58 protein-coding genes, 1 other RNA gene, 1 pseudogene and 2 other annotated features (1 of these 62 only partly in view) are annotated in these 57,353 nt (G+C 41.2%); of the genes and pseudogenes, 54 read left to right on the forward strand and 6 right to left on the reverse strand.

From position 1 onward, the window contains the following. The 8 genes from GPDM_RS11300 to pheA form a co-directional block, all read left to right on the forward strand. Positions 1–261 carry the final stretch of an NERD domain-containing protein gene (locus GPDM_RS11300; RefSeq protein ID WP_008431501.1) on the forward strand. The gene continues 678 nt to the left of window position 1, outside the view, so the window shows 261 of its 939 coding nt (coding positions 679–939); the start codon falls outside the window, past its left edge; it ends in the stop codon at positions 259–261. 223 nt (positions 262–484) lie between these two features. Next, positions 485–566: a sequence feature (ribosomal protein L21 leader region), on the forward strand. Between the two features lie 13 nt (positions 567–579). After that, complete coding sequence (gene rplU, locus GPDM_RS11305; protein ID WP_008431503.1) at positions 580–888, forward strand: 50S ribosomal protein L21; 309 nt, start codon at positions 580–582, stop codon at positions 886–888. Between the two features lie 2 nt (positions 889–890). Continuing rightward, on the forward strand, positions 891–1,220 hold the full coding sequence (locus tag GPDM_RS11310) for a ribosomal-processing cysteine protease Prp (protein ID WP_008431504.1): 330 nt from the start codon (positions 891–893) through the stop codon (positions 1,218–1,220). Positions 1,221–1,233: 13 nt separating this feature from the next. Then, complete coding sequence (gene rpmA, locus GPDM_RS11315; protein ID WP_008431505.1) at positions 1,234–1,524, forward strand: 50S ribosomal protein L27; 291 nt, start codon at positions 1,234–1,236, stop codon at positions 1,522–1,524. Between the two features lie 146 nt (positions 1,525–1,670). Next, the gene (locus tag GPDM_RS11320; protein ID WP_008431508.1) at positions 1,671–2,186 is read left to right on the forward strand and encodes a Spo0B domain-containing protein; all 516 of its coding nucleotides are present in this window, start codon (positions 1,671–1,673) and stop codon (positions 2,184–2,186) included. A gap of 1 nt (position 2,187) precedes the next feature. Continuing rightward, positions 2,188–3,477, forward strand: coding sequence for a GTPase ObgE (gene obgE / locus GPDM_RS11325; RefSeq protein ID WP_008431509.1), 1,290 nt, complete (start codon positions 2,188–2,190; stop codon positions 3,475–3,477). A 16-nt stretch (positions 3,478–3,493) separates the two neighbouring features. Continuing rightward, entirely contained in the window at positions 3,494–3,946 is a 453-nt protein-coding gene (locus GPDM_RS11330) for an ACT domain-containing protein (RefSeq protein ID WP_008431510.1), read from the forward strand. Positions 3,947–3,961: 15 nt separating this feature from the next. Next, entirely contained in the window at positions 3,962–4,828 is an 867-nt protein-coding gene (gene pheA / locus GPDM_RS11335) for a prephenate dehydratase (RefSeq protein WP_008431511.1), read from the forward strand. Positions 4,829–4,877: 49 nt separating this feature from the next. Here pheA and GPDM_RS11340 read toward each other — a convergent pair whose 3' ends face one another. Further along, entirely contained in the window at positions 4,878–5,411 is a 534-nt protein-coding gene (locus GPDM_RS11340) for a transcription repressor NadR (RefSeq protein ID WP_008431512.1), read from the reverse strand. Positions 5,412–5,536: 125 nt separating this feature from the next. Between GPDM_RS11340 and ruvA the strand changes: the two genes are divergently transcribed. The 13 genes and pseudogenes from ruvA to dtd all read left to right on the forward strand — a co-directional run bounded on the left by ruvA (position 5,537) and on the right by dtd (position 20,385). Continuing rightward, the gene (gene ruvA, locus GPDM_RS11345; protein WP_008431513.1) at positions 5,537–6,133 is read left to right on the forward strand and encodes a Holliday junction branch migration protein RuvA; all 597 of its coding nucleotides are present in this window, start codon (positions 5,537–5,539) and stop codon (positions 6,131–6,133) included. An 18-nt stretch (positions 6,134–6,151) separates the two neighbouring features. Then, on the forward strand, positions 6,152–7,150 hold the full coding sequence (ruvB, locus tag GPDM_RS11350; RefSeq protein WP_008431514.1) for a Holliday junction branch migration DNA helicase RuvB: 999 nt from the start codon (positions 6,152–6,154) through the stop codon (positions 7,148–7,150). Continuing rightward, a complete protein-coding gene (gene queA, locus GPDM_RS11355) occupies positions 7,147–8,226 on the forward strand; it encodes a tRNA preQ1(34) S-adenosylmethionine ribosyltransferase-isomerase QueA (RefSeq protein ID WP_008431515.1) in 1,080 nt (359 codons plus the stop codon). The genes ruvB and queA overlap by 4 nt, the downstream gene beginning before the upstream one ends. Beyond that, a complete protein-coding gene (gene tgt, locus GPDM_RS11360) occupies positions 8,223–9,365 on the forward strand; it encodes a tRNA guanosine(34) transglycosylase Tgt (RefSeq protein ID WP_008431516.1) in 1,143 nt (380 codons plus the stop codon). Before queA ends, tgt begins: the two co-directional genes overlap by 4 nt. Before the next feature lie 42 nt (positions 9,366–9,407). Further along, positions 9,408–9,683 (forward strand): preprotein translocase subunit YajC, encoded by a 276-nt coding sequence (gene yajC / locus GPDM_RS11365; RefSeq protein ID WP_008431517.1) that lies wholly within the window; start codon positions 9,408–9,410, stop codon positions 9,681–9,683. A 118-nt stretch (positions 9,684–9,801) separates the two neighbouring features. After that, positions 9,802–10,110, forward strand: a complete 309-nt coding sequence (locus GPDM_RS11370; protein ID WP_008431518.1) for a post-transcriptional regulator — start codon at positions 9,802–9,804, stop codon at positions 10,108–10,110. A 150-nt stretch (positions 10,111–10,260) separates the two neighbouring features. Then, the gene (gene secDF / locus GPDM_RS11375) at positions 10,261–12,537 is read left to right on the forward strand and encodes a protein translocase subunit SecDF (protein WP_008431519.1); all 2,277 of its coding nucleotides are present in this window, start codon (positions 10,261–10,263) and stop codon (positions 12,535–12,537) included. Between the two features lie 75 nt (positions 12,538–12,612). After that, positions 12,613–12,990 carry a LapA family protein gene (locus tag GPDM_RS11380; RefSeq protein ID WP_008431520.1) on the forward strand — a complete coding sequence of 126 codons (378 nt, stop codon included), beginning with the start codon at positions 12,613–12,615 and terminating at the stop codon, positions 12,988–12,990. An 86-nt stretch (positions 12,991–13,076) separates the two neighbouring features. Further along, positions 13,077–15,419, forward strand: coding sequence for a single-stranded-DNA-specific exonuclease RecJ (gene recJ / locus GPDM_RS11385; protein ID WP_008431522.1), 2,343 nt, complete (start codon positions 13,077–13,079; stop codon positions 15,417–15,419). Further along, complete coding sequence (locus GPDM_RS11390; RefSeq protein WP_008431525.1) at positions 15,410–15,922, forward strand: adenine phosphoribosyltransferase; 513 nt, start codon at positions 15,410–15,412, stop codon at positions 15,920–15,922. The genes recJ and GPDM_RS11390 overlap by 10 nt, the downstream gene beginning before the upstream one ends. A 92-nt stretch (positions 15,923–16,014) precedes the next feature. After that, entirely contained in the window at positions 16,015–17,568 is a 1,554-nt protein-coding gene (locus GPDM_RS11395; RefSeq protein WP_008431527.1) for a glycosyl hydrolase family 28-related protein, read from the forward strand. A 173-nt stretch (positions 17,569–17,741) separates the two neighbouring features. Then, positions 17,742–19,935: pseudogene (locus GPDM_RS11400) on the forward strand (RelA/SpoT family protein). A gap of 9 nt (positions 19,936–19,944) precedes the next feature. Beyond that, entirely contained in the window at positions 19,945–20,385 is a 441-nt protein-coding gene (dtd, locus tag GPDM_RS11405) for a D-aminoacyl-tRNA deacylase (protein ID WP_008431533.1), read from the forward strand. 326 nt (positions 20,386–20,711) lie between these two features. Here dtd and GPDM_RS11415 read toward each other — a convergent pair whose 3' ends face one another. Further along, the gene (locus tag GPDM_RS11415) at positions 20,712–22,289 is read right to left on the reverse strand and encodes an N-acetylmuramoyl-L-alanine amidase family protein (RefSeq protein WP_008431537.1); all 1,578 of its coding nucleotides are present in this window, start codon (positions 22,287–22,289) and stop codon (positions 20,712–20,714) included. Between the two features lie 112 nt (positions 22,290–22,401). Beyond that, positions 22,402–22,641, forward strand: a binding site (T-box leader). A gap of 56 nt (positions 22,642–22,697) precedes the next feature. Here GPDM_RS11415 and hisS point away from each other — a divergent pair. The 4 genes from hisS to GPDM_RS11430 all read left to right on the forward strand — a co-directional run bounded on the left by hisS (position 22,698) and on the right by GPDM_RS11430 (position 26,859). Continuing rightward, the gene (gene hisS / locus GPDM_RS11420) at positions 22,698–23,978 is read left to right on the forward strand and encodes a histidine--tRNA ligase (protein ID WP_008431538.1); all 1,281 of its coding nucleotides are present in this window, start codon (positions 22,698–22,700) and stop codon (positions 23,976–23,978) included. Between the two features lie 2 nt (positions 23,979–23,980). Continuing rightward, positions 23,981–25,753, forward strand: coding sequence for an aspartate--tRNA ligase (gene aspS / locus GPDM_RS11425; protein WP_008431540.1), 1,773 nt, complete (start codon positions 23,981–23,983; stop codon positions 25,751–25,753). A 55-nt stretch (positions 25,754–25,808) separates the two neighbouring features. Beyond that, positions 25,809–25,991: non-coding RNA, 6S RNA (ssrS, locus tag GPDM_RS16495), on the forward strand. Positions 25,992–26,094: 103 nt separating this feature from the next. After that, the gene (locus GPDM_RS11430) at positions 26,095–26,859 is read left to right on the forward strand and encodes a tRNA threonylcarbamoyladenosine dehydratase (RefSeq protein ID WP_008431542.1); all 765 of its coding nucleotides are present in this window, start codon (positions 26,095–26,097) and stop codon (positions 26,857–26,859) included. A gap of 100 nt (positions 26,860–26,959) precedes the next feature. Here GPDM_RS11430 and GPDM_RS11435 read toward each other — a convergent pair whose 3' ends face one another. Beyond that, positions 26,960–28,249 (reverse strand): replication-associated recombination protein A, encoded by a 1,290-nt coding sequence (locus GPDM_RS11435; protein WP_008431543.1) that lies wholly within the window; start codon positions 28,247–28,249, stop codon positions 26,960–26,962. Between the two features lie 333 nt (positions 28,250–28,582). On the opposite strand from GPDM_RS11435, the gene cymR reads away from it, so the two are divergent. From cymR to mtnN, 15 genes are all read left to right on the forward strand, one after another. Then, positions 28,583–28,999: a cysteine metabolism transcriptional regulator CymR gene (gene cymR, locus GPDM_RS11440; protein WP_008431544.1), complete on the forward strand. Its 417-nt coding sequence runs from the start codon at positions 28,583–28,585 to the stop codon at positions 28,997–28,999. Positions 29,000–29,013: 14 nt separating this feature from the next. Next, positions 29,014–30,147 (forward strand): cysteine desulfurase family protein, encoded by a 1,134-nt coding sequence (locus tag GPDM_RS11445; RefSeq protein ID WP_008431546.1) that lies wholly within the window; start codon positions 29,014–29,016, stop codon positions 30,145–30,147. Positions 30,148–30,160: 13 nt separating this feature from the next. After that, positions 30,161–31,276, forward strand: a complete 1,116-nt coding sequence (gene mnmA / locus GPDM_RS11450; protein ID WP_008431547.1) for a tRNA 2-thiouridine(34) synthase MnmA — start codon at positions 30,161–30,163, stop codon at positions 31,274–31,276. Between the two features lie 14 nt (positions 31,277–31,290). Then, positions 31,291–31,950, forward strand: coding sequence for a tetratricopeptide repeat protein (locus GPDM_RS11455; RefSeq protein ID WP_192806512.1), 660 nt, complete (start codon positions 31,291–31,293; stop codon positions 31,948–31,950). 24 nt (positions 31,951–31,974) lie between these two features. Next, complete coding sequence (gene recD2 / locus GPDM_RS11460; RefSeq protein ID WP_008431549.1) at positions 31,975–34,392, forward strand: SF1B family DNA helicase RecD2; 2,418 nt, start codon at positions 31,975–31,977, stop codon at positions 34,390–34,392. 585 nt (positions 34,393–34,977) lie between these two features. Beyond that, positions 34,978–37,602 carry an alanine--tRNA ligase gene (alaS, locus tag GPDM_RS11465; RefSeq protein WP_008431551.1) on the forward strand — a complete coding sequence of 875 codons (2,625 nt, stop codon included), beginning with the start codon at positions 34,978–34,980 and terminating at the stop codon, positions 37,600–37,602. An 89-nt stretch (positions 37,603–37,691) separates the two neighbouring features. Then, positions 37,692–37,958 (forward strand): IreB family regulatory phosphoprotein, encoded by a 267-nt coding sequence (locus GPDM_RS11470; protein WP_006828732.1) that lies wholly within the window; start codon positions 37,692–37,694, stop codon positions 37,956–37,958. A gap of 2 nt (positions 37,959–37,960) precedes the next feature. After that, positions 37,961–38,377 carry a Holliday junction resolvase RuvX gene (gene ruvX, locus GPDM_RS11475; RefSeq protein WP_008431553.1) on the forward strand — a complete coding sequence of 139 codons (417 nt, stop codon included), beginning with the start codon at positions 37,961–37,963 and terminating at the stop codon, positions 38,375–38,377. Between the two features lie 13 nt (positions 38,378–38,390). Next, a complete protein-coding gene (locus GPDM_RS11480; protein WP_008431556.1) occupies positions 38,391–38,702 on the forward strand; it encodes a DUF1292 domain-containing protein in 312 nt (103 codons plus the stop codon). A 125-nt stretch (positions 38,703–38,827) separates the two neighbouring features. Further along, positions 38,828–39,952 (forward strand): endolytic transglycosylase MltG, encoded by a 1,125-nt coding sequence (gene mltG, locus GPDM_RS11485; RefSeq protein ID WP_008431558.1) that lies wholly within the window; start codon positions 38,828–38,830, stop codon positions 39,950–39,952. Positions 39,953–40,043: 91 nt separating this feature from the next. Then, positions 40,044–40,649, forward strand: coding sequence for an O-methyltransferase (locus tag GPDM_RS11490; protein ID WP_008431559.1), 606 nt, complete (start codon positions 40,044–40,046; stop codon positions 40,647–40,649). A 36-nt stretch (positions 40,650–40,685) separates the two neighbouring features. Next, entirely contained in the window at positions 40,686–41,309 is a 624-nt protein-coding gene (udk, locus tag GPDM_RS11495) for a uridine kinase (protein WP_008431562.1), read from the forward strand. A 76-nt stretch (positions 41,310–41,385) separates the two neighbouring features. Further along, positions 41,386–41,862 (forward strand): transcription elongation factor GreA, encoded by a 477-nt coding sequence (greA, locus tag GPDM_RS11500; RefSeq protein ID WP_008431563.1) that lies wholly within the window; start codon positions 41,386–41,388, stop codon positions 41,860–41,862. A gap of 131 nt (positions 41,863–41,993) precedes the next feature. Further along, positions 41,994–42,659, forward strand: a complete 666-nt coding sequence (locus GPDM_RS11505; protein WP_008431564.1) for a DUF1510 family protein — start codon at positions 41,994–41,996, stop codon at positions 42,657–42,659. A gap of 75 nt (positions 42,660–42,734) precedes the next feature. After that, positions 42,735–43,439 carry a 5'-methylthioadenosine/S-adenosylhomocysteine nucleosidase gene (gene mtnN / locus GPDM_RS11510; protein ID WP_008431565.1) on the forward strand — a complete coding sequence of 235 codons (705 nt, stop codon included), beginning with the start codon at positions 42,735–42,737 and terminating at the stop codon, positions 43,437–43,439. Between the two features lie 61 nt (positions 43,440–43,500). On the opposite strand, the gene pssA is transcribed toward mtnN, so the two are convergent. After that, a complete protein-coding gene (gene pssA, locus GPDM_RS11515) occupies positions 43,501–44,040 on the reverse strand; it encodes a CDP-diacylglycerol--serine O-phosphatidyltransferase (RefSeq protein ID WP_008431566.1) in 540 nt (179 codons plus the stop codon). A 94-nt stretch (positions 44,041–44,134) separates the two neighbouring features. On the opposite strand from pssA, the gene GPDM_RS11520 reads away from it, so the two are divergent. The 12 genes from GPDM_RS11520 to GPDM_RS11575 all read left to right on the forward strand — a co-directional run bounded on the left by GPDM_RS11520 (position 44,135) and on the right by GPDM_RS11575 (position 53,544). Continuing rightward, positions 44,135–44,908, forward strand: a complete 774-nt coding sequence (locus tag GPDM_RS11520) for a phosphatidylserine decarboxylase (RefSeq protein ID WP_008431569.1) — start codon at positions 44,135–44,137, stop codon at positions 44,906–44,908. 38 nt (positions 44,909–44,946) lie between these two features. Next, positions 44,947–45,468 carry a YqeG family HAD IIIA-type phosphatase gene (locus GPDM_RS11525; RefSeq protein ID WP_008431570.1) on the forward strand — a complete coding sequence of 174 codons (522 nt, stop codon included), beginning with the start codon at positions 44,947–44,949 and terminating at the stop codon, positions 45,466–45,468. Next, positions 45,465–46,568 (forward strand): ribosome biogenesis GTPase YqeH, encoded by a 1,104-nt coding sequence (gene yqeH / locus GPDM_RS11530; protein WP_008431571.1) that lies wholly within the window; start codon positions 45,465–45,467, stop codon positions 46,566–46,568. The genes GPDM_RS11525 and yqeH overlap by 4 nt, the downstream gene beginning before the upstream one ends. Before the next feature lie 11 nt (positions 46,569–46,579). Then, entirely contained in the window at positions 46,580–47,407 is an 828-nt protein-coding gene (aroE, locus tag GPDM_RS11535; RefSeq protein ID WP_008431573.1) for a shikimate dehydrogenase, read from the forward strand. Then, positions 47,394–47,693, forward strand: coding sequence for a ribosome assembly RNA-binding protein YhbY (gene yhbY, locus GPDM_RS11540; protein WP_008431574.1), 300 nt, complete (start codon positions 47,394–47,396; stop codon positions 47,691–47,693). Before aroE ends, yhbY begins: the two co-directional genes overlap by 14 nt. Continuing rightward, a complete protein-coding gene (locus tag GPDM_RS11545) occupies positions 47,690–48,277 on the forward strand; it encodes a nicotinate-nucleotide adenylyltransferase (protein ID WP_008431575.1) in 588 nt (195 codons plus the stop codon). The genes yhbY and GPDM_RS11545 overlap by 4 nt, the downstream gene beginning before the upstream one ends. Beyond that, complete coding sequence (gene yqeK, locus GPDM_RS11550) at positions 48,246–48,821, forward strand: bis(5'-nucleosyl)-tetraphosphatase (symmetrical) YqeK (RefSeq protein ID WP_008431576.1); 576 nt, start codon at positions 48,246–48,248, stop codon at positions 48,819–48,821. Before GPDM_RS11545 ends, yqeK begins: the two co-directional genes overlap by 32 nt. Then, complete coding sequence (gene rsfS / locus GPDM_RS11555; RefSeq protein WP_008431578.1) at positions 48,818–49,156, forward strand: ribosome silencing factor; 339 nt, start codon at positions 48,818–48,820, stop codon at positions 49,154–49,156. The genes yqeK and rsfS overlap by 4 nt, the downstream gene beginning before the upstream one ends. Next, on the forward strand, positions 49,153–49,875 hold the full coding sequence (locus GPDM_RS11560) for a class I SAM-dependent DNA methyltransferase (protein WP_008431581.1): 723 nt from the start codon (positions 49,153–49,155) through the stop codon (positions 49,873–49,875). Before rsfS ends, GPDM_RS11560 begins: the two co-directional genes overlap by 4 nt. A gap of 116 nt (positions 49,876–49,991) precedes the next feature. Then, a complete protein-coding gene (locus GPDM_RS11565; protein WP_008431583.1) occupies positions 49,992–50,618 on the forward strand; it encodes a helix-hairpin-helix domain-containing protein in 627 nt (208 codons plus the stop codon). Positions 50,619–50,698: 80 nt separating this feature from the next. Further along, positions 50,699–51,271, forward strand: a complete 573-nt coding sequence (locus GPDM_RS11570) for a ComE operon protein 2 (RefSeq protein WP_008431584.1) — start codon at positions 50,699–50,701, stop codon at positions 51,269–51,271. 38 nt (positions 51,272–51,309) lie between these two features. Further along, positions 51,310–53,544 (forward strand): DNA internalization-related competence protein ComEC/Rec2, encoded by a 2,235-nt coding sequence (locus GPDM_RS11575; RefSeq protein ID WP_008431586.1) that lies wholly within the window; start codon positions 51,310–51,312, stop codon positions 53,542–53,544. Between the two features lie 128 nt (positions 53,545–53,672). On the opposite strand, the gene GPDM_RS16500 is transcribed toward GPDM_RS11575, so the two are convergent. Next, positions 53,673–53,807: a YqzM family protein gene (locus GPDM_RS16500; protein ID WP_008431587.1), complete on the reverse strand. Its 135-nt coding sequence runs from the start codon at positions 53,805–53,807 to the stop codon at positions 53,673–53,675. A 157-nt stretch (positions 53,808–53,964) separates the two neighbouring features. Here GPDM_RS16500 and holA point away from each other — a divergent pair, with 157 nt between their 5' ends. Further along, on the forward strand, positions 53,965–54,993 hold the full coding sequence (gene holA, locus GPDM_RS11585) for a DNA polymerase III subunit delta (protein WP_008431588.1): 1,029 nt from the start codon (positions 53,965–53,967) through the stop codon (positions 54,991–54,993). A 47-nt stretch (positions 54,994–55,040) separates the two neighbouring features. Here the strand turns inward: holA and rpsT are convergent, their stop codons facing one another. Next, complete coding sequence (rpsT, locus tag GPDM_RS11590; protein ID WP_008431589.1) at positions 55,041–55,292, reverse strand: 30S ribosomal protein S20; 252 nt, start codon at positions 55,290–55,292, stop codon at positions 55,041–55,043. A gap of 215 nt (positions 55,293–55,507) precedes the next feature. Between rpsT and lepA the strand changes: the two genes are divergently transcribed. Then, entirely contained in the window at positions 55,508–57,337 is a 1,830-nt protein-coding gene (gene lepA / locus GPDM_RS11595) for a translation elongation factor 4 (RefSeq protein WP_008431590.1), read from the forward strand. Positions 57,338–57,353: the final 16 nt, after the last annotated feature.

Here is a 57,353-nt window from a genome sequence, read left to right on the forward strand (position 1 = left end):
TGGCGAGACCGCAAATGGCATTGTGAGATCTGCGATTTTCATTCGCGAGATGCTCATGAAGTGACGCTGCAAGAATTTGCGTTGATGTTTGGCGGAGAACTCGATACGCGACTTGCTTACCAGCTACTTGGAGTTGAAAACAAATATGTGCTGTACCGATTGCTTGAAAAGTCAGCGCCGAAAAGCCAAACGCGTGGAAAAAGGCGGATTATTGAAAATCGGCAACTGTTGCGTGACTATTTTAGTCGTGTATATCGGTGACCGCACCTTAAATGGGCAAGAGCGCACTTCAATCGTCCAAGACCGCACCTCGCACCCGCAAAAGCGCACCTCAAACAACAAAGACCGCACCTCGCGCCCACATAACCGCACCTCACTCAAATCAAAACCTCACATCCAACAATCAATTTCCCGAAACATAACATTCCCTATTGACTCGACGAGTTCCCACATGGTATTATTCTAATGTTATGTTTGTAGCGTATCGTTGCTACAACCGCTCGAATCAGGTTACTTTAAGAAGATGCTTCGGCAGATCACCTGAATAGGCGAGTCTTAATCTAGAGGAGGTGCAAGGATATGTACGCGATTATTGAAACTGGTGGAAAACAAATCAAAGTTGAAGCAGGCCAAGAAATCTATGTTGAGAAATTAACTGGAGAAGCTGGTGATGTTATCACTTTTGATAAAGTTCTATTTGTAGGTGGAGATGATACTAAAGTGGGTGTTCCTTTTGTTGAGGGAGCTACTGTTACGGCTAAAGTTGTAAAAAGCGGCCGCGCTAAAAAGATCACTGTTTTCACTTATAAAGCGAAAAAGAACTATCACAAAAAACAAGGTCACCGTCAGCCATACACAAAATTGACTGTCGATGCAATTAACCTGTAAGAATGATATTTGTAACTGTAAAAGAAACGTCAAACCGCATTTCTTCCTTTGAAATGTCAGGCCACGCGGATTACGCTGAACACGGGCAAGACCTCGTATGTGCTGGAGCATCTGCTGTCTCTTTCGGAGCGGTGAATGCCATCATGGAGCTGACGGGAATCGAACCAGACATTCAGCAAGCGAATAGCGGCTTTTTAAAAGTCAGTTTTCCGAACGACTTGGATGAGAAGACAGATCAACAGGTTCAACTGTTAGTGCGCTCTATGATTGTTTCATTAAAAACGATTGAACAAGACTATGAAGAATATATTAAAATAACCTTCACAGCTTAGGAGGTGGGACAGAATGTTAAGATTAGATCTTCAGTTTTTTGCATCTAAAAAAGGTGTAGGTTCAACGAGAAACGGACGTGACTCAGAATCTAAACGCCTTGGCGCAAAACGTGCAGACGGCCAAGAAGTTACTGGTGGTTCAATTTTATACCGTCAACGCGGGACTAAAATTTATCCAGGTGAGAACGTTGGACGCGGCGGAGACGATACACTTTTTGCTAAAATCGACGGAGTTGTTCGTTTCGAACGTTACGGACGCGATAAGAAAAAAGTTAGCGTATATCCAGTTGCACAAGAAGCTTAATACAAAACGAAAAGGGCTGCTTTCGCAGTCCTTTTTCTTTTGATAATTATCGGCGCAATTCACGAGACAGGTTAGACGCATTATTTTAGGAATTTACTGCGAATTATTGGTATACTGGAATAAGAAGCTGAATCGGGACGTGACTTATGGAAAAACCAATGACAGTGGCACAATCGCTTCGGCATGCGCGCCATGATTTTTTAAATGATCTTCAATTAATCAAAATGAATTTGGATCTTGGCCGTCTCCAAGAGGCGCAAGCGCTTATTCGTTCGTATGCCGAAGCGTCTATGCATGACAGCCGGCTAGCCGACATCGGGTTACCGCTGACAGAGGAGTGGCTGTTAACGGCCAATTGGCGCTTTCCTGGATTTAATTTTCATGTAGAGTGTCAAGCTATTGCAGCGCCTGCACATTTAGATGGCGAGTTCCGGCGTTTTTTAGAGGGTTTTGTGGAATTAGCAAAAGAACAACTGAGTCCTTATCAAGTGTTTGATTGCGAGATTTTATTAGAATCCGACGCGGCGTTTTTTGAAATAACGATTAAGTGTTCGGAGAGTTGGCCGGACCTGAATATGGTGAAAACAGATGGGTTCACTGTACGAAAAGAGTGCAACGAAAACAGCACAATAATTGCTGTTCGTGCACAGATGGAGGGATAATATGTTTGTCGATCACGTAAAAGTTTATGTTAAAGGTGGCGACGGCGGAGATGGCATGGTTGCTTTCCGTCGCGAAAAATATGTACCAAACGGCGGTCCTGCCGGTGGAGATGGTGGTAAAGGCGGGAATATCGTCTTTATCGTTGAAGAAGGATTGCGTACGCTAATGGATTTCCGTTACAAGCGGATTTTTAAAGCAGAACGCGGAACGCACGGCATGAGCAAAAACCAACACGGTGCTAAAGCAGAAGATACATTGATCAAAGTACCACCAGGTACAGTTGTAAAAGACGTCGGTACAGGCGAAACAATTGCTGACTTAGTTGAACATGGTCAAACTGCGATTATCGCTAAAGGTGGACGCGGTGGACGTGGAAACTCACGTTTTGCAACACCTGCTAACCCAGCTCCAGAGCTTTCTGAAAAAGGCGAACCGGGTTATGAACGCAACGTCATTTTGGAATTGAAAGTATTAGCAGATGCTGGTCTTGTTGGATTCCCTAGTGTCGGGAAATCGACGTTATTGTCAGTCGTTTCTGCAGCTAAACCAAAAATTGCGGAATACCATTTTACAACGATCGTTCCAAACTTGGGCATGGTTGAAACAGAAGACCAGCGCAGCTTTGTTATGGCTGATCTACCTGGATTAATCCAAGGCGCTCACGAAGGAATCGGCCTAGGCCATCAATTCCTACGTCATATCGAACGTACGCGTGTTATTATTCACGTGATTGATATGTCTGGTCTTGAAGGACGCGATCCTTACGAAGATTACTTAACAATCAACGAAGAGTTAAAACAATACAATATGCGTTTAACAGAACGTCCGCAATTGATTGTTGCAAATAAAATGGATATGCCAGATTCTGAAGAGAATTTAGCAAAATTCCGCGAAAAATTGCCGGAAGATGCACGCATTTTCCCGATTTCCGCACTGTCACGTAAAGGTTTGAACAACTTGTTGTTCGCAATTGCTGATGTTATTGAAGTAACTCCGGAATTCCCGTTAATGGGTGATGAAGAAGTTGATTCAGAAAGCACTGTATTGTACAAACACGAAACTGATGCAGATGGCTTTGACATTACACGCGGTCCTGATGGCGCATTTATCTTGTCTGGTTATGCGATTGAACGTATTTTCAAGATGACGGACTTTTCTCGTGAAGATTCGATTCGCCGCTTTGCTCGTCAAATGCGCGGTATGGGAATTGATGATGCCCTTCGTGAACGTGGAGCGGAAAATGGCGACACGGTTCGCTTGCTTGAATTCGAATTCGAATTTATGGATTGATGCGGAGGTAGCTTGAATGAAGGATATTTCGGAACAACGGTATTATTTAGTGCGTGAAGACGTTTTAACAGAAGCGATGCAAAAAACGCTCGAAGTGAAAAGAATGCTGCAAAATGACCGTATTTCGATTATGGATGCCGTTAACAAAACAGGTCTTTCACGCTCTGCGTTTTATAAATATCGTGACGCTGTATTTCCGTTCCATTCGATTGTCAAAGAACGGATCTTGACGGTTTTCTTACAATTAGAAGACCGTTCAGGAACGCTTGCGACACTTCTGCAAACAGTCGCTGAAAACGGCTGTAATATTTTAACCATCCATCAAACCATTCCGATTCAAGGACGGGCAAATGTGACTTTGTCTTTGGACGTTACGGCGATGGACGGGAACTTGGACGTATTTTTGCAACAGCTGAAAAAACTCGATTTTGTCGAGTCGGCTGATGTGGTATCAAGCGGATCATCTTAATGGAGGAATGTTTAAATGACTGGACAAGCTATGAGTAAACGAATTTCATATTTAGGGCCGGAAGCGTCATTTACACACCTTGCGGCAACAAAAGTTTTTCCTGACAGTACCTTAGTGCCATTTACAACCATTCCCGAATGCATAGAAGCAGTGGTAGAAGGCAGCGTAGATTACGCTGTCGTCCCACTGGAAAATGCATTAGAAGGATCAGTTCCATTAACAGTGGATTATTTATTCCACGAAGCTCAATTGTATGTGACAGCTGAAGTGTTATCACCGATTGAACAACATTTATTGGTGCACCCTGAAAATCGTCACGCGGAATCATTTGAAGCGATTTATTCGCATCCGCATGCATTGGCACAATGCCACAAATATCTTTATTATACATACAAAAATACGCCACTCGAGCAATATAGCTCAACAGCAGCGGCAGCAAAAATGGTATCTGAATTGCCCGAACGCAATATTGCAGCCATTGGCAATGAATTTTCTGCCCATAAATACGGCCTGGATATTTTGCAGCGCGATATTCACGATTTCCATTTTAACCACACACGCTTTTTCGTGTTGTCAAAAACCAATCATAAGTTAGAAAATCCGCAGCATGACGAACAAATCAAAACAACCTTGATGATGACGTTGCCAGAAGATGACCGTTCAGGTGTTTTACACCAAATTTTATCGGTTTTTGCATGGAGACGATTAAACTTGAGTAAAATTGAGTCGCGTCCGTTAAAAACAGGTCTTGGTGATTATTTCTTTATTGCGGATGTTTTAGCAGATGAAAACGATGCAATGATGCGCGGTGCCTTTGAAGAACTTACAGCTTTAGGATGCACGGTGAAAACACTCGGCTCGTATTACACTTACAAAAATTAAACACAAAAGTCCCGCAGCATTTCGCTGCGGGACTTTTTAAATTCAAAATTTATTCACTTTCTTCTAATAAAAACCCATGCGCACGCATTGCGTTCACGGCTTGATCGAGTGTTGCGGAGTCTTGAGCGGTAATCGTATGAAGATGTGTACCATCTGTAAGCTCGAGTAAATAACTAGCTTCCGTATCGCGAATGCGCTTCATAAAGGCTTCTACTTCTTGAACGCTAGATACATGAACGCCCGCTGTTAGTTCGCCGTATACGGGATGTTCGATTGATACATCTTTCACAGTAACACCCGCTTCAACTAATAAGATTAATTCGCGTTCAGTGTCTTCGGCTTGGTGGCGGCACGCGATTTGACGGCTCGCTTTTTCTGTAGTGCGATCTGCTAAATACATATAACCTTGACTCGTTGCAATGATGGGTTCGCCTTTGGCTTTTAACAAAGTCATATCGCCCACAATTACTTGGCGTGATACATTGGCAAGAGCAGCTAAATCACTGCCGGTCATTGGATCATTTGATGTTTTGATTTTTTCTAGCAGAAATTGGCGACGTTGTTCGCCTAATAATTTTTTCATATAAATCCCTCACTTATCGACTCGTTATAGTTATCTTATCATGTGCCGAACAACAGTGGGATTATTTCGTCTAAAGCACAGGAATATGCTATAATTGTTAAGTTGAATTAAAGGAGAGACTGTCCATGTACGATTACATAAAAGGCACGGTGACACGCGTAACGCCTGAATATTTAGTAATAGAACAGCAAGGAATTGGCTGGCAAATTTTTGCACCAAACCCGTATTCGTTCGGCACAGAAGATTTGCAAGTATTTCTTCATCATCACGTGCGGGAAGATGCACAATTGCTATTTGGCTTTCCGACATTCGAGCAGCGAGAATTGTTTCGTAAACTCATTTCGGTATCGGGTATCGGTCCAAAAGGGGCGTTAGCGATTTTAGCAAGTGGACAACCGCAACATGTCATCGAAGCGATCGAACAGGAAAATGAATCGTATTTAGTGAAATTTCCAGGAGTCGGTAAGAAAACAGCTCGTCAAATGATTTTGGATTTAAAAGGCAAGCTTACCGAGTTTTTCGGAGATTCGTTAGGCGTGGAAGACACGAGTAACTTGTTATCTAACGACCAACTAGAACTCGAAGAAGCGATGTTGGCACTTGGAGCCCTCGGTTATTCAGAACGCGAAATCAATAAAGTAAAACCGCAATTACGCGATTTGGATTTAGATACAGAAGGCTTTATGAAAAAAGCGTTGCAGTTATTGCTCAAACAAAACTGATGAAAGGAGGCGAACGGCATGGAAGATCGCATTATAGATAGTGAAATTTCGGAATTTGACGATCGTTTTGAACAATCATTGCGGCCTCAAATGTTGTCTCAATATATTGGGCAACATAAAGTCAAACACAATTTGCAAATTTTTATCGAAGCGGCAAAAATGCGTCAAGAAAGTTTAGACCATGTCTTGTTGTACGGGCCTCCTGGACTCGGGAAGACGACATTGGCTGCTGTTATCGCCAATGAAATGGAAGTAAACGTCAAAATGACCAGTGGACCTGCTATTGAACGCCCAGGTGACTTAGCGGCAATCGTCTCATCGCTAGAACCAGGTGACGTTTTGTTTATCGATGAAATACACCGCTTAAATCGTGCCATTGAAGAAGTTCTGTATCCTGCCATGGAGGATTTTTGTTTGGATATTGTCGTTGGGAAAGGACCGACTGCAAGGTCAGTAAGACTTGATTTGCCACCGTTTACGTTAATCGGTGCAACAACGCGTGCGGGTGCTTTGTCAGCACCGCTACGCGACCGTTTTGGTGTGTTGTCTCGACTGGACTATTACGACACAGAAGCGTTGACGGAAATCGTCATTCGTTCGTCAAAATTATTCGAAGCAGATATCAATCCAAATGCGGCAGTTGAAATTGCACGTCGCTCTCGTGGCACGCCGCGTATTGCCAATCGTTTACTTAAACGTGTGCGCGATTATGCACAAGTGCGCGGCACCGGCACCATCACGATGGACATGGCAGAGCAAGCGCTCGAAATGCTTCAAGTCGATCCACTCGGACTGGATCACATTGACCACAAGCTATTAACGGGCATGATTGAACGTTTCCGCGGCGGTCCTGTTGGACTAGATACGATTGCAGCAAGTATCGGAGAAGAGTCGACAACGATTGAAGATGTATACGAACCATACTTATTGCAAATTGGTTTTATCCAACGGACACCAAGAGGCCGTACTGTCACACAATTAGCCTATGAACACTTTAAACTGGAGATGCCTGAATGACTAAACTAACTGAAAAGAAAAGCTTAAATATACTAGATTATGATTTTGATTTACCGGAAGAATTAATCGCACAAACGCCGTTACTCGACCGTACGTCGAGTCGTCTATTGGTTATGAACAAAGAAAGCGGCGAGACGTCTCATCGTCATTTCCGTGATATTACAGATTACTTGCATAAAGGAGATACGCTCGTATTAAATGATACGCGCGTTTTACCTGCGCGTTTGATGGGTGTTAAAGAAGACACAGGCGCAAATATTGAATTGCTTCTATTAAAACAAATTGAGGATGACGTATGGGAAACTTTGGTCAAACCTGCGAAAAAAGTGAAGATCGGTACGGTTGTGTCATTTGGTGAGGGATTGCTGCGTGCAGAATGTACCGGTATTCTTGACCATGGCGGACGTCATTTCAAAATGATTTACGATGGTATTTTTTATGAAATATTGGATCAATTGGGAGAAATGCCATTGCCTCCATACATTCGTGAAAAATTAGAAGACCAAGACCGTTATCAAACTGTTTTTGCAAAAGAACGAGGCAGTGCAGCTGCGCCAACTGCTGGACTGCATTTTACAGATGAGCTGCTAGAAAAGATTCGCAACAAAGGTGTAAATATTACATTTATCACACTTCACGTTGGACTGGGTACATTCCGTCCCGTTTCAGTAGAATCAATCGAAGATCATGAAATGCATTCGGAATTTTACCGAATTACAAAAGAATCCGCCGAGTTGATCAATGAAACGAAAAAGAATGGTGGACGAATTGTGTCAGTTGGCACAACTTCGACACGTACACTAGAGTCTGTTGCTCAAAAGTTTGACGGCAAATTACAAGAAGATAGCGGATGGACCGATATTTTCATTTTTCCAGGCTATGAATTTAAAGCGGTAGATGGCTTAATCACCAACTTCCATTTACCAAAATCCACATTGGTGATGCTCGTTAGCGCGTTATCGAGCCGCGACCATATTTTAAACGCTTATAAACAAGCAGTAGATGAACGCTACCGTTTCTTTAGTTTTGGAGATGCGATGTTTATTGAACCACAGAAAAAGGAGACTCACCAATGACAGCAGCAGTAACGTACGAACACATTAAAGCCTGTAAACAAACAGGTGCACGACTTGGAATCGTCCACACACCACACGGATCTTTCGAAACACCGGCATTTATGCCAGTTGGAACTCAAGCGACAGTGAAAACCATGTCACCAGAAGAATTAAAAGCAATGAATGCCGGCATCATTTTAAGTAACACATACCATTTATGGTTGCGTCCGGGGAATGATGTCATTAAAGAAGCAGGCGGATTGCATAAATTCATGAACTGGGATCGTCCGATTTTAACGGACTCAGGCGGATTCCAAGTGTTTTCACTAAGCGAATTCCGTAACATTAAAGAAGAAGGCGTTCATTTCCGTAACCACATGAACGGCGATAAATTATTTTTAAGCCCTGAAAAAGCAATGCACATTCAAAACGACCTGGGCTCTGATATCATGATGGCATTTGACGAATGTCCGCCTTTCCCAGCAACGCATGAATACATGAAATCGAGTGTTGAACGAACTTCGCGTTGGGCAGAACGTTGCCTAGAAGCACATCAACGCCCGCAAGACCAAGGCTTATTTGGGATTATTCAAGGTGGCGAGTTTGAAGATTTGCGTAAGCAAAGTGCTCAAGATCTTGTATCACTTGATTTCCCAGGATACGCAATTGGCGGATTGTCGGTTGGTGAACCAAAAGACGTTATGAACCGTGCGTTAGAATTTACAACGCCATTAATGCCTGCTAACAAACCGCGTTATTTAATGGGTGTGGGATCACCAGATTCATTAATCGATGGAGCGATCCGCGGCATTGATATGTTTGACTGCGTATTGCCAACACGTATCGCACGTAACGGTACATTGATGACTAGTACAGGCCGTTTGAACATTAAAAACGCAGCATTTAAGCGCGATTTTGGACCAATCGATGAGAAATGCGATTGCTACACATGCACAAATTATTCGCGTGCTTATGTCCATCATTTAATTCGTGCCGATGAAACCTTCGGAATTCGACTTACTAGTTATCATAACCTGCAATTTCTGTTAAACTTAATGGGACAGGTGCGTCAAGCTATTCGAGAAGACCGCCTGGGAGATTTCCGCGAAGAATTTTTTGAAGCTTACGGTTTCAATAAACCCAATGCTAAAAATTTCTGAGTTTGAAAAAGAATAGAGAAAGTGAAAGGGGGAAATTGAAAAATGGATACGTTAATTGCGTTATCACCTTTACTATTAATGTTCTTGTTAATGTGGTTCTTCATCATCCGTCCTGCCCAAAAGCGTCAGAAAGCAACGAAAGATATGCAGACTGAACTAAGACGTGGCGACCGCATTGTCACTATCGGTGGTTTGCACGGCCTAGTGGATGCAGTGGATGATACAACAATCTACATCACTGTAGCTGATGGCACGCGCTTGCAGTTTGAGCGTCAAGCAATCGCACGTGTAGTGGAATCTGCAAAAGCAACAATTTAAATGCAAAAGCACGCCTTCGATTTAGAAGGCGTTTTTTTATTGAATAAAAAATGTCCTTATTCTAAATTTTCCAGTTACGAGGTACAATAGATAGAGTATGCCGGAAAGGAGTATTCGCATGACGAGTTATCCAGAACAATTTAGATTCGTTTTGCCAGCGCTCGAAAGTAAATGCAATGAATTTCATCATTTCGATTACGATACATTTACAGAAGAAGATTTATGGGAATTTTGTGTAAAGAAAAAATGGCGTAAAAAAGATATAAACACCATGCACCTGTATGAAATGATTAACGACATTATGGATATGAGAGCTTCTGATTTTATAGCTTATCACCAGGTAGAAGCATTAAAAAAAGCTCGGTGGCATGATGACAGTACGCTTGAAAATATTCAACATTTGCTGCGTCCACCGAATAAAAAATAAATCCATATTTTTTTATGGGGTGGACAGATTTCAACTAGATTTTAAAAACACACATTTTTCATTCGATTACCCGAGTTGAATTTGACAGCGCATTATCGCTGTTTCATAATGATAGTGCTGTGTTTTTCACGACGAGGAGGAAAATTACATATGAAAGCAAGAGGTCGCATTATTGCCTTTTTCTTATTGGTGGTTGTACTGATAGGAGTTATTGGCAGCACGAGTTTACCGATCGCAAAAGACATTAAATTAGGATTGGATTTACAAGGTGGATTTGAAGTGCTTTATGAAGTAACAGCGCTTGAAGATGGCCAAGAAATTACGCAAGACGTGCTGACAGATACAACGAATGCGTTAATGAACCGTATTAACGTACTAGGTGTCAGTGAACCGGTTATTCAAATTGAAGGAGAAGATCGAATTCGTGTTCAATTAGCGGGCATAGAAGATCAATCTTCTGCTCGAGAATTGTTGTCGACGGAAGCAAACTTAACGTTCCGTGATGCCGAAGACAATTTATTGCTTTCTGGGAATGACTTGAAGCAAGGAGGCGCAACTGGAACTTTCGATTCTAATGGTAACCCAATCGTGACATTGGAATTAAACGATCCGAGTAAATTTGCTGAAATTACAGACCAAGTTTCACAAACGCCTAGCCCAAATAATGTACTGGTTATTTGGCTTGATTTTGAAGAAGGTGTAGATTCATACGCAGAAGAGCGGTTAAAGGCCGATCCGAAGTTTGTTTCAGCACCAAGTGTGAAACAGCGAATATCTTCACCATCTGTTGAAATTTCAGGGTCGTTTACAGTAGAAGAAACACAAAACTTAGCGGGGATTTTAAATGCGGGTGCTTTACCGGTTAGTTTAGAAGAGATTTACTCGACTTCTGTTGGTGCGCAATTTGGTGAACAAGCGCTTGACCAAACAATGGTTGCAGCAGCAGTCGGTATTGCGCTAGTACTGTTATTCATGCTTGTGTACTATCGTTTACCAGGTATGGTCGCAGTTGTTACACTATCCGCTTATGTGTACTTGATTTTGCTCGTATTTGAATGGATTGGCGGCGTATTGACATTACCAGGTATTGCAGCAATTATGCTTGGTGTTGGGATGGCAGTTGATGCCAACATCATCACGTACGAACGCATTCGAGAAGAAATGCGTACTGGGAAGTCGATTAAGGAGTCGTTCCAAGTAGGTGCGCGTTCATCATTCTCAGCAATAATTGATGCCAACGTTACGACTTTATTAGCGGCAGCTGTATTGTTCTATTATGGAACAAGCTCTGTTAAAGGATTCGCGACGTTGCTTATTATTTCTATTTTGGTCAGCTTCTTAACAGCTGTTTGGGGATCACGTTTACTGCTTGGCTTATGGGTCAACAGTGGCGTACTCGACAACAAGCCAGGCATGTTTGGCTTGAAGAAATCAGTGATTCATTCGCAACAAGAAAACTTAGAAATTACAGATCTATCTACACGTTTTGATCGCTTTGATTTTGCGCGTAATCGCAATAAGTTTTTCTTAGCATCGATTGTGTTGATCGTTTCAGGAATGGCCGTTCTTGGTGTCTTCCGTCTAAATTTAGGAATCGACTTTTCAAGTGGTACGCGTGTGGAAATTGCATCAGAAGCCGCGTTAACAAAAGAAGAAGTACAAACTTTCCTAGATGGAGCTGGATTTGAAACAGACGATATTGTTATCTCAGGTGATGAGTCAAATATCGGTGTTGCACGCTTTGCAGAAGAGTTTAGCCAAGAAGAAATTAATAACTTAAAAGCTGTAACAATAGATGAGTTTGGTGCAGAACCAAACGTTTCCACTGTATCACCAACAGTAGGGCAAGAATTGGCGAAAAATGCATTATATGCACTATCGATTGCCGCTATTGGAATTATCATCTATGTCGCGTTCCGTTTTGAATGGCGAATGGGTGTCGCTTCGATTGTTGCATTAATTCACGATGCATTCTTTATCGTCGCAGCATTTAGTTTACTGCGACTTGAAGTGGATATTACCTTTATCGCGGCTGTCTTAACAATCATCGGTTATTCGATCAATGATACGATTGTGACGTTTGACCGCATTCGTGAAAACATGAAGCGCATGAAGAAAATCGATACCGTCGAACAGTTAGAAAAAGTGGTCAACGTATCACTTCGTCAAACGCTAGGTCGTTCGGTTAACACGGTGTTGACAGTATTACTAGTCGTAATCGCGCTGTTAATCTTTGGTGCACCATCAATCACCAACTTCTCGATTGCTTTACTAATCGGTTTAATCGCCGGTACGTATTCTTCGATCTTTATCGCAGCTCAGTTATGGCTGATTTTGAAAAAAGGTGAGTTGAATAAAAAAGGGCCAATCGATATTGAGAAAAAAGAACAAGAAAACAAATGGGGTTCTGACGAGCCGGTTGTTTAAGTTTGAAATAGAAATGGAACAGGGTATAGTTAGATTGACCCTGTTCCATTTTTTTAGTTGAAAGGAGAAATGACAATGAAATTACAATGGCTACTTTTAATTGGACTTGTTTTTGCAGTAATTATTGCCGTATTTGCCGTTGTCAACGTTGACGAAGTACCCGTCAATTATGTATTTGGAGAAGCTGAGTGGCCGTTAATCTTGGTGATTTTAGCCTCTGCACTTTTAGGATTTTTACTCAGCAGTGTATTGGCAATTATGCGCAACTACCAAATGCAGCGTAGAGTTAAAGCATTGCAAAAAGAAATTGCTGTTAAAGAAACCCTAATCGCGACACAACAAAACGAAATTGGCGCTTACCAAAAAGCGGGCGTAGAACCAGAAGCTCAAATTGTAACAAGCGAAGAACTACCAGAAGAATCAAATGAAAATACAACTAAAGAGAAAATCTGAAAAAAATGAACCTTTCGATGGAGACATCGAAAGGTTTTTGTCTGTGATTTTTTACTGTATAATAGATCGGTGAGGAAGTGAATTCGATGATAGAATCTAAAAAAAGATGGCGTTTAACAACGCCGGATGAACAACAAGTTCAAGACATCCAGAACGAATTGAATATATCATCTGTGCTAGCTAAAATTTTAGTAACGCGTGGTTTAAATACAGCGGAAGCAGCCCGCTCCTTTATGAAAATGGACGTTAGCGGCATGCACGATCCTTATTTAATGAAAGATATGGATATAGCTATAGCTCGTATTCGTCAAGCAATCGATAACCAAGAAAAAATTGTCGTTTATGGTGATTACGATGCGGATGGTGTTACTAGCACAACGGTAATGATGACTGCGCTACAAGATTTAGGGGCAGATGTGTCCTTTATGATACCGAACCGATTTAAACATGGTTACGGACCCAATACGGACTTGTTCCAACAAGCTTTTGATAATGGAACTAAATTAATTGTTACCGTCGATAATGGCATTTCAGGCATCGAGCAAGTTGATTTTGCTAATAACTTAGGAATGGATGTTATTATCAGTGATCACCATGACATTGGAGAGCAATTACCGAATGCGTTAGCGATTGTTCACCCACGTCATCCTGAAGGACATTATCCTTTTGGCGAACTCGCTGGAGTTGGAGTCGCGTTTAAAATGGCTCACGCACTTTATGAAGAAGTTCCAGATCATTTAATCGAGTTGACAGCGATTGGTACAGTTGCCGATTTAGTGCCACTTCACGGAGAAAACCGTTTGTTTGTAAAAGAAGGGTTGGCCGCATTAATTGATTCACCGAGTCCGGCGATCGGAGCTCTTTGTGAAGTAGCTGGCATCAAACAACAAGACATAACCGAAGAAACAATTGGTTTTATGTTCGGTCCACGCATTAACGCCATTGGTCGCTTGCAAGATGCAGACCCAGCTGTTCAAATGTTCTTAACGGAAGACCCTGCAGAAGCGCGCTCACTAGCTTCTGGACTCGATGTGTTAAACAAAGAGCGTCAGGCGATTGTTAAGCAAATAACAGAAGAAGCGATGTTGCAAGTTGAACAACGGTATCCAGAAGGCGTTCCTCGTGTACTAGTTGTCGCACAAGAAGGCTGGAATCCAGGGGTAGTTGGCATTGTGGCGTCGAAACTGACAGAGAAATTTTATCGTCCGTCGATTGTTTTGTCGCTTAATCCAGAAAACGGCAAAGCAAAAGGTTCAGCACGTAGTATCGATGGTTTTCATTTGTATAACGAACTCGCTAAAAATCGAGATATCTTGCCTCATTTTGGCGGGCACCCAATGGCAGCAGGCATGACACTTGAAGCAAGTGATGTGGATGAGTTGCGCGAGCGATTGATCAGGCAAGCGGAAACAAGTTTAACGGCAGAAGATTTGCTGCCTGTTGTAGACATTGATATTCCACTTCGATTGGATGAAATCGACATTACGGCAATTGAGTCAATGCGCTCACTTGCGCCATTTGGAATGGGCTTTGCAAAACCAAAGTTTTATCTAGAAAGCGTCCATGTGTCGTCTATTCGTAAAATTGGTGCTGCACAAAACCATTTGAAAATGGAATTGACACAACATGCAGTGACGCTTGACGCTGTTGGATTTGGGCTTGGTTCTGTTGGGGATGAGCTAACACCAGATGTGAAGATTGATGTGATCGGGGATTTGCAAGTAAATGAATGGAATGGCCGGAAAAAGCCTCAGCTCATGGTGGAAGATGTTCGGACAGATCAATGGCAATTATTCGATATTCGTGGCATTCGCCAAGTCTCACGATGGTCAAAATTGATACCAACGCAAAACCAAGTGTTTTTAGCTTTTAAAGAAGAAACACCGGCTTTATTTCAGTCGTTTTTACCGCAACCGATTTGTACAGTGGCGCAACTAGATGCTTTGTCTACTAGCAATGATCATTTAGTGCTGCTGGATTTACCAGAATCAGAAGAGCAACTAGCAGAGGTTTTAGCAAAGTTAAAGCCAAAACGAATTTATGCGCATTTTCATGCCAAGGATTCGCAGTATTTCGAGCAAATTCCAACGCGTGAACAATTTAAATGGTTGTTCGCTTTTATTAAAAAGCGGGGATCGTTTGACTTTAATAAACATTGTGACGAGTTAGCAAAACACAAAGGTTGGACACGAGAATCATTATTTTTCATGCTGCAGGTGTTTTTTGAACTTGGTTTTGTTACACTTAACAATGGCATTACCGAGATTGCGCAATCGCCAAGCAAACAGGATTTATCAGAAGCTCCGATTTACAAACACCGTGAGCAGCAGATTGCCTTAGAGCAAAAGCTTTTGTATGCGTCTTTTAAAGATTTAAAAGAGTGGTTCGATACGAAAGTATCTGCCAAGGAGGAAGAAATATGGATTTAAAACAGTACATCACCATTGTTGAAGATTGGCCAAAACCAGGAATTCGTTTTAAAGACATCACATCGTTGATGGATAACGGAACTGCCTATAAGTATGCAACAGACCAAATTGTTGAATACGCAAAAACAGTAAATGCTGAAGTTATCGTAGGACCTGAAGCACGCGGATTTATCATCGGCTGCCCAGTAGCTTACGCACTTGAACTTGGCTTTGCTCCAGTTCGTAAAGAAGGAAAATTACCACGTGAAGTAATCAAAGCTGAATACGGCCTTGAATACGGAACAGATATTTTAACAATGCATAAAGATGCTATCAAACCGGGTCAACGCGTATTGATCACGGATGATTTGCTTGCAACGGGTGGCACAATTGGTGCTACAATTAACTTGGTAGAACAGCTTGGCGGCATTGTCGTAGGCTGCGCATTTTTGATTGAATTGACTTATTTAGATGGTCGTAAAAACTTAGGCGGCTACGACGTCACTACATTAATGCAATATTAATATGAAATCTCTTTGCCTTTTGGTAAAGAGATTTTTTTCTAGCATCAAGGGTATAGATACTGTAATGACTATAAAAGCGAGGTGTCTGGATGATGAAGTTGGAAAAAAATCACGATCCCCATTTAAATGCCGCATGGATTGACCAATTTTTGGACAATCGCATACCCCTAAAAGAAATTACCTACGAAACAGAACAATATTTTCAAGCCATCAAAAAAGACTTTGCTACTAGTAAATATTCTCGGCAGAAAAAAACGGTGGTGCAGCAAATTTGGTCCCTGTTTTCAGAGAGATTTACGGTAGAAGACGAACATCATTACAAAAGCATTGTTTCGGGAAATGAGCTTTATCCATCGTGGAAAGAGCGGTTGGACCAAGAATACCGAAAGTTAGAGTCGACCATTACAGAACGAGTCGTAGTGACCGATTATGGGGCTATGGGAGATGGACTGACCGATAGCACAGCTGCATTTTATCGAGCATTTGGTGAGGGGGCGGTTGAAGTAAAAGTTCCGGCAGGCGTTTATTTAGTTAAAGGATTGCGTATTCCATCTTGGACGCGTCTAGTTGGTGCTGGCAAAGGCAAGACAATTATAAAACTTCATCCAGATGCACCGCGCCGAACACGGTTACTGATCAACCGCAATTACATAAAAGGTAACCGCAATATTTCTGTCGAACAATTAACGTTAGACTGGAATGTGGAACGTCTTGGGAATATGGAAAAAACCAGTACAGGCAATACCTACTCTAGTTGTATAACTTACTCAAATCTTACATATGGGTGGGTAAAAGAAGTAGAAGCACTCAACCCTGGATTGCACTGCTTTGATATTACCTCCCCGTTTTACAATTACGCAGGCGATGGGTTACGGGGCAAAGGCGGTAGCCAATTCGTTTGGCTTGATGGCGTAAGCGGTTCAGGATTTGGTGATGACGGGGTGACGACACATCACAGCGATTATATTTTCGTATCCAATTCTCATTTTAGTGACCCAAGCGGGCGAGCGCACAAACAAGGATTTTCGAATTCAAATGGATTTGAAATAGACGATGGCTCAAGGCACATTTGGCTTGTCAATAACTCTAGTGCACGTTGTTTTGGTGGGGTGGAAATAAAAGCCCATGCAGATTCTTCTGCAGCGACAGGTGTACATATATCGGGTCATTTATCGGTTCATGACAATCGATCATTTAATTTCCGTCACATCGGCCATCATAAAAAAGACGATCCTCAATCACGATCTGCTTTTAATATACGAGCCCAAAAGTTGATATCAATCGAACCTACCGAAACCGCGTTGTATAGATCGTCATCGCCTCGCTCTTTAGTGGTCTCGGGCTATCGGAATGTGGCCATTAACCGGTTTTTATTTATTGGCGATCCGAATTATGACTATAAGCAAAAACCAGCTGTTGCCATTCAGTACCGAGCAACATGTGTTTCATTGACCAATGGCGTTTTTGAAAATTTTACGAGCGCAAACGCAGATATCTCCATTGCCGGTGGCGAACAAAGTGCAAACAGTGTTCGAGTGAAAAACATTTTAAGCATTGCATCGGCAAAAGAAGTGGTAGTTGCCGGAGAAGAAAGCGGTTTAGTTCATTTAGAAGAAATTCGAAAACGAAGCATTCTTTTTCTTTAACAAATCTCATTCTGAAACGTGTAAAGCGCTAACATTAGATCAGTTGTCGAAATTTGACGAAAAATTTCATGAAAGTCTCATCAAACGGTTATCAAAGCTTTACATTTGACTACATTCCTTTTTATAATAGATAGATATACTTTTGGAAAAAATGAAAAACAAGGTGGGCAATTATGTCTAAAGATCAAGTGAGAACAGCTGAAGATGTATTCGAAATGGTTGCGTCTTATATGAATGCCGATCATGTACAAACGATCAAAAAGGCATATCAAGTTGCGTATGATGCCCATATGGGTCAATTCCGTAAATCGGGAGAACCTTATATTGTGCATCCCGTTCAAGTAGCAGGGATTTTAGCAGATTTACAAATGGATCCCGCCACAGTGGCAGCAGGCTTTTTGCATGATGTAGTTGAAGACACGGAAGTTAGTCGTGAAGACATCGTCCATGATTTCGATGAAGAAGTTGCTATGTTGGTTGATGGTGTAACCAAGTTGAGCAAAATAAAATATTTATCAAAAGAAGAACAACAGGCAGAAAACCATCGAAAAATGTTTGTTGCGATGGCACAAGACATTCGTGTTATTTTGATCAAACTCGCTGACCGATTGCACAATCTTCGTACATTAAAATACCAGACTGTCGAAAAGCAACGCATCAAAGCGAACGAAACACTGGAAATTTTTGCTCCGATTGCGCACCGTTTAGGAATAAATACTATTAAATGGGAATTAGAAGATACAGCATTACGTTATTTAAACCCGCAGCAGTATTACCGTATCGTCAATTTGATGAAAAAGAAGCGGACCGAACGGGAAGATTATTTGAATAAAGTTATGGATGAGGTTCGCGTACAACTCGATGAAGTCGAGATTAAAGCGGATTTATTTGGTCGGCCTAAACATATTTACAGCATTTACCGTAAAATGGCGATTCAAAACAAACAATTCAATGAAATTTATGATTTGTTGGCCGTTCGTATTACGGTAGAAAGCATTAAAGATTGCTACGCGGTACTCGGAATTATACACTCGACATGGAAACCCATGCCGGGCCGTTTTAAAGATTATATTGCTATGCCAAAACAAAATTTATACCAGTCGCTTCATACAACAGTTATTGGTCCACAAGGCGACCCACTTGAAGTACAAATTCGTACAGAGGAAATGCACCGCATTGCTGAATACGGAGTTGCTGCACATTGGGCGTATAAAGAAGGCAAAATTATCGACAAACCGAAGAGTTCCGTCGATTCTCGTTTGTCGTGGTTCCGTGAAATTTTAGATTTCCAAAACGAATCCGACAATGCGGAAGAGTTCATGGAATCTTTAAAGTACGATTTGTTTTCAGACATGGTTTATGTTTTTTCACCTAAAGGCGATGTAATTGAAATGCCTGCAGGTTCTTGCTCGATTGATTTTGCGTACCGGGTGCACTCAGAAATTGGCAATAAAACCATTGGCGCTAAAATAAACGGCAAAATGGCTCCGCTCGATACAGAATTGCATACTGGCGATATTGTGGAAATTTTAACTTCCAAGCAGTCATTCGGCCCGAGCCGTGACTGGTTAAAAAATCGCGAAATCAACACAAACCAAAAATAAGATCAAACAATTTTTCAAAAAACAATTGCGTGAAGACAATGTTCAAAAAGGTCGGGAACTGATCGAAAAAGAAATTAAAGCACAAGAGTTTCCAGTGAAAGAAGTATTAACAAACGACAACATTAAACGCGTTTGCGAGAAATTTAATTTTGCTGGCGAAGACGATATGTATGCGGCAGTTGGCTTTAACGGCATCACGGCCCAGCAAGTTGTTAACCGCTTAGCTGAAAAAATGCGCAAAAAGCGTGAACAAGAAGAAGCGATTGAAAAAATTACCGTTGAAATGAAATCCAACGTACCGAGAAAGCAAACAGAGTCAGGTGTTATTGTAAGAGGCATCGACAATATGATGATTCGCTTGTCAAAATGTTGCAATCCCGTACCAGGAGATAACATCATCGGTTTTATTACAAAAGGCCGCGGCGTATCCGTTCACCGCACGGATTGTCCGAACATCCACTCGGAAGAAAACGATCGACTGATTCCAGTAGAGTGGGAAAATGAAGGCATACCTGACAATAAATCATATCAAGTGGACATTGAAGTTCAAGCATATGATCGCACCGGTTTGATTAATGAAGTGATGCATGTGGTTAGTGAAGCGAAGACGACGATTACGGCAGTTAGCGGACGTGCAGATAAAGATAAAATTGCGACCATTAACTTGTCAATCATGATCGCGCATATTTCCCATTTAAATCGGGTCACAGAAAAAATCAAATCAATTCCGGACGTCTATTCGGTCCAACGCGTAACGAATTAAGGAGGCAACATGAGAGTAATTTTGCAACGCTCTAAACAAGCATCCGTGAAAGTCGACGGTGAGACAACCGGTGCTATTAGCTCGGGTTACGTCTTGCTTGTTGGCATCACTCATGAAGATACCCAAAAAGACGTCGCCTATTTGGCAGGGAAAGTTGCCCAACTTCGTTTGTTTGAAGACGAAGAAGGCAAGATGAATCGCTCCATTCTCGAAAATGGAGGCGAAATATTATCAATTTCTCAATTCACGTTATACGGCGACACAAAAAAAGGCCGACGCCCAAGCTTTGTTGCAGCGGCTCGTCCAGAAGTAGCTGAGCCGCTATGGCAATCGTTTAACACAGCGCTTGAAAGTCATGGACTCGTTGTCGAAACTGGCGTTTTTGGTGCCATGATGGACGTGCAATTAGTCAATGACGGCCCAGTGACGATTATGTTGGAATCTAAATAGTGGATTTGACGAGAAGTACTAGGTGAGTTTGCCTGGTGCTTCTTTTTTTGTGTTGGTGGAGGAGTTATGCGCGGTGCGTGAGAGGATACGCGCGGTTGGAGGGAAATACGCGCGTTCCACGAGGAATATGCGCGGTGCGGGAGAAATACGCACGTTCGGCAGAAAATACGCGCGGTGGAAAAGGATACGCACGCTCCGCGAAAAATATGCGCGTGCCACGAGAAATACGTGCGGACGGAACAAAATACGCACGCTCCACAAAAAATACGCGCGATACCCCAAAATACACAAAAAAAGCACGGAGGAATTTCCCTCCGTGCGACAACTTACTCTTCTAATTTAGCATCAAAATAATTGATGATGCCTGTATAAAGACCAAGTGCTGCTTGTTCGCGGAACTGCTTGCTTGTTAAGACGCGTTCTTCATTAAAATTACTCAAGAAGCCAAGTTCCACAAGAACAGCAGGCTGCTTATTCTCGCGAAGAACCATGTAATTGCCATGTTGGACTCCACGGTCTTTCAAAGTGAGCTTTTTGCCAAGCTCTGCATTGAGATATTCAGCCAATTCTTGTTGGTAGTCGTGTTGATAGTAAGACGTAAAACCGGAAATGCTGCTGTCATCGGTAGCATCGTAATGAATGCTAATAAAAGCATCTGCGCCAGCTTGATGACTACCAGAAACGCGTGTACGAAGATCGACATAAGTGTCCGATTGACGAGTCATGACAACTTCTGCGCCAGCGGCATTTAAATGATGAGACAAAATTTCAGCTGTTTTTAACGTTAGTTCTTTTTCTTGTGTTTTGCGAACGCCTACTGTGCCACCGTCATTACCGCCATGCCCAGGGTCTAGGACGATAGTTAGGCCGTTCAATGTACCTTTTTTGCGGACGATTGTTTCACTTTGTTCTTTTGCAAATGCTTCTTCAGTCGAGACAACCCATTCTGCGACAAATGCGGTTTTGCCTTCTGGCAATGATACTTGATACCAATCATCTTGCTTTGCAAGTACCGCTAATTTATCACCGGCATTTGCGCGACTAGCTACTTCAGAAGAAGTGGTCGCTGCAGTTCGTAAATTTGTACCATCTGTTAAGATGACGACTGACTCATTTAAGTCGCTTTGAACCGTCTCAACCGTTTGATCGGACAATTGACCATGAAACGCATAAACCCAGCCAATTTTGTCTTTTGCCAATTCGATTTCAACCCAATTGCCTGCCATAGATAAGACGGGGAAGACTTGACCTTGCTGAACCGTCTCTTGAATTTTTGAGCTCAAGTCAGGTTTTGAGCGAACGTTTAATGCATTTACTGCAACTTCAAAAGAGGAAACTTTAGAAATAGCGGTTTTTTTCTCTTCTTGTGGTTCTTCTTTTGACTCTGTTTCGACTGGTGTTGCTTCTTCAGATTCTTCAGCAAAACTTATGTATTGTTTTGAAACAAATCCACGTGAATTGCGGAAATTGATTTCAATCCATTCGCCCGCTGAACTTACTACTTCCGCTCGGTCACCAGCATTCATTTTCGTTAAGACTGCTGCCGATAAATCGGGTTGTGAGCGGACGTTCAAGCCATTTACTGAAGAAACAGCAGTTTGGCCAGATGCTTTTTCCGCATCTCCACTTTCAGTTGTAAGCCACGATGCAATCCAGCCTTCTTGCCCATCAACGCGAACTTCTAGCCAATCGTCTTGTTTAGATACGACAGTTGCCGTTTGGCCTTGCTCCAAGTCACCAGTCACGCTATAAGAAAGTCCAGGACCTGAACGAACATTGACCGTTGTGCCGGTAATTTCCACGGTGCCGGTGTCGGCAAAGACGTGATTTTTATCTAACAACGGAAAGCTGGCAGCTATGAATAAAATAAATGAAATAATTGCGATAGACCCTTTATGTTTCATGCCATACCCCCTATAGAAACTTCTCTTCCATAGTATCAAAAAACAAAGCGCTTGTGTCAAAAAGGTTGACAAGCTCTCAGGGAGTTATTAAGATTGATTTATTATACTTATATATTTGCTGACGACGAAGAAAGTAGTTGCATGAATTGGCTGAAAAGAGAGGGGAAGTCTCGGGCTGTAAACTTTCCTACAGACACCTGCGATGAATAACACTTTTGAGGCTTTTTTCTGAAAGGCGCTTGCCGCTTACTAGGAAAAAACGGAACCGGCCGTTACCCGGAATGAGAGGATGCATCTTTTGGCATCAACTAGGGTGGAACCGCGGAAGCTAATACAAGCTCTCGTCCCTTGCGTAAAGCAAGGGGCGGGAGCTTTTTTGTATGGAAAAATAAAGGAGTGAACCAAAAGATGAATATTCAAGCACCACGTGGCACGTATGATGTGCTGCCCGATCAATCGGCTAAATGGCAAGAAGTAGAACAAAAAATTAATGACTTGTGCAGATTGTATCAATACAAAGAAATTCGCACACCTATTTTCGAACACACGGAATTATTCCAACGCGGTGTAGGTGACACGACTGACATCGTTCAAAAAGAAATGTATACATTCCAGGATCGTGGCGATCGTTCATTAACATTGCGTCCTGAAGGCACAGCATCAGTTGTTCGTTCTTACGTAGAAAATAAATTATTTGGTATGCCTGATCAGCCTGTTAAATTATTTTATACAGGTCCTATGTTCCGCTATGAGCGACCGCAAGCAGGACGCATGCGTCAGTTTGTGCAATTTGGAGTTGAAGCAATCGGTTCTAAAGATCCGGCAATTGACGCAGAAGTCATTTCGCTGGCGATGGAAGTTTATCGTTCTGTGGGTCTGAAAAAATTGCGTTTAGTGATTAATTCTCTAGGTGACACAGAAAGCCGCATTGCGCATAAAGAAGCATTGATCAAGCACTTTGAACCTAGCATCAATGAATTTTGTAATGATTGCCAAACACGTCTAGAGAAAAACCCACTACGCATTTTGGATTGCAAAGTAGACCGCAATCACCCGTTAATGGCAACCGCACCATCACTTACAAATTATTTAAATGAAGAATCACGTGCTTATTTTGATGAAGTGCAATCATACCTTACGAGCATGGATATTGAATTTGTCGTGGATCCGAATTTAGTGCGCGGCTTAGATTATTATAACCACACAGCATTTGAAATTATGAGCGATGCTGAAGGTTTTGGCGCAATTACAACTTTAGCAGGTGGGGGACGTTATAACGGACTTGTTGAAGATTTAGGTGGTCCTGATGCACCAGGAATTGGATTTGCGATGAGTATCGAACGCCTATTATTAGCTCTTGAAATGGAAAAAGTCGTTATTGGTCAATCAAATAACTTAGAAGTTTACGTTGTTGCGATGGATGAGTCGACAAAGAAAAAAGCCTTTGCAGTGGTTCGTGATTTACGCGTCAACGGCATTTCAGCAGATATGGATTTCACAGGGCGTAAAGTAAAAGCACAAATGAAATCAGCAGACCGTAAAGGAGCTGCATTCGTTATCGTTATCGGCGAAACCGAACTAGAAAGTGGCAAAGTGGCATTAAAAGAAATGGCGACGGGTGAGCAGCAGGAAATGTCATTCGACGAAATCGCATCAAACTTATTGAAAAAGAAATCACTGGAGGAATAAATATGTCAAGAACGCATTATTGTGGGGAAGTTAACGAATCGGTCATTGGGCAACGTGTAACATTAAAAGGATGGGTGCAAAAGCGTCGTGACCTTGGTGGGTTAATTTTCGTGGATGTTCGCGATCGCTCTGGAATTGTTCAAGTTGTTTTCAATCCGGAAATTTCAAAAGAAGCCGCAGCAATTGGCGAATCGTTACGCAATGAATTTGTTGTTCACATTGACGGTTTAGTAGTTGAAAGAGCAGCAGGTCAAATTAATGCAACGATGAAAACAGGTAAAATCGAAGTGCAAGTTGATCATGCAACTGTCATCAATGCTGCGAAAAATCCGCCGTTCGCAATTGAAGACAACACTGATGTCAGCGAAGATTTGCGTTTGAAATACCGTTATTTAGACTTGCGTCGCCCGGCGATGTACGAAACTTTCAAAATGCGTTCTGACGTCACTAAATCGATTCGTCGCTTTTTAGATGAAGAAGGATTTATCGAAGTGGAAACGCCAATTTTGACAAAATCTACTCCAGAAGGCGCACGCGATTATTTAGTGCCAAGCCGAGTTCATGATGGGGAATTTTATGCATTGCCACAATCTCCTCAATTGTTTAAGCAAATGTTGATGGTTTCTGGTTTTGATAAATATTACCAAATTGCTCGTTGTTTCCGTGATGAAGATTTACGTGCTGACCGCCAGCCGGAATTCACACAAATTGATATGGAAATGAGTTTCCAATCGATGGAAGACATTATTGGCATGAACGAACGCCTAATGGTTCAAATGATGAAAGATGTAAAAAATGTCGACATTGAACCCACTTTCCAACGCATGAGCTATACAGAAGCGATGGATCGATTTGGCTCTGATAAACCGGATGTGCGTTTTGGTTTAGAACTTGTAGATGTTTCGGATTTAGTCAAAGATTCGGCATTTAAAGTGTTTACTGGCGCGATTGAAAATGGCGGTCAAGTAAAATTGATTAACGTTAAAGGGCAAGCGGCTAATTATTCTCGCAAAGATATTGATGCATTAGGTGAATTTGCAGCCGTTTACGGAGCAAAAGGACTTGCTTGGTTGAAAGTAGAAGAAGAAGGCGTGAAAGGTCCAATTGCTAAATTCTTCGAAGGTGAAGCAGCAACTGCTTTAACAGAACGAGCTCAAGCAGAAGCGGGCGACTTATTGCTATTTGTTGCTGACAAAAAGTCAGTAGTTGCAGATGCACTAGGAGCACTTCGTTTGAAGTTTGGTAAGGAATTAGGATTGATTGACAGTTCAGTTTACAAATTCTTGTGGATCACAGACTGGCCATTACTTGAGTATGATGAAAAAGATGGTCGCTATTATGCTGCTCACCATCCGTTCACAATGCCATTTGAAGAAGACTTAGACAAATTGGCAACAGATCCACAAAGTGTTCGTGCGCAAGCTTACGACCTTGTGTTAAACGGCTATGAGCTAGGTGGAGGTTCGGCACGGATTTATCGACGCGAAATTCAAGAGCAAATGTTTGAAGTGCTAGGCTTTAGTAAAGAAGAAGCAAACGAACAATTTGGTTTCTTGATGGAAGCATTTGAGTATGGCACGCCTCCACACGGTGGAATTGCATTCGGTTTAGACCGTCTTGTTATGTTGTTAGCAGGCCGCACGAATTTACGTGATACCATCGCATTCCCGAAAACAGCAAGCGCTAGCGACTTGTTGACGGATGCACCAAGCACGGTATCAGGTGCCCAACTTGATGAATTGAGTTTATCGCTGAACATTCAGAATAATAAATAATTTTAAAGTAAAAGACTTGTCTAAATAAAAAAGCTGTGTTAATATACGGGTATAGAGAATCCTGATGTGTTCGTTTTAAGCAATTCGATTTTGACCCAACATTATGTCGTCGGGAGATCACATTTCACCATGGCTAACATGCCTTAACGGGAAGTTATAAGTGGTGAAGAGGTCACCCACCTGCTTTCAGCGGGTTCAAACGATGCGCAACAACAAAGACGGCACGATTGGGATTCTTAATAAAAAAATCATTTTTATCCCTTAGACAATTTATTGTCTAAGGGATTTTTTATGTGTATAATCCCTATTATGCGTATCAACTTTGAAAGGCAGTGGCTCTAATGTTACATCAGTTCTCAAGAAACGAGTTAGCAGTAGGTAAAAAAGGAATCGAGTTATTAAAAAATTCAACAGTGGCAATCCTCGGAATCGGCGGCGTAGGCTCATTTGCAGCTGAAGCATGTGCACGAAGCGGTGTCGGTACAATTATCCTTGTGGACAAGGACAACGTCGACATTACCAATATCAATCGTCAACTAGTTGCGAATTTATCAACTGTTGGAAAATCCAAAGCAGGCGTGATGAAAGATCGGATCGCCGACATTAATACCGAGTGTAAAGTTATTTCTTTACACATGTTCTATACAGAAGAAACGTGTGAAGAGTTTTTCAGTTATAACCCTGATTATGTTATTGATGCATCGGATACGATGATTTATAAAGTTCATTTAATGGAAGAGTGCTATAAACGTGGCATTAAAATTATTGCAAGCATGGGAGCGGCCAATAAAACCGATCCGACGCGCTTTAAAATCGCGGATATTTCAAAAACACATACGGATCCATTAGCAAAAATTATTCGCAAGAAATTACGTCAATCTGGGATTCGTAAAGGCATTCCGGTTATTTTTTCAGACGAAAGCCCAATCATTGTTCGTGAAGATGTAGTGGAGAACGTTGGTAAGCCGGATGCAAGCATTCGTAAAGCGCAGATGCCGCCGTCCTCAAACGCATTTACACCTTCTGCAGTTGGTTTGATTGCTGCGAGCTGGGTAGTTAACGACATTACCAAATCTATTCCGATTACACGCGTTCGCATGAATTAATTAGTAGCCGGCTCTTTTCATGAGCCGGCTTTTCTCTGTCGTTTTAATGAAACTAAAAAAGCCATTTCCAATTTAGGAAACAGCTTTTGTCTATGTGCATTTATTTTTTATTTTTTCGGAAGCTTTTTAGCTTTTCATAAATCCCGGCGAACTTCTTTTCTTCGCCAGCAATGACTGGTTTGTAGAATTCCGCTTTTTTTACTTCTTTCGGTAAGTAGTCTTGATCTGCCCAGCCACCAAACGAACCTACCGGCGTGTCGTGCGGATAGCGATAGCCACCGTGACCGAGTTCTGCGCTTCCGGCATAATGCGTATCACGTAAATGCATCGGGATGTCACCGACTTCACCTTTGTTAATGGCACTAGTCGCTGCATCAATGGCTTTATAAGCTGAATTGGATTTTTCGGAAAGACACATTTCAGCAACTGCTTGTGCCAGTGGAATTCGTGCTTCTGGCAAACCTAAGCGATCCGCTGCTTGGCACGCTGCAAGAACGTGCCCTCCAACGGCTGGGTTGGCAAGTCCAATGTCTTCGTAAGCCATAACGAGTAAACGCCTGGTTACTGCTGTTAAATCACCATTTTCAAGCAAGTGCGCCAAGTAATACATCGCGGCATTTACGTCACTACCACGAACCGATTTTTGTAATGCAGAGAGCAAATTGAAAAAGTGAGATCCTTTTTTATCGCCAAACACACCAACACGTTTGATCATTTGTTCGACCATTTGATCTTCAACAATATACTTGCCATCAATTTCATCAGATGCAATGACAATTGACTCGAGCATCGTCAATGCTTTTCGCGCATCACCGTTTGTGCCTTCTGCAATGCGTTCGACTTGTTTTTCGGAAATCTCAATTTCTTCGTTGCCGAGGCCTCGTTTGGGTTCGGTTAAGGCAGCGTTTAAAAGCTGCACGATATCTTCATGAGATAAACGTTTTAACTGTTTGATTTCCCCGCAACGTGAACGAATCGCGGGATTGACATCGTGAAACGGATTTTCAGTCGTCGCACCAATCAAGACAATCGCGCCACTTTCGACATGCGGCAATAACGCATCTTGTTGTAGTTTATTAAAGCGGTGGATTTCATCGAGAAACAACAGCACTTTGCCCGTCATTCGAGCTTCGGTAACGACTTCTTCGACATCTTTCTTGCCAGAAGTTGTGGCATTCAATGCGATAAAAGGTAAGTTTGACGTTCCGGCAATAGCGTGAGCGATGGACGTTTTACCGATTCCAGGTTCACCATATAGCAGCATGGACGGGACATGTCCGTTGCTAATCATTTTATATAAGGCTGTATGCGAGCCAATCACATCTTTTTGACCGACAACTTCGTCAATGGTTCGCGGACGCATGCGAAAAGCTAAAGGTTCGTTGTGCATAAAAAAACTCCTTTCGTGCATTCGTTCTATCAGTATAGCGTTTAGGATTTCAAAAGTCATTGCAAGTCCATTCGTGTCGAATTATGCTATACTGTTTTGAAGAATAAACGTAGTTAAACTAGAGATTTTTCGATGTATTATTAGCATTATTCTGTTAATAAAACTAGTCGCATATAGTAAATTGTTCGAGAAGAGTAAATTGGATTTTTTATCAAGAATAATTTATTTATTTCAAACAAGTATGGAGTAAACTAGCGGAGACTCCCGAAGGAAAGCGCAGCTAGTTTACGGAATAGCAATCTTAAGAAAATTATCAAACTTAGAGGTGTACTCATGAAAATATCAACAAAAGGCCGTTATGGGCTTACAATTATGATCGATCTAGCAAAACATTATGGAGAAGGTCCGTTACCGCTACGTAAAATCGCAGCACAAAATGACCTTTCTGAAGCCTATCTAGAACAATTAGTCGGTCCGTTGCGAAACTCAGGATTAGTTAAAAGTGTCCGCGGGGCATATGGTGGCTACATGCTGACGCGTCATCCGAAAGAAATTTCAGCTGGGGATGTGATTCGGGTTCTTGAAGGACCTATTCAGCCAGTTGAAGGCATCGAAGACGAAAAGCAACCACAGCGTGAGCTATGGGTGCGTATTCGGGACGCAGTGAAAAATGTGTTGGACACGACCACCATCGAAGATTTAGCTAATGCTAAAAACGATGAAACTGAAAACTATATGTATTATATATAAGGAGTTTACAAATTATGAATCGAATTTATTTAGACCATGCGGCGACTTCGCCAATGCATCCGGAAGTAATTGCAACTTTTTCTAAAGCGCTTGGCTCAGTTTATGGCAACCCTTCTAGCATTCATACAACCGGTAGAGCAGCACGCAAAGTTCTGGACGATGCACGTAAATTATTGGCTAACAGCATTCATGCAGATGACAACGAAATCATCTTTACGAATGGTGGAACAGAAGCAGATAACTTAGCGATTTTTGGAACGGCTGCAAAAAAGAACGGCAAACATATTATCACGACAGTTATTGAACACCATGCGGTCTTGCATGCTTGCGAAAAACTAGAGCGTGAAGGATATGACGTAACATATTTACCTGTGGGCGAAAATGGTTGCGTGCGAGCAGAAGACGTGAAAAATGCGCTGCGTGACGATACAATTCTAGTATCGATTATGATGGGCAATAATGAAGTTGGAACCATTCAACCGATTGCCGAAATTGGTGAATTGTTAAAAGATACAGATGTGACGTTCCATACGGACGCGGTTCAAACATTTGGGATATTACCAATCGACGTCAACGAGTTAAACGTCGATCTATTATCGGTTTCAGCACATAAACTAAACGGACCTAAAGGCGTTGGCTTTTTATATCAACGAAAAGGAACGGCACTTTCTCCACTTCTATACGGTGGAGAGCAAGAACGTAAGCGTCGTGCGGGAACAGAAAACGTGCCGGCGATTTCAGCATTTGCAAAAGCAGCCGAAATTGCACTAGCGACGATGGAAGAAAAAACCGCAACTTACGAGCAATTTAAAACGATTTTCAAAGACGTTTTAGACAAACAAAACGTTGATTATAAAGAAAATGGCAGTAATTCCATGCCACATATTTTAAATCTTAGCATTTCAGGCATTGAAATCGAGTCGTTTTTGATCAACTTGGATTTAGCGGGAATATCAGCTTCTAGCGGATCGGCGTGCACAGCGGGGTCAATCGATCCTTCTCATGTGCTCGTTGCCATGTATGGTGAAAAAGCCGTTGAAATCCGTAATTCCATTCGATTTAGTTTCGGTTTAGGATTAACGTCTGAAACGATTAAACAAGCTGCCGAAAAGACAGCGCAAATCAGCCAGCGTTTGGCATTAAAATGAAAAGGTGAATAAAATGACAAAAGCACCACAAGATACACGAGTTGTTGTCGGCATGTCCGGAGGGGTTGACTCTTCGGTTGCTGCATATTTATTAAAAGAACAAGGCTATGACGTTATTGGGATCTTCATGAAAAACTGGGATGATACCGATGAAAATGGCGTATGTACCGCTACAGAAGATTACGAAGATGTTATTCGTGTGTGCAACCAAATTGGCATTCCGTATTATGCAGTGAACTTTGAAAAACAATACTGGGACAAAGTCTTTACGTATTTCTTAGAAGAATACAAAGCAGGCCGTACACCAAACCCAGACGTTATGTGCAATAAAGAAATTAAATTTAAAGCATTTCTTGAACACGCATTAAGTCTAGGTGCTGATTATTTAGCAACGGGGCATTATGCACAAGTAGAGCATGCTGAAAATGGCGAAACAAAAATGTTGCGTGGCAAAGATAACAATAAAGACCAAACCTATTTCCTCAATCAATTAGATCAGCATCAATTGTCGAAAGTGATGTTCCCGATTGGTCACATGGAAAAGAAAAAAGTTCGTGAAATCGCTCTAGAAGCAGAACTTGCGACAGCTACGAAAAAAGATTCTACGGGTATTTGTTTTATCGGGGAACGTAATTTTAAAGAGTTTTTAGGTCAATATTTGCCAGCACAACCGGGGCAAATGGAAACCTTAGAAGGCGTGAAAATGGGTACGCACGACGGTTTAATGTATTACACAATTGGTCAACGCCAAGGACTTGGCATCGGCGGAGCAGGAGACCCGTGGTTTGTTATCGGTAAAGATTTAGAGCGCAACGTTTTATATGTGGGACAAAATATTCATCACGATGCTCTTTTCTCAGATAGCTTAACTGCGGTAAACTTAAGTTTCACATCAAATACTCCACCAAGCGGTATTTTAGAGTGTACTGCGAAATTCCGTTATCGTCAGCAAGATGTCGGCGTATCTGTAGAATTTAAAGGCGAAAGTGCAATTGTTACTTTTGCAGAACCAGTACGTGCCATTACACCGGGTCAAGCAGTGGTCTTTTATGACGGCGAAGAATGTTTAGGTGGCGGAACCATCGATCACGTTTTTAAAAACGGTGCACGATTGGAATATGTAGGTTAATGGGAGAGACAGCAATGAATTATAACGAAATTGGAATTCAAGCCTTGCAAGACGGCCATACAGAAGAAGCCATTAAAGCTTTTACACAAGCAATTGAAGAAGAACCGGAAAATCCACTAGGCTATATTAATTTTGGTCACGTGTTAACGTCGATGGACGAAATCGATCGTGCAGAGCGCTTTTTCCAAAAAGCGATTACGCTAGATGAAACGTCAGCAACAGCTTTTTACGGCTTAGCTAATTTATACTTTAATTCAGAGCGTTATTCAGAAGCGTTGAAACTTTATGAAAAAGCATTACAATACGAGATTGAAGGCGCAGATGCACATTTCATGATCGGCAAATGTTTTGAGAAAATGGATCAGCCTAAACTAGCGCTTCCGTATCTACAGCGCGCAGTTGAGTTAAATGAAACAGATGTTCAAGCCCGTTTGAGTTATGGCATTAGCTTAGCTTCTATGGAATTGTTTGAACTAGCAGAACCGCAATTTTTAGAAGTGATCAGAAGAGATCCGAATCATTCGGATGCCCATTATAATTTAGGTGTTCTTTATGCGGTTTCAACAGACCGAAAAGAAGACGCTATGTATCACTTGAAACAAGCGTATACGTTAGATGAGCGCAACGAAATGGCGCGCTATGCTTACGATATGATCGCAACAACTTTGGAATAGCCACATGAAAAGGAGACGACAGACATGACCGGACAAATCGATTTATTTCAAGAAGAAAAACAGTTTGTATTAGGGCGTCCTGTCGTCTCAATTTTTCATAATCCCCAAAATTTATTCTCCATCGCGAAAGTGAAAATCCAAGAAACCAATACCCCTTATACGGAAAAAGAAATCATTGTTTCTGGTTATTTCCCCATGTTAACGCTTGAAGAGCAATACCGTTTTACTGGCGTGGTAAAAAATCACCCGCGTTACGGTGTTCAATTTCAAGTAGAAACATTCACAAAAGAAGTGCCTGAAACCGAACAAGGCATTATTCATTATTTATCCAGTGATATGTTTAACGGCATTGGCCGAAAAACCGCTGAAACCATTGTGAAAAAGTTGGGCAAAGATGCCATTAAAAAGATTTTAGAAGACCCAGATTCCTTAGACAAAGTTCCGCGGTTATCCGATGACAAAAAAGATACGATTCGTGCCACGCTTCAAATGAATTTAGGACTTGAACGCGTCATGATTCAATTAAACGATTGGGGCTTTGGTCCACAAATTGGCATGCGCATTTATCAAGCGTACCGTGAAGAAACAATTGATATATTGACAAAAAATCCATTTCAATTGATTGAAGAAATTGAAGGAATAGGGTTTCAGCGTGCTGACGAACTAGGGATGAAGCTAGGTATTACAGGAAGTCACCCAGACCGCATCAAGGCGTCTATTTTACATATCCTCAACCAAGCTTCGTTATCAGATGGTCATGTCTATGTGGATGCCAAGACGTTGATCCCGATGGTCAAAGAAATGCTTGAAGCACGTCAACAAGCAGAAATTCCGGTTGAAGCCATTTCGAAAGCCGCAATCGAGTTAAATGAAGAAGGCAAAGTGGCTGGAGAAGAAACCCGGCTTTATTTGCCATCGCTGTATTATTCAGAAGTGGGCATCGCAACAAAATTAGAAACATTATTATTAGAACAAGAATCGCGTGCGAAATTCCCGAGTTCTGAAGTTCGTAAAGCGCTTGGTGAAGCGGAAGAGCGACTAGGGGTTAATTATGCTGAGACGCAAATTGACGCGATTGAAAGCAGCATCAATTCATCGGTCATGATCCTTACAGGGGGACCGGGTACGGGCAAAACGACCGTCGTTCGCGGACTCGTAGAAATTTACGCCGAACTGCACGGCTTGTCGCTTGATCCAAAAGAATACGCCAAAAAACAAGAACCATTTCCAATCATTCTTGCGGCTCCAACAGGACGTGCGGCGAAACGTTTGAGTGAATCAACTGAACTGCCAGCCATGACGATTCACCGGTTACTTGGCTTTAATGGTCAAGAAAAAGACGAAGAAACCGAAAAAGAAATCGAAGGCAAATTGATCATCATTGATGAAATGTCAATGGTCGATACATGGCTCGCACACCAGTTGCTAAAAGCGGTACCAGAAGACGCGCAATTGATTTTTGTTGGCGACCAAGATCAACTGCCACCAGTCGGACCAGGACAAGTATTGCGTGATTTACTCGAATCAAAACGGATACCCACAGTCGAATTGACCGATATATACCGACAATCTTCAGGTTCATCCATCATAGAACTTGCGCACCAAATGAAAAACGGCCAATTGCCAGAAGACATCACAGCGAAAACATCTGACCGTTCTTTTATAAAAGCTGGTGCTGACCAAATTCCTATGGTTGTTGAAAAAGTTGTAAAAAGTGCTCTGTCCAAAGGTCATTCGATCAGAGACATTCAAGTGCTCGCCCCGATGTACAAAGGACCTGCAGGGATTGACGCTTTAAATCGACTGATTCAAGAAATGGTCAACCCAAATCCAGACGGCAAACGAAAAGAGTTAGTATTTGGGGACATTACTTATCGTATTGGCGATAAAATATTACAGCTTGTCAACCAACCCGAAAGCAATGTTTTTAACGGCGATATGGGTGAAGTTGTCGCCATCATGAAAGCAAAAGAAACGGTCGAAAAACAAGACATGTTGGTCGCTTCTTTTGACGGCATCGAAGTTACTTATGAACGAAGCGATTTAAATCAATTAACATTAGCGTATTGTTGTTCGATTCATAAATCGCAAGGCTCGGAATTTCCAACTGTAATTATGCCAATTGTTCGAGGCTATATGAAGATGCTGCGACGCAATTTACTTTACACCGGTATCACGCGAAGCAAAGACTTTCTCGTTCTCTGCGGGGACCCAGGGGCATTCCGCTACGGGGTCGAGCGTACAGACGACACGCAGCGCATGACCACCTTACAAAATCGTCTAGCGGTCACTACTGAAGAACCTAAAACCGAACAGCAAACTAAACAACAAGAAGAGACAAAACAAAGCGGACCGGTGAGCCTAACAACCGAAAACGCCCACTCGATCCACCCAATGATCGGCATGGAAGGCATTACTCCGCAAAAATTCATGGAAGCTTAATAATTCATTTTTGAAAGAAGATATTTCGCAAAATAGCTACGCTTTCCGCGGGCTTGCGCTGAACTAACTCGGGCTTTGCGCCCGAGTGGATTTCAGCACTTCGCTTTCCCGCAGGAGTCTACGCTATTTTGCTACATATCTTAATGTCTCATATTAGAAGAAGAGCGTAAGGCGGTGACTCCTGGGGAAACCACACGAGCTGAAGACCCTGGACTGAGCACAGCGAGGGAAGCGGCTGAAGCCGTGTCCCCGGAACGCGTCCGTCTGGAGCGATTTCTTTACGTCACTATTGACATCCCACAAAGCTTTTTCTATAATTCAAATTAGACTGATAGACAAACACATTGATGGAGACAGTATAAAATCGCATCCGGACAGAAACGGGACCCTAGGCTGAAAGGTACCGACGACATTCGATTTTAGAAAGCTACTCCGGAGTGCAGCTAATCCCTGCCGTTGAACCGCGTTAAGGTGTTCGAGAGACACATTGCAACCAGCTTTGTGTAACTAGGGTGGTACCGCGAAATAAAGCCTTCGTCCCTTTTTTGGGATGGGGGCTTTTTATATTGTAGAGGAGGAAAAAAGATGAAAAACTTGAAAGCTGAAGACATTAGACAAATGTACATTGATTTCTTTAAAGAAAAAGGGCACGACCAGGAGCCAAGTGCACCACTAGTGCCTTTTGAAGATCCTTCTCTTTTGTGGATCAACAGTGGAGTTGCTACTTTAAAAAAATATTTTGATGGACGTGTGATTCCAAATAACCCGCGTATCGTCAACGCACAAAAATCAATTCGTACGAACGATATTGAAAACGTTGGGAAAACGGCGCGTCACCATACATTTTTTGAAATGCTAGGGAACTTCTCAATCGGTGAATACTTTAAAACAGAAGCCATTCATTGGGCTTGGGAATTCTTAACAGACGAAAAATGGATTGGTTTTGATGCGGATAAACTATCGGTGACAATTCACCCAGAAGATGAAGAAGCATACGCAATTTGGTTGAATGAAGTAGGTGTACCAGCTGAACGGATCATTCGTTTAGAAGGGAATTTCTGGGATATAGGAGAAGGTCCAAGTGGTCCAAACTCTGAAATCTTCTACGATCGCGGCGAAAGCTATGGCAACGACATAAGCGATCCTGAATTATACCCAGGCGGCGAAAACGAACGTTATTTAGAAATCTGGAATTTGGTATTTTCACAATTTAATCACAACCCAGATCATACGTATACATTACTTCCAAAACAAAACATTGATACAGGAATGGGATTAGAGCGTATGGCTTGTGTGGCGCAAGACGTGCCAACTAACTACGATACTGATTTATTTATTCCAATTATCAAAAAAACAGAAGAAATTTCTGGCAAGAAATACGGAGAAAATGCGGAAATGGACATGGCATTTAAAGTAATTGCTGACCATATTCGTACTGTGGCGTTTGCGATTGGGGACGGAGCGCTTCCGTCAAACGAAGGCCGTGGCTATGTATTGCGTCGCTTGTTGCGTCGTGCTGTTCGTTTTGCGAAAAAACTAGGTGTGGAACAACCATTTATGTATGACTTAGTACCAGTTGTTGGCGACGTAATGAAGAGCTTTTACCCAGAAGTTAACGCGAAGCAAGACTTTATTATTCGCGTGATGAAGCTCGAAGAACAACGTTTCCATGAAACGCTTCATGACGGCTTAACTATTTTGTCGTCTGTCATCGAAAAACAAAAAGCTGCTGGTCAAAATGAAATTCCAGGAGAAGATGCTTTCCGTTTATACGATACGTATGGTTTCCCGGTTGAATTAACGGAAGAATACGCAGAAGAAGAAGGCATGGCGGTAGACCACAAAGGGTTTGAAACAGCAATGCAAGAACAACGTGACCGTGCACGAAATGCGCGTCAAAACGTCAATTCGATGCAGTCTCAATCCGAAGTGTTAGGAAATATAAAAGAAGCTAGTGAATTTATTGGCTATAGCCAAACAGTATCAGACGCTAACGTTTTGTTCATCATTAAAGACGGAGAACTTGTTGATAGTGCACAAGAAGGCGAAGAAGTGGAAGTTATTTTAGATCAAACACCATTTTATGCAGAAAGTGGTGGTCAAATTGCCGATCGCGGAACTTTGAGTAATGATTTCGTTCAAGCTTCTGTATTAAATGTTAAAAAAGCACCTAATGGTCAAAACTTGCATTCTGTCCGTGTTAATACGGGAGAATTGACGAAAACGTCCGTACAAGCGCAAGTAGATGCTTCAGAACGTCGTCATACGGTGAAAAACCACACAGCGACACATTTATTGCACCAAGCGTTAAAAGACGTTTTAGGGACCCATGTAAACCAAGCGGGATCATATGTTGGACCAGACCGTCTTCGTTTTGACTTTTCTCATTTTGGTCAAGTGACAAAAGAAGAACTTGAAACGATTGAACAAATCGTCAATGAAAAAGTATGGGACGGCATTGCAGTTCAAACAGGTTACTACAACTTGCAAGAAGCGAAAGAAATGGGCGCGATGGCATTGTTCGGCGAGAAATACGGAGATGTAGTTCGCGTTGTAGAAATTGGTGGCTATTCGCTAGAACTTTGTGGCGGTGTACACGTATTAAATACGTCTGAAATCGGATTATTTAAAATTGTATCTGAAGGCGGTATCGGTGCTGGAATTCGCAGAATCGAAGCAGTAACAGGTAAAGGTGCATATGAAAACTTAAAAGATAGTGAAACTATTTTAGAAAACGCAGCTGGACTATTAAAATCATCTCCTAGAGATATGGTTCAAAAAGTACAAACAGTTCAAGCAGAAATGAAATCATTGCAGCGTGAAAATGAGTCCTTGCTTGCGAAGATTTCTAATGCACAATCTGCAGGCATTTTAGATGCAGCTCAAAAAGTGGGCGATATTACCGTGCTATCGGTTAAAGTAGAAGCAAAAGATAATAACCAATTGCGTCAATTGCTAGATGACTTGAAATCGAAAATGGACAAAGCGGTGATTGTACTTGGAGCAACAGATGGTGATAAAGTAATGCTTGCAGCTGGAGTTACAAAAGATTTGGCTGGTGGCGATTATCATGCAGGACAAATTGTTAAGCACGTAGCAGAGCAATGTGGCGGTAAAGGTGGCGGCCGTCCAGATATGGCAATGGCAGGCGCTAAAGATGCAAGTAAATTAGACGAAGCACTAGAATCGGTTTACAGCTTAGTTAAATAGGTTTAATAAATCTGCGCTATCGGTTATAATGAAAAACAGACAGCAGGAGCAATTATTTCTATTCAAAATCCGAAAGCGAGGTGCTTGTCGTGAGTTCATTTGATCGCACAATGAAATTCGATTCGTCTGATGAGTCGATGGAACAAGAAGTCAAGCAAGTAATGCTTCAGGTACATTCAGCACTTGAAGAAAAAGGCTACAACCCGATCAATCAGATTGTCGGATATTTATTATCAGGTGATCCGGCTTATATTCCTCGCCATCAGGATGCGCGAAATATGATTCGCAAACTGGAACGAGATGAAATTCTAGAAGAGCTTGTAAAGTTCTATATTAAAAAGAATAACGAGGAATAATGATGCGCATAATAGGTCTTGATGTTGGTTCAAAAACAATCGGAGTTGCCATAAGCGATCCGATGGGCTGGACAGCCCAAGGAATTGAAACCATCAAAATAAACGAAGCAATTGAAGAATTCGGAATGGAACGCCTTGGTGAACTGATAAAGCAATACGAGGTGACCGAAGCGGTAGTTGGCTATCCGAAGAACATGAACAATTCAATTGGGCCACGTGCTGAAGCATCCGAAAAGTTTGCAGCTTTGTTAAAAGAAGCGTATAGTATACCGGTGGTGCTTTGGGATGAGCGGCTAACGACGTCGGCAGCAGAGAAGATGTTGATCTCCGCAGATGTCAGCCGTAAAAACCGTAAAAAAGTGATCGACAAGATGGCAGCAGTAATGATATTGCAAGGTTATCTTGATTTTAAAAAATAATGAGGTGACGTAAATGGAACACGGACAAGAACACATTACAGTCGTAGACGAAAACGGCAACGAGCAACTATTTGAGGTACTATTTACATTTGAGTCAGCAGACTTCGGAAAATCATATGTTTTGTATTTCCCAGTTGGCGCTGAAGAAGATGAAGAAGGCGAAATTGAAATTCATGCATCTTCATTCACTGAAAACCCTGAATCAGATGATACTACAGTAGGTGGCGGAGAGCTTCGTCCAGTAGAAACTGATGAAGAGTGGGACATGATCGAAGAAATGTTAAACACGTTCCTTGACGAAGAAGAAGAAAACGAAGAGCTTTAAAATGTGAAGGACGGAATTGATTGTTGATTCCGTCTTTTTCTTTTGTGCACTTTTCTTGTATACTAATAGAAGTTGTACAAAAATAGTCCAACTTCTGTAGAACAGAAAAGCTAGGGGGAAAACCCGTGGAAAAGCAGACAAAAAAAGACATCATGTTTGAACGCATGAAAGAAAAGAAAAAGGAAGTGAGAGTCGTCCGACGCATTGTTTTTATAATTGCGCTAGTCCTATTAATAATTATAGGAATTGCAGGCTTTCAAACGTATAACTACATCTCCAACGCATTAGAACCGGTTGATCCGGATTCAGAAGAAATTATTACGGTGGAAGTACCCATTGGTTCGAGTTTGGACGGCATTGCAGCTTTGCTTGAAGAAAATAATGTGATTGCAGATGCACGGGTTTATAAATATTATGTGAAATTTAAAAATGAATCCGAGTTTCAAGCAGGCACATATGACTTAGTGCAATCGATGACATTGGATGAAATTACAGAGAGTTTGAAAACGGGTAAAGTGTATCACGAACCTCTTTATACCATCAATGTGCCGGAAGGCTTAACCGTAGAAGAAATTGCAGAAAATGTTATCGCTAAAAAAACCGACTATACGTCGGAAGAATTTTTAGAGAAAATCCAAGATCCTGCATATATTGAAGAATTAATGATCAAGTATCCCGATTTATTAACAGATGAAATACTTGGTGAAAATATTCGCTACGCGCTTGAGGGCTATTTATTTCCTGCCACTTATCCTGTGTATGAAGAAAATCCACCTCTAACAGTACTCATTGAACAAATGCTTGATACAACACAAGCAAATGTAATGCAATATCAACCTGTATTAGAAGAACAAAAGCGATCTCCGCATTGGTTGTTAACATTTGCCTCTTTATTAGAAGAAGAAGCAACTGCACAATCGGACCGTCAAACAATCGCAAGCGTTTTTTATAATCGTTTAGAAATCGACATGCTGTTGCAAACAGATCCAACCGTGCTTTATGCAATGGGTGAGCATAAAGATCGTTTGTTTAATACCGATTATGAATTTGAGCATCCATACAGCACTTATCAAAACAAAGGATTGCCACCGGGGCCGATCGCAAATGCTGGATTGTCCTCGATTGATGCAGTGATCGACCCTGCTGAAACCGAATATTTCTATTTCCTAGCTGATCAAGAAGGCAAAAACCATTTTGCTAAAACATATGAACAACATTTGGTTAACCGAGATAAATATATCGGCAATTAAGAACCACGAGAAGGAAGCGTCCTCGCTTTCCTTCTCTTTTTATGATAATATTTGAATTGATTTTTGCGTAGTCGAAAAGGAGCTTTCTTGTATGGTGAACAATCAATTATCCACAACGCTACAAGCGATTCAGGACTATGCTGTCGCGTATCATGTACCCATTATGGAAAATCAAGGCATTGGAGAACTTATAGAACTTTTAAAAGTCCAACAGCCTGAAAAAATTCTTGAAATTGGTGCAGCAATCGGATTTTCCGCGATTAAAATGACCGAGGCTTTGCCAACTAGTACAGTAGATACGGTTGAGCGTGATGATTCACGCTATCAAAAAGCATTAGAATTTATCGCGCAATCAGGCTTTGGAGAGCGCATCCGCATTTTTCATGCAGATGCATTAGAACTTTCGCTTGATGTGTTAAAGCCTGAATATGATGCGATCTTCATAGATGCGGCAAAAGGTCAATATGAGCGCTTTTTTGATAAATATGAAGCTTTGTTGGCAAAAGGCGGCATCATATATTGTGATAATATGGCTATGCATGGTCTTTCAGATATACCGCTATCAGAAGTGCCAAGAAGAAAGCGGACGATGATTCGTAATCTGGCGACTTTTAAAGAACATATGCTGAATGATCCCCGTTATGATACGGAATTATTATCGTCGGGTGACGGCATCATGATTTGTAGAAAAAAATAAGCACATTAAAAAGATGTTTGCAGGGAGCTAAATGATATGTCTAAAAAACGACCGGTCGTTATTGGGATCGCAGGGGGTTCGGGCTCGGGAAAAACGAGTGTAACGAATTCAATCTATGAAGTGTTTAAAGAAAACTCAGTAGTTGTTATCGAACAAGATTATTATTACAAAGATCAAAGTCACTTAGCTTTTGAAGAACGTTTAGAAACGAATTATGACCATCCATTAGCTTTTGATACAGATTTGCTAATCAAGCACATTAACGATTTGCTTGAGCGCCGTCCAATCGAAAAACCAATATACAATTACGCGGTACATACACGTGCAGAAGAAACCGTAATTATTGAACCAAAAGATGTTATTATTTTAGAAGGAATCTTAGTGCTTGAAGATGTACGTCTACGCGAATTAATGGATATTAAATTATTCGTAGATACAGATGGTGACCTTCGCATTATCCGTCGTTTATTGCGTGATATTAATGAGCGTGGGCGGACCATTGATTCAGTTATTGAACAATATTTGACGGTTGTTCGTCCAATGCATAACCAATTTATAGAACCAACAAAACGTTATGCAGATGTAATTATTCCTGAAGGTGGACAAAATGAAGTAGCGATTGATTTAATGGTTACAAAAATTAAAACTATTCTTGAATAGATTGTAAAACTATAATATGATGATACGAGACTGACGGATGCAGGCATCCAGGTCAGCAGTTGAAGGAGTGGGAAGAATGGCTAACGAAAAACAATTTCCAATGACAGCTGCAGGAAAGCAGAAGTTGGAAGATGAATTAGACTTTTTGAAAACGATTAAACGTAAAGAAGTGGTAGAACGTATTAAAATCGCTCGTGATTTCGGTGATTTATCTGAGAACGCTGAGTACGATTCAGCAAAAGAAGACCAGGCTTTTGTAGAAGGTCGCATTTCAACACTTGAATCGATGATTCGCAACGCTGTTATCATAAATGAAAACGAATTAAACAAAGATATCGTTCGTTTAGGAACGACTGTTACATTTATTGAAGTTCCAGACGGCGATCAAGAATCTTATACAATTGTTGGATCAGCAGAAGCAGATCCTTTAGAAGGTCGTATTTCGAATGATTCGCCAATAGCGAAAAGCATGATCGGCCGCACAATCGGTGAGCATGTTAAAGTGTTAACGCCGGGCGGAGAAATGGAAATCAAAATTCTGTCAATCATGTAATAAAGCGGCCATTCTGTAAAAAGAATGGCTGTTTCTCATTAACAAAACATTAGTTGAAACGAAATTTTAGTTGAAACGTCAAATTTGTCATACGGGTTTAGTGGTAAACTATTAAGAAAGGGGGACATCTAATGACTAACGAAGAAAAACCGTATCCCTCTCGTTTGAAGAAAAAGAAAAATCGGTCAAACACGATTTTAAATATTATGATCGGTTTGGTATTTGCATTGATTCTCATTATTGGCGTATCGATGCTATTTGGCGGGGGAAATGATCAGGCTCAAGAACCTGAAGATGTAGTAATTTCATCTGAAACCGATGAACAAACGAGCGACTCAGGAGATAGCGAAGACACTAACGAAGAACAAGCTGAACCTACAGATGAAGAAAAAGAAGCAGCGAAAAAAGCTGAAGAAGAAAAAGAAAAAGAAGATGCTATAAAAGGTGGAACGATCACTCGTGAAGATTCGAGTGATCCAATTGTAGAAGAAACAGTGATCAACACGAGCTGGGAACCAATAGGCACCGACCAAAAAGGTGATCATGTCTCAGTTTATCAAAAAGATTCACAAGACTGGAATGAAAAAGTGAAGGCCGTTTCTTACGCGACAGGGTTAGACGCTAATAATATGTACGTTATGATGATCAAAAATGGCGGAGGTCCACAAAAGTCAGTCGCTACTGTGCAGTCAAAAGACGAATCAGAAAAATACCGTGTCCACCTAGAATGGGTTGACGGCGAAGGCTGGAAACCAGTTAAAATGGACGTCTTAAACACCTTGAAAGGCGCCTACTAAAAAGGCGTCTTTTTTTTATGATTTTGACAATAATTAGATGAACGAGAATATTCAAGAGAGATGAGGAATGGTCAAATGAAAATTGGTGTAATTGGTGCGATGGAAGAAGAAGTTCAATTATTGAGAAGTAAGTTAGATGATGCGCGTACGGAAGAAATTGCGAAATGTGAATTTACGTTAGGTACATACGAAGGGCAAGAAATTGTCTTACTAAAGAGCGGTATCGGTAAAGTAAATGCTGCCATGTCTACAACTATTTTACTTCAACAATACCAGCCGGACATTGTTATCAATATTGGCTCTGCAGGTGGATTTGACGAAGAACTTGAAGTGGGCGCAGTAGTCATTTCAGATGAAGTTCGTCATCACGATGTAGATGTTACCGTGTTTGGTTATGAAATGGGGCAAGTGCCACAAATGCCTGCTGCATTTACTTCTAATGAAGAATTGATAGAACTAGCGATTAAAGCGGTAAAAGATATGGGGCAACATGAGTATGCAGTCGGTTTAATTGCGACGGGTGATTCGTTTATGAACGATCCTGAGCGCGTTGCAAAAGTACGCGCAGACTTTCCAACGATGAAAGCTGCTGAAATGGAAGCAGCTGCCGTTGCACAAGTTTGTTATCAGTTTGACGTAGCGTTTGTCGTAATTCGTGCATTATCGGATATTGCAGGGAAAGAATCTTCCGTATCATTCGAGGAATTCTTGCCTAAAGCTGCAAAACATTCAACTGAAATTGTCTTTAACGTCATCAGTCAATTAGCTTCACGCATTTAATATTGAATGGAATTGGCCAAAATAAAAAAGCTGAGGACGTTTTCTCAACGTCTTCAGCTTTTTAAACTTTTTTCAATGTAAAAGTACTGACCATTAATAAAGCGCAGATGATAAACAAGAACATATAAACGACCGGTGAGAACAGCGTAATACCGAAATACGATAAAGTTACGACGGTTCCTGCAGCAGTAATTGGCAATCCTGTGAAATACCCAGTGGATTCTGAGATATTGAAACGCGCCAAACGAAAAGCGCCAGCAGAAATATAAAAAACTGTAAACACCATTCCAACAAATCCAAAGTCTGATAACACGAGTTGGTATATTAAGATTGCGGGTGCAACACCAAAAGATAGAATATCGCTCATTGAGTCGAGTTGTTTACCTAAATCTGATTCTTGATTGAATTTTCTTGCCACCATACCGTCAAAGCGGTCCAAAAAAGCCGCAATAAATATAAATAGCACACTATAGCTATAAGATCCATTTAAAGTTGCCATAAGAGAAGCTCCGCCAAACAGCATATTGCCAACTGTAATGGTATTAGCGGTTTGCGACCTTAGCTTTTTTATGGTGTGATCCATTCTTTCTGTAATTAACAATGGAAAACACTCCTTCTTTTTGAAAACTTGTTCACTCTATTATACTGTGAAAGGTAAAAAAATGGTAGACTATTTTAGCAACGGAGGCATCTCTATGAAAAAATACTTGTACCAACGTTCAATTGAACTAACGAACGGCGCTTTCACTTCTAATCTGATTCGTCAATTTGCAAAGTCTCCTAAAAGTCGCCGGTTTATTCCGGGATATATAAAGACATACCAAATTTCAACACAAGATATAAAAGAACCGGTAGAAAGCTTTCCAACTCTCCATGACTTTTTTGTTCGAAAGTTAACAACAACAAGTCGTCCAATTTCAGACAATGTCTTAGTATCTCCAGTAGATGGGAAAATTGAAATTGCTGGAGATTTGAAAGGCGATACACAGTTTCTAGTAAAAGGTCAGTATTATTCTTTGGCAGACTTGTTAGGCGATCAAGAATTGGCTAACCAATATCAGCAAGGAAAATACGTAGTTCTTTATTTGTCACCTGCCGATTATCATCGTATTCACAGTCCGGTTAACGGCGACGTGAAGAAACAATATGTGCTTGGAAAAAAATCATATCCGGTAAATGCAGCGGGACTTCAGTACGGAAAAGCGCCACTTAGCGGTAATTATCGTATGATTACCGAATTAGAAACTCGATTTGGCAACATGTTAGTCGTTAAAGTTGGTGCGATGTTTGTTAATTCGATTAAATTAACGGAAACGGGCAGCGACTGGCGAAAAGGCAGCGAAGTGGGTTATTTTAGTTTTGGATCAACGGTTGTGCTGTTTTTTGAAGCGAACTCCATCAAATTTGTCGAAGATATGTCTAACGGACAACGGATCAAGGTGGGAGAAGCATTAGGAAATATGGTATAATCAATAGAATTAAGTTCGGAAAACAGGAGTGAGTAGCAGTGTATCAAAAATTTGTACCAAGTGAGTATGTAAAAGAGGTTTTTGACATAAAGCCAGAAACTTTAGTTGAAAAGAATATTAAAGGCATCATTACGGATTTAGACAACACGCTTGTTGAATGGGATCGTCCGGATGCGACGCCGAAATTAATTGACTGGTTGAAATCAATGAAAGATGCCGGCATTCAAGTAGTGATTGTTTCAAACAATAACGAATTGCGCGTCAAGTCGTTTGCAGACCCGTTGGGCATTCCGTTTATATACCAAGCGCGTAAACCGATGGGGCGTGCTTTTAGAAAAGCGCTTCGCATAATGGAAGCTAAACGCGAGCAAGTGGTGGTCATTGGAGATCAAATGCTAACGGATATTTTTGGTGGCAATTTGAATAAGATGCATACCATTCTTGTATTGCCAGTGGCTCAGTCAGACGGCTTTTTTACCCGTTTTAATCGGAAAGTCGAACGCAAAATTATGAAGAAATTGAAAGAAAAAGGACAATTGATGTGGGAGGAAAAAAATTGAGTGAAATGCCAACTTGCATCGGATGCGGTGTACAGATTCAAACTGAAAACAAAGAAGAGGTAGGATATGCTCCTCCGTCTTCATTAGAAAAAGAAGAAATTATTTGTCAGCGTTGTTTCCGTTTAAAAAATTACAATGAGCTTCAACCGGTATCGTTGACGGATGATGACTTTTTACGGATTTTAAATGGGCTAGGTGAACGTGATGGCCTGATCGTGAAAATTGTTGATATTTTTGACTTTAATGGCAGCTGGCTTCCGGGTCTTCACCGTTTTGTGGGGAATAATGATATTTTATTGATTGCCAATAAAGCGGATTTATTGCCGAAATCGGTTAAACAACATAAATTGATTCACTGGATGAAGCAAGAAGCAAGAAAATTAGGTTTGCAGCCAATTGATGTGTTAACGGTCAGCGCTCACAGAGGCACTGGAGTTCCAGAAGCAATGGAAGCAATCGAGAAATACCGCAAAGGCAAAGATGTTTATGTGGTCGGCTGTACAAATGTTGGGAAATCTACATTTATCAACCGTGTTATTAAACAAGCAACTGGCCAGTCAGATGTCATTACGACTTCTCACTTCCCAGGTACGACATTGGATATGATTGAAATTCCATTAGATGACAAACGTTCATTGTTTGATACACCTGGAATTATCAATCATCACCAATTAGCGCATCACTTGAAAACAGCAGATTTAAAGCAAATTATGCCGAAGAAAGAAATTAAACCACGCGTCTTCCAATTGAATGCAGAACAAACATTATTTGTAGGCGGATTGGCGCGTTTTGATTTTATTAAAGGCGAACGTTCTTCATTCACGGTTCATATTGCGAATGATTTACCCATTCACCGTACGAAACTAGAAAATGCCGATGCTTTATACGAGCAGCATTTAGGCGATATGCTGGCACCGCCATCAGCTGAATACAAAGACGAATTTCCAGAATTAGTACGTCATGAATTTAGCATAAAAGATGCAAAAACCGACATTGTGTTTTCCGGACTTGGTTGGATTACAATCCAGCACGGCAACGCAGTGGTAGCAGCTCATGCACCTAAAGGTGTAGAAGTACTGCTACGTCCATCGTTAATCTAGGAGGTTATCAGATGAAGAAATGGTATGCGGTTATCGGAGATCCGATTTCCCATTCGCTATCCCCGTTCATGCATGAAACGTGGTTTGCTGAACATGATATTGATGCTGCTTATTTGCCGCTTCATGTTGAACCGGCGCAGCTTGAAAAATCATTTGAGGCGATGAAAACTTTAGGGATTAGTGGATTTAATATTACGCTGCCACATAAGCAATCTATCGTTCCCTTACTTGGGAAGTTAGAAGAAAATGCGATGCAAATGAATGCCGTTAATACGGTAAATTTGGTTGGGGCAGAATATACAGGGTCGAATACAGACGGGGACGGGTTTGTTCGTTCATTGCTTGTTCACTCAGTTGATAAAGCATCTAAAGTGTTATTAATAGGAGCTGGTGGTGCGGCAAGAGGCATTGCATTTGCATTAAAACGCGCCGGATTTACAGATGTTACAATTACCAATCGGACTTACCGTCGAGCAGAAGAGTTGGCCGCTGATACCAATGCATTAGCTATTACACTCATCGAGTCAGAAGAACGGTTAGCTGATTTTGCGATTTTAATTCAAACGACATCTGTTGGTTTAGCAACAGGCGAAGCTTTGCCAATTTCTTTAGACCGAGTGGAGCCAGAAACGGTGGTTGCGGATATCATTTACAATCCACTTGAAACACCTTTTTTGAAAAAAGCACAAGAAAAAAATTGTGTTACTGTAAATGGTGTCGGCATGTTTGTTTATCAAGGTGCAATCGCATTTGAAAAATGGACAGGGATCCAACCAAATACGGAGAAAATGATCGAATTGATTACAGAAAAACTAGGAGGCACTTATGTTAACAACTAAACAAAAAAGCTTTTTGAAAAGCGAAGCACATCATCTTGCACCAATTTTCCAGGTAGGGAAAGGCGGCGTTAATGATGCAATGCTTGTCCAAATCAAAGAAGCATTAGAAAAGCGTGAATTAGTAAAAATTAGCATTCTTCAAAACAATGAAGATGGCAAAGAAGAAGTAGCAAAAGCTCTGGCAAAAGGAACAAAATCACAATTGGTTCAATTAATTGGCCATACAGTAGTTCTTTACAAACAGTCAGTCAACAATAAACGAATTGAGTTACCGGTTAAAAGATGAGAAAAGTAGGGATATTAGGCGGAACATTTAATCCTCCTCATCTCGGCCACTTAATTATGGCGAATGAATCGCTTTTTGAAGCAGGATTAGATGAAGTTCGCTTTATGCCCAATTATATTGCGCCTCATAAAGACGTTGCAGGTGCTAGTGCCGAGCAGCGTCTAGCAATGACCAAGTTGGCAATTTCGGATCATCCTCAGTTTAAAGTGGAAGATTTCGAGATTAAAAACGGTGGTGTTTCTTATTCGTTTGATACATTAACCAAATTGATCGAAAAAGAACCTGATGTGGAGTTTTATTTCATTATCGGAGGAGATATGATAGAAGGCTTAGCCACTTGGCATCGAATTGATGAGTTAGTCAAGTTGATTCGCTTTATCGGTGTTAGTCGTCCGGGTTATGATAGGGAGACACCTTATCCGGTAATGATGATTCGTTCACCAGAATTATTGTTATCTTCTACGATGTTGAGAGAACGTGCCGCTGCCAATCGGTCACTTATATATTTAGTTCCCGAAAAAGTGGAAGCTTATATTCGAAAGGAGCGCTTATATGGATCACAGCCAAATGCTTCAGATAGTTAAAGAACGGCTTCCTGAAAAACGGTATACGCATGTGTTAGGTGTAGTAGAGACGGCTGTTGACTTGGCTAAGAAATTTAACGTTTCCGAGACCAAAGCAAAAACTGCTGCGATCTTGCATGATGTGGCGAAATTTTCAGATCGAGACTGGATGAAATCCATTATTGTTTCTGAAAACATGGATCCATTGTTGCTCGAATATCATGCAGAACTTTGGCATGCTCCTGTAGGTGCTTATTTATCAAAAACAGAATTTGGGGTCGAAGATGAAGATGTATTGAATGCGATCCGTTATCACACAACAGGACGAGAAAATATGTCTGATTTGGAAAAAGTCGTCTATATTGCAGACTTAGTCGAACCTAACCGTAAATTTTCAGGTGTTGAAGAATTGCGACAATTAAAAGAACAAGGATTGGATGTTATGATGGAAGCCTCGGTCAAACATTCTATCGAATTTTTAGAATCGAAAAATCAACCGGTATTTCCGGATTCACTGAAGTGTTTTAATAGCTTCGTGCAACAGAAAGGGAAAGTGAAAGAATGACAAAAGAAACTTTACTACAAGTAGCGTATAACGCAGCAGAAGATAAAAAAGCAGAAGATATCGTTGTTTTGAACATGGAGGGAATTTCGTTGCTAGCTGACTATTTTGTTATCTGCACAGGAAATTCTGATCGCCAAGTTCAATCAATCGCAAAAGAAATTATGGACAAAGCACATGAAGAAGGTCACGAAGTGAAAAGCGTCGAAGGATTTGACTCTGCACGTTGGGTATTAGTAGATCTTGGTGACGTTGTTGCTCATGTTTTCCATAAAGATGAACGCTCGTATTATAACCTTGAACGTCTGTGGAGAGAAGCTCCGCAAATGGAAATATGAACTACGGAAAATTTGCCGCAGTCTATGATGGACTGATGGAAGATATTCCTTACGAACTGTATGTGGAATGGGTCGCTTCCCATGTTGCCTCTGGCAAATTGCTGGATGTGGCGTGTGGAACTGGCACATTGTCACAACTTTTTGCTGAATTGGGCTATGACGTAACAGCGAGTGACTTGTCTGAAGATATGTTGACGATGGCTAATCAACGGTTCCAAAAAGCGAATCAGGCAATCCCAGTGCTGCAATTGTCCATGGATAATTTAGAAGGGTTAACTGGTTTTGATATTGTCACAATCGCAATAGACTCTCTTAATTATTTGCAAAGCGAAGAACAAGTTCAGCAAACGTTTAAAGAAATTTATAGCGCTTTAAATCCAGGAGGTCATTTTTTCTTTGATGTCCATTCTGTTTTTAAAGTAGATACTGTTTTTATGGACAGTCCATTTGTCTATGATGCTGAAGAGATTGCGTATATTTGGCATACAGAGCCAGGTCAAGCCTCGCATAGCGTCATTCACGATATGACTTTTTTTGTGCGTCAAAATGACTTGTTCGAGCGCTTTGAAGAAACGCACGAACAACGAACTTTCTCAGTTGAGACATACAAAAAATGGCTAGAAGCTGCTGGATTTTCTGTAGAATCTGTGACCGCTGATTTTACAAGTCAGTCTCCTGATGATGAAAGTGAACGTGTTTTCTTTTACGCCAAAAAATGAACAAAACCATCTGCATCTTGCAGGTGGTTTTTGTTTGTAAAAAAATAGACAAGCGCATTTCAATTATTATATAATTCAAACAGCTTCTATTTAATTGCCTTCTGAAGAAACGAGGAATGCAAGTGAAACTTTCCGAGCTTCAGAACAAGCCTGTATGGTTCCTGATCCCCACAGTTGCCATTGCGCTGCTTTTGATTTATTTATTGTTTCCTCAACAACAAGAGTCATCTCCAGCTACTGCTCTCGAATTAATCAACGCTGAATCCCCTCAGCAGACAGAAACCCCAATAGTCGAAATGCCCGAAACAGCAGAACCTTTAATGATTGATGTAAAAGGCCAAGTAAATAAGCCAGGTGTCTATGCGCTTGAAGCAGGATCCCGCATGCAAGACGCTATTCAAGCAGCGGGAGGTTTTACCCCAGAAGCGGATAGTCGTGCGATTAATTTGGCGCAAATTGTCGTAGACGAAACCAGTCTTTACGTACCAGCGACTGGAGAAGAGGAAGTTGTTCCAATATCTCCTCAGACTGTCACAGCTAGTGGTGGTGGCTTGATAAATATCAACCAAGCAACAGAGGCGGAGTTGATGGAACTCCCTGGCATAGGCCCTTCTAAAGCCGCTGCGATTCTTGCTTATAGAGATGAGATAGGGAAATTTAATGCGCCAGAACAATTAAAAGAAGTAACGGGTATTGGCGATAAAACATTTGAAAAACTGCAAGATCTAATCGTCGCAAAATAAAAAGAACATGCTAAAAGGCAGTTGACGAAAATGCCTCCTCTGCTACACTTATTTTAACTAAACAAGCAGGAGGCAATTAAATGAAGCGAATAACTTGGGATCAATTTTTTATGGCACAAAGCCATTTGCTCGCACTTAGAAGCACTTGTACACGGCTTGCTGTCGGTGCAACGATTGTACGCGATCGGAGAATCATGGCTGGAGGCTATAATGGATCAATTTCAGGCGGAGACCATTGTATCGATAAAGGCTGTTATGTTGTCGATGGACATTGTGTGCGAACCATTCATGCAGAAATGAATGCGTTATTGCAATGTTCAAAGTACGGCGTCAGTGTCAATGGAGCTGATATGTATGTAAGTCATTTTCCTTGCCTGCAATGCACCAAGTCAATTATCCAAGCAGGAATTGCCCGACTCTATTATGCCTCTGATTACAAAAATCACGAGTATGCGATCGAATTATTAGAACAAGCTGGAGTAGAAGTAGTGCAAGTCATGTTTGATGAGCGAAAGATTGATTTTTTAAGTGTTGAAAAATCAGCTCTTTATATCGAACTGCTTGAAAAATTGCGTGAAAAAGGTGGAAGCGAAGAAGAATTGGCCCATTATAGTGAACGGGTGAATGAATTATTCGGAGAAATCGAAGTATAACAACAAGTCTTCTTCTCTACGTAGCAGTAGCTACGATTATGGCTACATATGCAGCGCATGAAACAGCGGTTCAACTCGTGTTCATGGCGCTGCTTTTTAGTTGGATGTATTGGAAAAAAGAAAAATGGACATTTATTGTCCTAACTTTTCTATTTGTTTGTGGCGTTTATATCGTACAGGATTTGCGTGGTAACGATATCGTTGATACTTCACAGCCTTATTCAGGAGAACTTGTTTTTCGTACGGGTACTGTAATTGATGGCGATAGCCTTAGAGGATTTGCTAGATTACAAGATGGAACAATCGTTTATGCTCGTTTTCGATTAACATCGAACGAGCAAAAGCTTCATATGGAACGGTTAGTGAGTAATTCTAAATTTATAGTGACTGGTGTTTTTGAAGAAGCTACACCGCCTTCTCACCGCTATTCTTTTAATATGACTCATTATTTACGTCATAATGGAGCAGCTTCAATGTTAAGAGTTGAGTCGATCAATGGCGTAACGGAAAACAAAACGTGGTTAAATCACTTATTAAAAAGAAGAGATATAGTGAAACGGCATATTCGCAAATATTTTCCGGAAAGCTTGGCAGCAGAAGCGGAAGCGTTATTAATTGGAGAGCGCGAAAATATGGAGCCAGAAGATCGGCGCATACACCAAACACTCGGGATTTCTCATTTGTTCGCGATTTCGGGTTTACATGTAGGTATTGCCTCGGGATTGTTATACGTTGTTCTTATACGATTGCATATTCGAAAAGAGTCAGCGTTAGTCATTTTATTGCTCGTTTTACCTTTATATGCAGTAATTGCAGGTGGAGCTCCGTCTGTTTGGCGAGCGGTTGGCATGGTAGTCATTGTCACAAGTGGGAAACTCATGAACATTAAGTTTTCACTTGCGAATATTATGTTAACTAGTATGTTGATTTTTGTTTTATGGGATCCATATGCCATGTATAAAATTGGTTTTCAGTTGTCGTATGGAGCAACATTTGGCATTATTTATTCGTTAAATATGTTGCGTACGATACAATCACCGATAAAAGCAGGATTTGTCATTACATTTATCTCCCAAGTAACATTGTATCCGTTATTGCTGTTTCATTTTTATGAGTTGTCATTATCCGCATTTGTCGTCAATAGCTTATTTGTTCCGCTATTTACTGTAGTTATTTTGCCGGCAAATTTCTTGTTGTTGTGTTTAACTGCTGTTTTTCTACCAGCAGCAAACTTTGTTTTTTATTTCTATGAACCGCTACGTCAACAAGTTGATGTGTTAATGAATGGATTGGCGAGCTTACCGTATCAATTGTGGGTGCCGGGAAAACCCGGGCTCGGGATATTCGTCTTGTTGATGAGCAGTGTTTACTTTTTTTATTGTGCTGTTGAACGCAAGTTTCGCTGGCGGTATTTGCTGATTTTAATAGTGCCAGCATTGTTATTTACGTTAATGCCATATATGGATCCGAGATTAAAAGTAACTTTTTTAGATGTGGGACAAGGCGATAGTGCAGTTATTGAATTGCCTTACCGTCAAGCTGTTTACTTAATAGATAGTGGAGGCTTGCTTCGATTTGATGTTGAAGCTTTTAAAGAAAAAAAGCGACCATATGAAATTGGTCGACAAATTGTAGCACCTTATTTAAAAGGCCAAGGCATTTCATCGCTGGATGCTTTGATTCTTTCGCATCCCGACGCAGATCATGCAGAAGGAGCAGAAGAAATTTTCGAGTTGTTTCAAGTGGAAGAGCTGCATTTAACACCGGGGTCTGCGTCAAATACTTTAATGCGGGAACTTGCACCGTTCACCGCAGAAGCAGAAGTAGTATTCCCAGCCGCTGGATCTAATTGGCACATAGGCAGAACCGATTTTGTTTATTTGTCGCCGAATGATACAAACTATGAAGGCAATAACGATTCACTCGTACTTTTGATGAAAACCGAGAACTATCGTGTCTTGTTTACAGGAGATTTAGAAGCTGAAGGGGAAAAAGATTTGTTAGAGTCGTTTAGCGGAGAACTCGCGGGACTGACTGTGCTGAAAGTGGGACATCATGGCAGTAAAACATCTAGCAGTGAAGAATTTTTATCAGTACTTTCTCCGCAATTATCCATTTTCTCAACAGGGAAAGACAACCGTTATGGTCATCCAAGTCCAGAAGTAATCGAGCGGTATAACAAATTAAAGCTAAAAACTTTAAATACTGCAGACAATGGCAGCATTATGTTGCTGTATGATAAAAATGGAATTCAACTTGAAACCATGCGCTAGGACAAAAGAAAAGCGGAAGCGCACGTGTAGCTCTGACGGGCATAAGACAGACCGGTGAAGCGCACAGATTCATTACAAAATAAAAAAAGGTTCGGGTTATAAAAAACCTGAACCTTTTTTTGATTTAATTACCGCGCAGCGAACTGTACAAGTCCAGCGATGATAAAGATAAGGGCGAAAAATCCAAAGGATACGACGAAGCCCATTCCCGCGTCGATTGCATCGTTACGTTTGGACTGTACATTCTGTTCAAATTCATTCATTGAAATCCCTCCTAATTCCTTATAATTATAAGCGAAGACTCACCAAAAATCTAGATTGAAGTAAACTTATACGGATGAATTTTCGCACCGACACATAACTGTCAAATACACAAAGGGGTGAAAATCCGATATAGTAGAGAGAGGGGAGGCTGATAAGATGATTACTTCCGTGTGGAAATCCATACGCAGCGGACAAATAGACCCTGTTTATCTCATTGTAGGAACAGAAAGCTATTTTATTGAAAAAACCTTAGACTTGTTAAAAGATAAATTGACGGTAGATGGCGAACTAGAGCTGACGTTTTTTGATTTAGATGAAGTGCCAGTAGAACACGTGATTGATGAAGCAGATACGTTTCCATTTTTTAGCGATCGCAAGTTGATCATTGCTCGCAATGCATCGTTTTTAAAAGCTGCAGAACGTGGCAAAGAAAAAATTAACCACGATTTAAAAGCGTTAGAAGCGTGGCTTGAACATCCGCCAAGCAGTTCAGTGACAATTTTTGTGGCACCTTATGAAAAATTAGACGAACGTAAAAAAGTAACCAAGCAAATGAAACAACATACCGTATTGATCGAAGCGAAATCGTTGCAAGCAAATGATTTGGAAACGTGGTTAATGCACGAAGCGAAGAATTTTGGCAAAGGCATCGGGATAAAAGCCGCGCAACGATTAATGGAGATGGCCGGTACGAATTTAACGTTACTTTCTTCAGAAATCGAAAAGATGTCTTTATACCTCGGATCTTCTGATGAAGATATTACAGTAGAGCTTGTAGAACAAATGACGGCGCGAACACTGGAACAAGATGCATTTAAAATGCTTCAGGCGTATTTAGATGGCAATGTTAGTGAAGCGCTCAGCGTCTATTACGATTTACTGCGTCAAAAAGAAGAGCCGGTGGCGTTAACGGCATTACTAGCTTCTCAAATTCGTTTTATGATTCAAGTTTATTATTTGCAGAAAAAAGGTTATCACGCACAGCAAATTTCAAAACAATTAAAAGCCCATCCATACCGGGTCAAGTTATTGGTTGAAAAGCGTCAGCAAATTTCTGAAAAACGATTGCTTTTAGTGTTAGGTGATTTGGCGGACATCGATTTGCAACTAAAAACATTAAGTGGCAATCGCGACCGCATACTGGAATTTTTCTTAATGAAACGTGCAGGCCAAAAAAAGCAATAACTATAGCAAAAAGCCGGCTCCTCTAGAGGAACCGGCTTTTTAATGTGTTACGCTTGTTGTTTCATCAAGCGAGATTTTTTACGAGCTGCAGTGTTTTTGTGGATCAAGCCTTTAGAAGCTGCTTTTTCCACCTGTTGGATCGCCACTTTTACAGTATCGTTAGCGTTATCGTCTTTGTTAGTCAAAGCTGTTTCAGCTTTCTTAATAGAAGAACGCATTGCTGATTTCACATGTGAGTTTTGAGCGTTTTTAGTGTCGTTCGTGCGCACACGTTTGATTGCAGATTTAATGTTTGGCATGTATTTCACCTCCTAGACAATATGGAAGAGCGGAAATCATCCCAACTCTTTAATGTCTCTATACAACATGAGTTATTTTATCAAATCAGCGACAGGAATGCAATAGTTACGTGCAAAGAAGTTTGCCTTGACAGTGAAATGATTTCACGGGCTTTCATTGCTCAATGTTAGCTGTACTGCTATAATTCATAGTAGTTTATATAGGAGTGAAGAGAATGAACAATGAGGAAAGATTATCCCGCCAAAGTAAAATCCGTAACTTCTCGATTATTGCGCACATCGATCATGGTAAATCGACACTTGCAGATCGAATTTTAGAAATGACAGAAGCATTAACTTCCCGCGAAATGAAAGCTCAGTCTCTCGATTCGATGGATCTTGAACGAGAGCGTGGCATTACGATTAAATTAAACGCCGTCCAGCTTAACTATAAAGCAAAAGACGGAGAAACGTATATTATGCATTTAATCGATACACCCGGACATGTCGACTTTACTTACGAAGTTTCACGTAGTTTAGCGGCTTGTGAAGGAGCTGTATTGGTTGTTGATGCTGCACAAGGAATCGAAGCGCAAACATTGGCTAACGTTTATTTGGCATTAGATAATGACTTGGAAATCCTTCCGGTTATCAATAAAATCGATTTGCCTGCAGCTGACCCAGAGCGTGTACGTCAAGAAATTGAAGACGTAATTGGATTAGATGCTTCTGAAGCTGTATTAGCTTCAGCAAAAGCAGGAATCGGCATTGAAGAAATTTTGGAACAAGTGGTTGCGAAAGTCCCAGCTCCAGTTGGAGATCCTGAAGCGCCGCTTCAAGCATTGATTTTTGATTCGATTTACGACCCTTACCGCGGTGTCGTTGCGTATATTCGGATTGTTCAAGGAAGACTAAAACCAGGTGACCGCATTCAAATGATGGCTTCTGGTAAAGAATTTGAAGTTATTGAAGCTGGCGTTTTCACACCACACGCAACTCTTCGCGAAGAGTTAACAGTGGGAGATGTAGGCTTTTTAACAGCTGGCATTAAAAACGTTGGGGATTCCACAGTAGGTGATACCATTACACTAGCTAATAATCCTGCAGACAAAGCATTACCTGGTTACCGTCGATTAAACCCAATGGTTTATTGCGGACTTTACCCGATTGATACATCGAAATACAATGATTTGCGTGACGCACTAGAGAAATTAGAGTTAAACGATGCAGCGTTGCAATTTGAACCTGAATCTTCTCAAGCACTTGGCTTTGGTTACCGTTGTGGTTTCTTAGGTTTATTGCATATGGAGATTATTCAAGAGCGTATCGAGCGTGAATTTAAAATTGACTTGATCACAACAGCTCCAAGTGTAATTTATGATGTTCATATGACCGACGGAGAAGTTTTGAAAATTGATAACCCGGCGATGATGCCAGATGCTCAAAAAATTCAATTGGTTGAAGAACCTTATGTGAAAGCGACAGTAATGGTACCAAATGAATACGTAGGTGCCGTTATGGAAATTTGTCAGCGCAAACGTGGGAACTTCTTGACGATGGATTATGTGGATGACATTCGTGTAAGCATCATTTACGAACTGCCATTAGCTGAAATTGTTTATGATTTCTTCGATCAGTTGAAATCAGGAACAAAAGGTTATGCATCTTTTGACTATGAATTGATCGGTTACAAAGAATCTAAGCTTGTGAAGATGGATATTTTGTTAAATTCGGAGCAAGTGGATGCATTGAGCTTTATCGTTCACCGTGACTTTGCTTATGAGCGCGGAAAAGTAATTGTAGATAAGTTGAAAAATTTAATCCCTCGTCAGCAATTCGAAGTGCCGATTCAAGCAGCTATCGGTCAAAAAATTGTTGCACGACAGACCATCAGTGCGATACGTAAAAACGTTCTTGCGAAATGTTATGGCGGCGATATTTCCCGTAAACGGAAACTTCTCGACAAGCAAAAAGAAGGTAAAAAGCGCATGAAGCAAGTTGGATCTGTTGAAGTTCCACAAGAAGCGTTCATGGCAATCCTGAAAATGGATGACCAATCAAAATAAAACGAAAAAAAGGAGG

The sequence above is a fragment of the Planococcus donghaensis MPA1U2 genome, from assembly GCF_000189395.1.
Taxonomy (GTDB): Bacteria; Bacillota; Bacilli; order Bacillales_A; family Planococcaceae; genus Planococcus; species Planococcus donghaensis_B.

What these genes read in the sequence shown, in the direction of transcription:
- rplU (WP_008431503.1), top strand. Translation starts at nt 580, where the DNA reads ATGTACGCGATTATTGAAACTGGTGGAAAACAAATCAAAGTTGAAGCA.
- aroE (WP_008431573.1), top strand. Translation starts at nt 46,580, where the DNA reads ATGAAGAAATGGTATGCGGTTATCGGAGATCCGATTTCCCATTCGCTA.
- dtd (WP_008431533.1), top strand. Translation starts at nt 19,945, where the DNA reads ATGAGAGTAATTTTGCAACGCTCTAAACAAGCATCCGTGAAAGTCGAC.
- obgE (WP_008431509.1), top strand. Translation starts at nt 2,188, where the DNA reads ATGTTTGTCGATCACGTAAAAGTTTATGTTAAAGGTGGCGACGGCGGA.
- GPDM_RS11545 (WP_008431575.1), top strand. Translation starts at nt 47,690, where the DNA reads ATGAGAAAAGTAGGGATATTAGGCGGAACATTTAATCCTCCTCATCTC.
- hisS (WP_008431538.1), top strand. Translation starts at nt 22,698, where the DNA reads ATGAATATTCAAGCACCACGTGGCACGTATGATGTGCTGCCCGATCAA.
- GPDM_RS11395 (WP_008431527.1), top strand. Translation starts at nt 16,015, where the DNA reads ATGAAGTTGGAAAAAAATCACGATCCCCATTTAAATGCCGCATGGATT.
- holA (WP_008431588.1), top strand. Translation starts at nt 53,965, where the DNA reads ATGATTACTTCCGTGTGGAAATCCATACGCAGCGGACAAATAGACCCT.
- GPDM_RS11520 (WP_008431569.1), top strand. Translation starts at nt 44,135, where the DNA reads ATGAAAAAATACTTGTACCAACGTTCAATTGAACTAACGAACGGCGCT.
- ruvB (WP_008431514.1), top strand. Translation starts at nt 6,152, where the DNA reads ATGGAAGATCGCATTATAGATAGTGAAATTTCGGAATTTGACGATCGT.
- tgt (WP_008431516.1), top strand. Translation starts at nt 8,223, where the DNA reads ATGACAGCAGCAGTAACGTACGAACACATTAAAGCCTGTAAACAAACA.
- greA (WP_008431563.1), top strand. Translation starts at nt 41,386, where the DNA reads ATGGCTAACGAAAAACAATTTCCAATGACAGCTGCAGGAAAGCAGAAG.
- alaS (WP_008431551.1), top strand. Translation starts at nt 34,978, where the DNA reads ATGAAAAACTTGAAAGCTGAAGACATTAGACAAATGTACATTGATTTC.
- recJ (WP_008431522.1), top strand. Translation starts at nt 13,077, where the DNA reads ATGATAGAATCTAAAAAAAGATGGCGTTTAACAACGCCGGATGAACAA.
- GPDM_RS11310 (WP_008431504.1), top strand. Translation starts at nt 891, where the DNA reads ATGATATTTGTAACTGTAAAAGAAACGTCAAACCGCATTTCTTCCTTT.
- ruvA (WP_008431513.1), top strand. Translation starts at nt 5,537, where the DNA reads ATGTACGATTACATAAAAGGCACGGTGACACGCGTAACGCCTGAATAT.
- GPDM_RS16500 (WP_008431587.1), bottom strand. Translation starts at nt 53,807, where the DNA reads ATGAATGAATTTGAACAGAATGTACAGTCCAAACGTAACGATGCAATC.
- GPDM_RS11380 (WP_008431520.1), top strand. Translation starts at nt 12,613, where the DNA reads ATGAAATTACAATGGCTACTTTTAATTGGACTTGTTTTTGCAGTAATT.
- ruvX (WP_008431553.1), top strand. Translation starts at nt 37,961, where the DNA reads ATGCGCATAATAGGTCTTGATGTTGGTTCAAAAACAATCGGAGTTGCC.
- yqeK (WP_008431576.1), top strand. Translation starts at nt 48,246, where the DNA reads ATGGATCACAGCCAAATGCTTCAGATAGTTAAAGAACGGCTTCCTGAA.
- GPDM_RS11480 (WP_008431556.1), top strand. Translation starts at nt 38,391, where the DNA reads ATGGAACACGGACAAGAACACATTACAGTCGTAGACGAAAACGGCAAC.
- yajC (WP_008431517.1), top strand. Translation starts at nt 9,408, where the DNA reads ATGGATACGTTAATTGCGTTATCACCTTTACTATTAATGTTCTTGTTA.
- GPDM_RS11505 (WP_008431564.1), top strand. Translation starts at nt 41,994, where the DNA reads ATGACTAACGAAGAAAAACCGTATCCCTCTCGTTTGAAGAAAAAGAAA.
- GPDM_RS11415 (WP_008431537.1), bottom strand. Translation starts at nt 22,289, where the DNA reads ATGAAACATAAAGGGTCTATCGCAATTATTTCATTTATTTTATTCATA.
- GPDM_RS11575 (WP_008431586.1), top strand. Translation starts at nt 51,310, where the DNA reads ATGGCTACATATGCAGCGCATGAAACAGCGGTTCAACTCGTGTTCATG.
- rsfS (WP_008431578.1), top strand. Translation starts at nt 48,818, where the DNA reads ATGACAAAAGAAACTTTACTACAAGTAGCGTATAACGCAGCAGAAGAT.
- pheA (WP_008431511.1), top strand. Translation starts at nt 3,962, where the DNA reads ATGACTGGACAAGCTATGAGTAAACGAATTTCATATTTAGGGCCGGAA.
- GPDM_RS11435 (WP_008431543.1), bottom strand. Translation starts at nt 28,249, where the DNA reads ATGCACAACGAACCTTTAGCTTTTCGCATGCGTCCGCGAACCATTGAC.
- GPDM_RS11570 (WP_008431584.1), top strand. Translation starts at nt 50,699, where the DNA reads ATGAAGCGAATAACTTGGGATCAATTTTTTATGGCACAAAGCCATTTG.
- GPDM_RS11565 (WP_008431583.1), top strand. Translation starts at nt 49,992, where the DNA reads ATGCAAGTGAAACTTTCCGAGCTTCAGAACAAGCCTGTATGGTTCCTG.
- GPDM_RS11390 (WP_008431525.1), top strand. Translation starts at nt 15,410, where the DNA reads ATGGATTTAAAACAGTACATCACCATTGTTGAAGATTGGCCAAAACCA.
- GPDM_RS11490 (WP_008431559.1), top strand. Translation starts at nt 40,044, where the DNA reads ATGGTGAACAATCAATTATCCACAACGCTACAAGCGATTCAGGACTAT.
- rpmA (WP_008431505.1), top strand. Translation starts at nt 1,234, where the DNA reads ATGTTAAGATTAGATCTTCAGTTTTTTGCATCTAAAAAAGGTGTAGGT.
- GPDM_RS11320 (WP_008431508.1), top strand. Translation starts at nt 1,671, where the DNA reads ATGGAAAAACCAATGACAGTGGCACAATCGCTTCGGCATGCGCGCCAT.
- GPDM_RS11560 (WP_008431581.1), top strand. Translation starts at nt 49,153, where the DNA reads ATGAACTACGGAAAATTTGCCGCAGTCTATGATGGACTGATGGAAGAT.
- mnmA (WP_008431547.1), top strand. Translation starts at nt 30,161, where the DNA reads ATGACAAAAGCACCACAAGATACACGAGTTGTTGTCGGCATGTCCGGA.
- lepA (WP_008431590.1), top strand. Translation starts at nt 55,508, where the DNA reads ATGAACAATGAGGAAAGATTATCCCGCCAAAGTAAAATCCGTAACTTC.
- udk (WP_008431562.1), top strand. Translation starts at nt 40,686, where the DNA reads ATGTCTAAAAAACGACCGGTCGTTATTGGGATCGCAGGGGGTTCGGGC.
- yhbY (WP_008431574.1), top strand. Translation starts at nt 47,394, where the DNA reads ATGTTAACAACTAAACAAAAAAGCTTTTTGAAAAGCGAAGCACATCAT.
- aspS (WP_008431540.1), top strand. Translation starts at nt 23,981, where the DNA reads ATGTCAAGAACGCATTATTGTGGGGAAGTTAACGAATCGGTCATTGGG.
- GPDM_RS11330 (WP_008431510.1), top strand. Translation starts at nt 3,494, where the DNA reads ATGAAGGATATTTCGGAACAACGGTATTATTTAGTGCGTGAAGACGTT.
- mtnN (WP_008431565.1), top strand. Translation starts at nt 42,735, where the DNA reads ATGAAAATTGGTGTAATTGGTGCGATGGAAGAAGAAGTTCAATTATTG.
- secDF (WP_008431519.1), top strand. Translation starts at nt 10,261, where the DNA reads ATGAAAGCAAGAGGTCGCATTATTGCCTTTTTCTTATTGGTGGTTGTA.
- GPDM_RS11445 (WP_008431546.1), top strand. Translation starts at nt 29,014, where the DNA reads ATGAATCGAATTTATTTAGACCATGCGGCGACTTCGCCAATGCATCCG.
- cymR (WP_008431544.1), top strand. Translation starts at nt 28,583, where the DNA reads ATGAAAATATCAACAAAAGGCCGTTATGGGCTTACAATTATGATCGAT.
- rpsT (WP_008431589.1), bottom strand. Translation starts at nt 55,292, where the DNA reads ATGCCAAACATTAAATCTGCAATCAAACGTGTGCGCACGAACGACACT.
- GPDM_RS11340 (WP_008431512.1), bottom strand. Translation starts at nt 5,411, where the DNA reads ATGAAAAAATTATTAGGCGAACAACGTCGCCAATTTCTGCTAGAAAAA.
- GPDM_RS11455 (WP_192806512.1), top strand. Translation starts at nt 31,291, where the DNA reads ATGAATTATAACGAAATTGGAATTCAAGCCTTGCAAGACGGCCATACA.
- queA (WP_008431515.1), top strand. Translation starts at nt 7,147, where the DNA reads ATGACTAAACTAACTGAAAAGAAAAGCTTAAATATACTAGATTATGAT.
- GPDM_RS11430 (WP_008431542.1), top strand. Translation starts at nt 26,095, where the DNA reads ATGTTACATCAGTTCTCAAGAAACGAGTTAGCAGTAGGTAAAAAAGGA.
- GPDM_RS11370 (WP_008431518.1), top strand. Translation starts at nt 9,802, where the DNA reads ATGACGAGTTATCCAGAACAATTTAGATTCGTTTTGCCAGCGCTCGAA.
- recD2 (WP_008431549.1), top strand. Translation starts at nt 31,975, where the DNA reads ATGACCGGACAAATCGATTTATTTCAAGAAGAAAAACAGTTTGTATTA.